We start from the raw sequence: 53,270 nt of genomic DNA, 5'->3' as shown, positions 1-53,270 counted from the left end.
TGAAATGACATCTGCGACTTCGCGGACTGCCAAAAGTACATTTGAATCGCGCCCCGCCTCTAAGGTATCGGCGTTGACGGCTTCCTTTGACATTAATCGTAAATAGGTTGCGACATACGTTAGGTCACCCGTTCCATACGCCTCGTCACTGCGGCTTCCAGTTTTTGAGCGCGCACAACCGAGGTCGATCGCTCTTACTCGAATTGAGCCGTCGATTGCGTCGAGTCGCCGCAAATTTGGCGCCAGGCGCTCGACGATTACATTCTGACCATGCAGGTCGTTGTGAAAGATATTCTTTTGATCGAGCGCTCCGACAAGTGCAAGGAGATCGATCGCGATTTGAGCCACGGTCTTTCCACTTGGCTTTTGGTTCCCGCCAGGCAAGTGTTCCTGTAGCAGCTCTCCGTCGACAAACGTGAGCACCTGAACATAGCAGTCGATCCGTAGTGCTCCCGTCGGCAACGGAAATTCGATTACCTCGTCAAAGGCATCGATCATCGGAACAATGACGTCTGGAAGCTCTGCTGAAAGTTGCGCGTGGAGCGCAACCTCCTCGCCCCAATTTTTGTCAAACGCTTCGTATAACGCCTTTGGCGTGATCTTTAAGATTTGGTATGGGAAATTTTGCTTGGCGGCCCTGTAGGCGACGCCGTAGAGGCCGCGCCTTGGTTTCCAGTTCACATCGATCTTGAATTTTCCTACCGCTGCCGGTGGGAAATCTAGCGGGAAACCAAACGGCAACCCGCAATGCGGACACGGAGTCTGTACGGGGCGATCTAGGAGGTTTCGCTCGGGATGAAGAAAACACGTAAATGCGCCCATCGTGCGGCCCCCCTTTAGACATAGGTTACCAAGTATGGGCCGGTAGTGCTAGATTTCTTGCGCAGGGGTTGAGAACGCGGATATGTGCCAGCGGCTTCGGCTCTTTCTCACCCCACCCGAGTCCCCGCAATAGCCACCAGCCCGTTTGCTTGGTGATCTCCGTGGTGATGCTGCGCGCCAAGATGGTGGATGTGGCGCCAGGCCCGAAAGACATAATCCAGTGACCCGCTTGATTGGTCGGGCCCTTTGCGCACGGAGCTTCATGCACGTGCCGGCCAGGCTGGCGCCTGCCATTCGCTTGAAGCACTGCGTAGGTCCGCGTCGGCTTGTTGTTGGCATGGGGGTCCAGCGCTTGGGGGGGACCGGTGCTTGATCCGGCAGATGGCGTGCCGACATCCCGTTGCTGCCGCTGCTGCTCGCCGTCGTCATCGGCTAATTCGCGTTGGGCATGGCGTTGCCGGTGCTGCCGCGGCATGTGCACGACACGCTGGGGCAGGGTCGGCCCGCACAGGTGTATCGACGGCGGGATGGGTGAGGCGGCGTAGGCTTTGTGCGGCGAATCTCAGCCCTAATCGCCGCAAATTGCAGTGATTATCTATTCCGCGGTGAATATCCCCCACAATCTCCGCATGAAACGCGGAGATAAGCGCCACATCTGGGAATCGGCCGAGTGGCCCGATTGGCGCTACGACCTTTCGGCGCTAGCGCCCGCACTGGCAGAAACCAGTCGTGCCCAGGGCATGCTCTTTGGCCGCTTGGCGGACGTGGGCCTGGCCTTGCGGGAACAGGCGAGCTTGGCGGCACTCACCGACGATGTGGTCAAGACCAGCGAGATCGAAGGCGAGCATCTCAACGTCGAATCGGTACGCTCCTCGCTCGCGCGCCGCCTGGGCGTGGACATTGGCGCGCTCGCGCCGGTCGACCGGAACGTCGAGGGTGTGGTGGAGATGGTGCTGGATGCCACGGCCAACTTCAGCGCGCCGCTCTCCGCGAAGCGCCTCTTCGGCTGGCATGCCGCGTTGTTCCCCACCGGCTACAGCGGGCTCTCGCGTATCCGCGTGGGCGCGTGGCGCGACGACGCGACCGGGGCGATGCAGATTGTCTCGGGCCCGGATCATCGTCGCAAGGTTCACTACGAGGCGCCTGGCGCCAACGAGTTGAAGAAGGAGATGCCGCGCTTCTTCGCTTGGGCGAACGCCGGCGCATCGGAGCCTGCGTTGATCAAGGCCGGTCTGGCGCACCTGTGGTTCGTTACCTTGCATCCGTTCGACGACGGCAATGGCCGCATCGCGCGCGCCGTGGGCGACTTGTTCCTGGCGCGCGCCGACGGCAGCTCGCAGCGCTTCTACAGCCTCTCGGCGCAGCTGCTGAATCGTCTGCTCGATGGGTTCGACGGCAAGCTCACCAGCAGCAAGTGGGCGGCCATCGCCAAGTGCTCGCCGGATACGGCTTTGCGGGATATCAATGAAATGGTGACGTTGGGGATTTTGGTGAAGTCGGGGGCTGGGGGGAGGAGTACGGCGTACGAACTGGCACGATGAAACGGGCTTGAGTTCATTGAGACGAATGCGTTGCGGGCGCGGCGAATATCGACGTCTGAATGCCTGAGCTCGTAGCTTTTTCGCCAGAAAAGAAGGGCTCGGCGCTCATTTGCCTTCGATCGTAGGCATTTCATTGACGGAAACCCAGGCGAAGCGCAAAATAGCTGCGATCATAGGTATTCCGCCAATGAAATTCCCTGTCCGCTCCGTCGAAGACCTCGCCCTGTTGCTCAGGGCCGTCCGCAAAAGTGCGCGCGTTCGCCAGGACGACCTGGCCGCCACGGCCGGCGTGAGCAAGCAGTTTGCCGCGGACGTGGAGCGGGGCAAACCCACCGTCCAGCTGGGCTTGGTCCTCAAGCTTCTCTCGGAGGCCGGCGTCACCTTGAACGCCGAGATTCCCGACTCTGCCGCCGAAGAAGTCGACAAGCAGCGGGCCAAGCGCAACGCCAAGGCGCACGCGCAAGATGCGTAGCCTGCACGTCTGGATCGACCAACGCCGGATCGGCACGCTGCAAGAGGGCAACAACCTTTGGGCGATTGAATACGACCCGCAGTGGGCGCAGGCCACGGACAGCTTCGACCTTTCGCCGGCTTTGGCCCGGTCGGAGCTTCGCCATGAAGACGGCGGAACGGCCCGCCCGGTTCAGTGGTACTTCGACAACCTCCTGCCTGAGGAGTTGCTGCGCGAGGCGCTGGCTCGCGAAGCGGGCATCCGCGACGCCATGGACGCGTTTGCGTTACTCGAATACCTGGGCGCCGAATCTGCCGGCTCCCTCACGTTGCTGCCGCCCGACATGCCGCCGCCGGCCCGTGGCGGCATGCAACCGTTGCCGCCCGACGCGCTGAACGATCGCATCCGGAACCTGCCGCGCGCAACGCTTGCCAGCGGCGCACCCAAGCGCATGTCACTGGCCGGCGCGCAACACAAGCTGCTGGTGAACTACCTGGGCGGCGAGCTCTACGAGCCCGAAGGCGCCACGCCGTCGACGCACATCCTGAAGCCCGACCACCAGAAGCCGGACATGTACCCCGCTTCGGTGTTCAACGAATACCTGACGATGCGCTTGGCTGCGGCGCTGCGCCTCGACGTGCCGCAGGTGTGGATGATGTACGTGCCCGAACCGGTGTACATCGTCGAGCGCTTTGACCGCCACCGCGATGGTGGCGCGAAGAACATGCACGTGAAGCGCATGCACATCATCGACGCCTGCCAGCTGCTGAACCGCGACAGGCTGTTCAAGCACACGGGCGCATCGCTGGCGGCGCTGCGCGACATCATTGCCGCATGCACCAACCGGGCCGCGGCGCGCCTGCGCCTGTTCTCGTGGCTGGTGTTCAACATCCTGGTGGCCAACGACGACTGTCACCTCAAGAACCTGTCTTTCCGCGTGGGCGCAGACGGCGTCTTCCTGGCGCCGCACTACGACCTTCTGAGTACGGGCGCCTACTACACGCGCGCCGTCGCCGACGCAAATGCAACTTGGCCCACTGTGCCGATGGCCATAGAGTTGCCCGGCGCGAAGACGTTCGGCCAAGTCAGCCTGAAGAGCGTGCTGGAAGCGGGTGCGGAACTGGGCGTGCCCGAGCGGCCGGCGCGGCGCATCGTGGAGCAGATGGCGAAGAACCTGCTGCCTGCGACGGAGGCGGTGTTGAAAGACGTTGAAGGCATTCGAGCCAGGGCGCCTTCAGAGGCGGCGGCGGCGCTTGGCAACCAGAGCTACCTGGCGAATGTCTTGCAGAAGGTGGTTTATCCGGAGATGGTTGCGCGGTTGAAGGGATAGGGCGGGATCGGTCGATGGCGGCTTCGGGGCCGCTGGGCGGGTGGCTGGCGATTTGGCATGACAGCTCCAACGGAAGGGATCGCCGGTTTCGGTGTTGAGTCTTCCATGAAATATGAAAGCCAGCCTTTCGTTTTTCATGGTGTGGCTGCTAACATAGCGAAATGCTGTCCCGTCCCACCCTCGAACATTCCGTACGCCGCGCGCTCGGCCGCTCCCGCGGCGTTGCGCTGGTGGGGCCGCGCCAGGCGGGCAAGAGCACGCTGGCGCAGCGGTTTGTCTCGCGCGACTCGCCCAACTACTTCGACCTGGAATACCCGCTCCACGCACAGCGGCTCGCGCAACCCGTGCAGGTGCTGGAGCGGTTGCAGGGGCTGGTGGTCATCGACGAGGTGCAACGCCAACCCGAGCTGTTTCCGCTGCTGCGGGTGCTGATGGACCGCTCGGACGCCCCCGGCCAATATCTGCTGCTTGGCAGTGCATCGCCCAGCCTGGCCCGGCAGGCCGGCGAGTCGCTTCTCGGGCGTGTCGAAACCGTCGAAGTCGGCGGCTTCGACCTGCAAGAGGTGACGGGGGCGGCCGGCGGGTGGCAGGACGAAGTGGCGGACGGCCTCTGGCTGCGCGGTGGGTTTCCGCGCTCGTACCTCGCCGGGAACGACGCTGACAGCTTCGCGTGGCGGCAAGGTGCGATCGCCATGCATGTGAACAGCGACTTGCCGCAGTTCGGCCTGGACGTTGCCGCCCCGGCGATGTTGCGCTTCTGGACCATGCTGGCCCACTACCACGGGCAGATCTGGTCGGCGGCCGATCCCGCGCGGTCGCTGGCGGTGTCGCAGCCTACGATTCGCCGCTACCTGGACATCCTGACGCAAACGATGATGGTGCGCCAGCTGCAGCCTTGGCATGAAAACCTGGGCAAGCGGCAGGTAAAGGCACCGAAGATCTATTTCCGCGACACAGGGTTACTGCACGCGCTGATGGGCGTGGAATCGATGGCCCAGCTGCTGACCCATCCGCGCGCCGGCGCCAGCTGGGAAGGGTTTGCACTGGAGCAGGTGCTGCGCCTGGCCAAGCCGGACCAGGCGTGGTTCTGGGCGACGCACCAGGGTGCCGAGCTGGACTTGTTGATGTTCAAGGGCACCCAGCGCGTTGGCGTCGAGTTCAAGCGCGCGGACGCGCCCCGGCTGACGCCCTCCATGCGCATCGCAATGGATGATCTGAAGCTCGATGTGCTGTATGTCGTCCATCCCGGCCTGCATCGCTTTGCATTGGCTGATGGCATCGAGGCCGTTCCGTTGTGGTCGATGCTGGGTGGGTAGGTTGGCGGGGGCTGAGTATTTCGACGTCGAGGTGCGCGAGGGGCGGATCAAGTCGCAGCCAAAGTCGCAAAAACTCCCGCACAAATTGCAAAAAGTTCTTTGCTGACATAGGCTTGCGCATGGTCGCCAAGTCGCAAAAGTTCGAGTTCAACGGCGATCCCACGCAGATGGAGCCGCTGCTGCCGGGCGAACGCCTGCTCGCGCCGCTGCTGGAGCAGGCGCATGACCTGCAGCGCGAGGCGCTCCGACTGGCCGGCACCGGTGCGCCGCCCGAGTTGCGGGTGCTGCTGCGCGCCATGAACTCGTACTACAGCAACCGCATCGAGGGCCAGCACACCTTGCCCATCGACATCGAGCGCGCCTTGCGCAATGACTATTCGCAAGACGCCGACAAGGCGCGGCGGCAGCGGCTGGCGCTCGCGCACATGGAGACAGAGGCCGCCATCGAGGCGCATTGGCGCGAATGGTCCGGCGGCCACGTCTGGTCTGCGCAGATGGTGCGCGAGATCCATCAAGACCTTTTTGCCCGCTTGCCCGAGGCGGATCGCGTGCTGCCCGAGGGCGACGCACTGGTGCCGGGCGCGCTGCGAGACCGCAACGTGAGCGTCGGCGTGCATGCGGCCCCGGCACACACGGCCATTCCCGCGATGCTGGGGCGCTGGGGCTCCTTCTACGGCGGCGTGCGGCGCGGTGAGCTGCAGATCGTGGCTGCCGCCGCTTCGCATCACCGCTTGGCCTGGATTCACCCGTTTCGCGACGGCAATGGCCGCGTGATGCGCCTGCACACGCATCTGGCGTTCGGCGCCCAGGGGCTGACCAACGGCCTGTGGTCGCCACTACGCGGGTTCGCACGCTCGCAAGAGGCCTACTACGCCCAGTTAGCGGCCGCCGACCAGCCGCGTGCAGGCGATTTGGACGGCCGCGGCAACCTGTCGGAGCGGGCATTGGCCGGATGGATCGACTACGTGCTGGGGCTATCGCTGGACCAGGTGCGCTTCATGAGCACCCTGCTGGATGTAGATGGCATGAAGGACCGCATCGCGGCCTGCCTGGCCTATGAGGAACAGGTCGTGAAGCAAGGTGTCCGCTCCGAAGCGCAGCGCGCGCTGCATTACCTGTGGCTGACACGGTCCGAGCTGGAGCGCAGCGATTTCAAGGCGATGCTGGGCCTGGGCGACCGTTTGGCCACGGCGCAGATCACGGCCTTGCTCAAGCGCGGCCTGCTGGCCACCGACTCGCCGCACGGCAAGCTGCGCTTCGGCGTGCCGCAGCATTCGCTTCGGTTCTACTTTCCGCGGCTGTGGCCGGAGGCGGAAGCGGGGGCGTGAGGGCCCGCGCAAGCGCTAACGGCTGTGGTCAGGCCACGATGTCCAAGCCCCGCTTCTCAACGAGGTGCAACAGCTTCAATGCCGTGCCGGTCGGCTTCTTTTGGCCGATCTCCCACTTCTGCACCGTCGAGAGGCTGGTGTTGAGCAGGCGGGCAAACACGGCCTGGCTGACATGCGACGCCTCGCGGATCTTTTTGATCTGCTGCGGTTTCAGCGGTTCGACCGGAGGCAGGCAGAGACGGTCGAATTCACGCAACGTGACCTGGTCCATCACGCCCGCCTTGTGGAGGCCTTTGGCCGTTTCGTGGACGGCCTCAAGAATCGGAGATTTCGTCTTGCGCATCACAATCTACTTCCATCAATTCGCCAGCACGCTGCGCCTGGCCGATCGCCTGCGGCGTCAGTGACAGCAGGTGCGCCGCCAACTTCTTCAAGGCCTCTTCTTCGTCCTTGTCGATGTTGCTGCGCTCATTCTTGGGAAAGCCGAAAAGGAAAATCCAGCGGCCGCCCCTATTGGTGGCGACCAGCGTGCGAAAGCCGCCACTCTTTCCTTGCCCAGGCCGCGCAATCCGCTTCTTCAACAGGCCGCCGCCGAGATCGGCGTCATACAGCCCGTCGGTCATCTCGCGCACTGCGTCGCAGAGGCTCGGCATGCTCAATCCTTGCTTGCGCGCCCAGCGGTCGAACCACCGAGTCTTGTAGATCGCCATGCCCAGCCTCCCCTTGTCAGAAGCATAGCACTAAGTGCTATGGGCCTGCAAGCTACGACCACCTGGCATGACAGCCCTCACTCCTCCCCCGTTTCCCCGCCGCACTGCCTCCCTCCCGCCAGCGCATTCAGCACGCAATCGAGCAATTCCTCGGGCGCGAACGGCTTGCCGAGGCAGCACACCATGCCCGCTTCCCGCGCGCGTGCACGCACCGAATCGTTGAGATACGCGGTCATCAGAACGGTGGGGATGGCCTCACCAGACGCCACGAGCTTCTGGTACAGCTCGAACCCGGTGATGCCGGGCATGCGAACGTCGGTGACCAGGCACGCAGCGCTGCGGCGTCGCGCGGATTGGAGGAAGCTGCTCGCGTCTTCGAAGGTGACGGTGCTCAAGCCGGCCGCCTGCAGGAAATTCGACGTGGCTTCGCGCATGGATGAGTCGTCATCCACGATCGCGACCAACGGAGCTTCCGGCATTCGATCCTCCCGCACCTGAAAATGCAGAGTAGTCCGCTTTGTGGCGCAGAACTATGGCACGGAAGGATCGCGGTCTAACACCTTGGTATAGGACCAGAAGCCGCCCGCAGGCCGAGCTGGTCGGACATGCGCACCAGGTCGGCTACGGATTGGGCCAGCATCTTGTGCATGACGTGCCCTCGATGAACCTTCACCGTGACCAGGCTCACGCCCAGCTCGGCAGCAATCTGCTTGTTGGCCCGCCCGTCCGCGACCAGCCCCATCACTTCGCGTTCGCGTGGCGTCAGCGTGTCGAACCGCGCGCGCAGGTCGGAGGCCTGGCCCGCCTCGCCGTGCCTGGCGGTGTCGCGTTCGATGGCCGTGTGTACGGCGTCCAGCAACTCCTGCTCGTGGAAGGGCTTGGTGAGGAACTCCACCGCTCCGGCTTTCATGGCCCGCACGGTGATCGGCACGTCTGCGTAGCCGGAGATGAAGATCACCGGTAGCGCGATGCCTCGGGTGGCGAATTCCTGCTGCACAACAAGCCCGCTCATGCCGGGCAAACGCAGGTCCAGCAGGATGCAGCCGGGAGCATGGGGGCGTTCGGCGCCGAGGAACTCTTGCGGAGAGGGAAACACCCGCACGTCGAGCCCCACCGAGCTGAGCAGGTTGTCCAAAGCCCCGCGCATGGACGCATCATCGTCAATGACGAACACGACTGCGCGGTTGTCGTTCATGCGCTGGCGTCTCCTTGCACAGGCAGTGTAAAGCGGAAGAGCGCCCCGTGCGGTATGTTTGGTGCGGCCGAGAGCCGGCCGCCGTGCGCCTCGATGATGGAACGGCTGATCGACAAGCCGATGCCGAGGCCTTCGGGCTTGGTCGTGTAGAACGCCTCGAACAAGTGCTCCCCGTGTTCGTGCTCGAGACCCGGCCCGGTATCGCGCACTTCGACCAATACCGCGCCCGGTTCATGAAGGCCCGAGGTGATCGTCAGCACGCGCGGGCGATCCGTCACTGCGCTCATCGCTTCGACGGCATTGATGACCAGGTTGAGCAGCACCTGCTGCAGCTGGATCCTGTCGCCCAGCACGGACGGCAAGCCTTCGGCCAACCGCCTGGACAGGACGACATCGTTCGAGCGCAGTTCCTGCTGAGCCAGCGCGATGACATCGGCGATGGCGTCGTTGACGCCGAGCGGGGCCATGGGCGCCGGCCGGCGCTGGACGAGTGCACGGACCCGCTTGATGACTTCGCCCGCCCGCCGGCCGTCATCGGCAATGCTCTGGAGCGCGCGCCGGGCCTTCTCGGTCTGGGGTGGGTCCGCCGCGAGCCAGCGCTTCACAGCGGCGGCGTTGGCGACCATGGCGGCCAAGGGCTGGTTGACCTCGTGGGCGATGGAGGCGGTGAGTTCCCCCAGCGTCATCACGCGAGACACGCGCGCCAGCTCCGCGCGCACAGCCTGCAGCGCCTGGTCCTTGGCCCGCACCGTCTGCTCGGTCCGCTTGCGCTCGCTGATGTCGCGGGCGAGCGCAAGGTACAGCTGCTCCCCTCCACGCAAAAAAGTCCGGCTGCGGATTTCGACCGGAAACACGGTGCCGTCGCTCTTCCGATGAAGGGTTTCGAACGTGATCGTTTCACCCGCGCGAACACGTGCGCGCACCAACTCGATCGAGCGCTCGTCCAGTTTGGCATCGAACTGGCGTGGGTGCATGCCGACCAGTTCTTCCCGGCTGTAGCCCAGGGCCTCGCAGGCTTGCCCGTTGACGTCGATCACCTTGAGCTCGGGGTCCAGCAGGAAGAACGCGTCCACTGCATGTTCGAAGACCGCGCGAAAGCGGGCCTCGCTCTCGCGCAGGGCCTCTTCGGAGCGCTTGCGTTCTTCCATCTCGACAAGCAACTGCTTGACGGCGCCGCCGATGCGTCTGAGTTCGGGGTCGCGTTCATCCCGCAGCTCCGAGAGCAATGCGCCGGGGTCAGACCGGCCCATTTCCGAAATGGTGCCCGCCAACTGCCCGATCGGTCTTGCCATGCGGTTGCCCACCACCCACCCCGCCGGTACAAGAAGCGCGATCGCGAGCAGGGTGCCGAACAAGGCTGGCTTGGCCATGGCCGCCCATTCCGGCCGGAACACCGGCCCGTCGACCTCGACATAGGAATATCCCAGGACGAGGCCATCTTCGCTGCTGATGGGATCGACAAGTGCAACGGATTCATCGTCTCGCTCCACCGTGAGACGCTTGTCAAGTCCCTGGGCGTGGAACACTGCCCGGCCCGTTTCCAGCGCCGAAGGATCCGAAGAGGCGACGATTCGGCCCTGCGTGTCAAGGATGGCCGCGCGTGCGAGCCCTTCGGTGTGGCCGGGCAATATCAATGATGTGTCCCGCAGCAATACATACAGGCGCCATGTGTCTTCCTCGGCGAGCAACGGGCGGGCCTGAGCGCGCAATAAGGCAATCGCTCCGTTGACCGTAGCCAGGGTTTCCAGCTTGCTGGTGCGTGCCGCCACCTGCGCCGCTACCGCGGTGACAAGCAGTGCAGTGATGACCACGGCCAGCGCCAAGCCCAGCGGAACCCGGGCCCGGTACGGCAGGTTCCGCAGCATCAGGTCTTGCGCGGCTGGATGGCCGCCGCACTGCGGCTGATTGAATCGAAGAGGGAGGGCGAGCCTGCCTCGAATGCGGTGAGATTGAGCGCTTGGAGAATGTCACGACCCTCGGCCTCGTTGCGCATGTCCAGCAGGACTGTCTTGAGCTTTTGCACGCGTTCATCGTTGTCGCTGTGCGTGGTGACGAGGGGCGGGAAGCCGAAGAACTCCGACTTCCATGCAACCTCCGTCTGTTCCACCGCGGGCATGCGGCGCTGCCGCATCGTTTCCCAGACATAGCCATCGATGGAGCCGGCCTGGGCCAGCCGCGATGCCACAGCTTCCGCCACATGCCGGTGCCCGTACGCGAAGAAGCTCTTTTTGAGGCTGCGTGGATCCACGCCGGCGGCGCGCATCTGCGCCTGTGCGACCAGCCAACCGGAGTTGGAGAGCGGGTCCGAGAAGGCGACCACCTTGCCTTTCACGTCCGCCCAGCTGTTGATGTCGGACTCGCCCTGCAGCGGCCGGATCAGGTAAGCCTGGTACAGCGGCTTGCCCTGGTAGAGCGGGACAGCGATCAGCTGCATGCGGCTTTGGTGCAGCACGTACGGATAACCGCAGAGCCACGCCGCGTCCAGCTGGGCGGCGAGGAGCTGATCGACGATGGTCTGGTACGTGTCCCGGGAAACGAAGGAGATCGGCGTGCCGGTTCGCTTGGAGAGGTACTCGGCCCAACGCGAAAGGAATGCGGCCTGGTCGTTGAGGATCACCGCGGTCAGCCCGATCCTCATTCGCGCCGGCTGCCCGAAGCTCGGACATCCCAGGACAGCGGTGATTCCGGGAAGCGCCGATTTGAGGAACGTTTTCCTGTCCATATTGGCCTCCCAAGCGTGAGGTTTGCGGACGACTGAACACTCTAGGCCGACTTGCGAACTCCGTCAAACGCGCACTGCCGATGAGCTCCTCACCGCCGTCTTCACCGCCGGTTAAGCAGGCATCAGAGCCTTGAAATCTTCCCGCTGCACGCTCGGCCAGGTCACCTCGCGGCCCATCATCGCCCGCGCGTAAAGGTAGTTGTTGCGGGCGCGCTCGCTCAGCGCGTCCATGTCGACGCCGCCCTGCGGGTCGCACGGAAACGCGAAGCCGCGGCCCGCTTGAAACAGAGGCCGGAACAGCAAGGTCCAGGCCGACGGCTCGGCCTGGTGCGTGGCGCAAGGAGAAGAAGAGCGTTCGTGATGCATGGTGTGACCCCTTTGTGGCTGGGCGGCATCAACCTGCCGCCTACGATCCGATACCGTCAGAGTAGGCGTCGCGACCCTTCGTCGCCATTGCACGTGGGGGATAACGGCATCACATCTTCAGAAAGAGGCCTACGACTTTGGTGTAGCTTGCGCAAACTCCTTCGCGGGCAGCTACCGCGCGGGCTCGAACAGCTCGATCGGGTTGCCGTCGGGGTCTTCGATCTGGATCTGCTTTCCGCCGGGTCCCGTCTCCATCTCGTTGCGAAACCGCAGCCCCGCTTTCCTCAGCGTCTCGATGTGCGTCGGCAAGTCCGCCACGCGCAGCACGACGCGGTTCCATCCGCCCGGCTCCTGGCTGGTGCCGTCGGGCATGGGTCGGGAGCCGTCAAACGGTTAGGAGTGCAACCGGGTCTGGCCTGCATCTGCACCGACATCGGTACCTGGGGGATTATAATTCCTTACCTTAAGTAAGGAATCGCTATGCCAGTCGCCACATTAACCAGCAAAGGACAGATCACAGTGCCGCAATCGGTTCGGCAAGCGTTGGGCCTGCACACCGGGACCAAAGTCGATTTTGTGCCGGTGGCGGGCGGCTTCAAGGTGGTGCCGCTGCGCAATGAGGCGCCGACATTGAAGGGGCGGTTTGCCGGCCGCGTGAGCAAACCCGTCAGCATCGAGGCGATGGATGAAGCCATCGCAACCGAAACCTCGGCCCGCAACGCGCGCGGCAAGCGCTGAAAGCGATGATCGGACTGGACACCAATGTGTTGGTGCGCTACCTGGCGCAGGATGGCCCGAAGCAGGCTCTACAGGCAACCCGGCTCATTGAACACGAACTGACTGCGGCAACGCCTGGCTTCATCAGCCTGGTTGTTCTGGCTGAGCTGTGTTGGGTGCTCACACGCCTATATGGCGCCAGCCCGGACGAGATCAAGCAAACGGTGGAAGACCTGCTGGGCACACCTCAGTTTCACGTCGAGCGCCGCGAGGTTGTGCAAGCGGCGGTCCGGCGTGCCAAAGGCGGCAAGACGTCGAAAGCCGGCTTTGTGGATGCGTTGATCACGCAAGCGGCAGAAGCCGAAGGTTGTTCGCACACTGTCACATTCGACAAGGCCGCAGTGCGTGGCGCCGGCATGACGTTGCTGGTCTAGCGCGGTATGACAGGCTCAAGGGCCCGCGCTACAGTCGCGCTCATGACTTTTCGCACACTGCCGCGCCACGGCCTTGCGCTGCTGGCGCTCCTCGCTTCGTCACTTGCGGTGCATGCGCAGCAATGCCCGCCGGCCGGCGAATCCACCGTCTCGTTGCAAGCGCTCAAGATCCGCGGCTGGAAATCGCCGCGCCTGGAAAGCCCCGTTGCGCGGCAGAACCTGGCGCTGGGCCTGGCGGAGTGCCTGCGTGATACCAACCCGCAGCTGCGCGACGAACTGGCACTCAACGGCCTGCAATCGATGATGCGAGAAGGTCAGCTGGAAGCCACCACGCTGCAGGTGCTGCGCACGCGGCTCTTGGCTTCGCTCGCCGACCCGGCGGATGCCACCGGCTTCGGCAAACCCTTCGCGGCGCTGGGTCTGGCGGAGGTAGTGCGGGCCGACCGCATCAAGCCTTTTCTCTTGCCGGCGGAGCGTGACGATATCGTCGAGCGCAGCGCGGCGTACCTCGCGGGTGTGCGCGACTACCGCGGTTTCGACGAGCGCGAGGGCTGGCGCCACGGCGTGGCGCATGGGGCGGATTTGATGGTTCAGCTGGCGGTGCATCCGCTGCTACAACGTGCGCAGGGTGAGACGGTGTTGGCGGCGGTGGCGTCGCAGGTGATGCCGGCCGGCGAGCACTTCTATCACTACGGCGAGGCTGAGCGGCTGATGGCGCCCGTGTTCTACCTGGCGCGGCGCGGCTGGTGGAAAGCCGATGAATGGCAGCGCTGGCTCGACGCCGTCGTCGCGCGGTTGCCGCATCCGGAGCCGATGACGCAGGCCGGGCTGGCAGCGCGCCACAACCTGGGCTCGTTTCTTCAGGCGCTGTATGTGTCGGTGCAGGAGATCGGCAACGACGAGGTGAAGAACGCGCTGCTGCCGGGGTTGCGCAAGGCGATCAAGGACGTGGGGTAGTTCGCGTTACTTGTTCGTGTGCCGCGAGTCGTGCTTCGTTGCTTCGTGCTGGCCGCTCGGGCCGGCGGCGTGGGCGTCGCCGGGCTTCTCGACGCGACGGCCCATGCGCGTGCTGCGGCCGTTCGACGGTCGCTGGAAGAAGCTCTGCACCTCTTCCGTGACCTTCTGCAGGCGCGTCACGTCCTTCGGCTGGCTCTGCGCCGATGCGGCGGCCGTGCTGGGGTGTTTGAACAGGGCAATGGTGCTGACCATGATGAATGTCTCCTGGAATGCTGCTCAGTTTGGGCAAAGGCCTTGCCTATTGCTGTAGGCCGGCATCCCATCACGCTGTCGCGGCAGGCGTACATGGCTGTGCTTGAAACATAATCCGGCCACACACTTCGGAGGGTTGCCATGCTGGTGCTGATCCTGGGCCTTGCCTTGTTTCTGGGCGTCCATTCCACCCGCATCTTCGCGGACGGCTGGCGCACGCAGATGGTCGCGAGGATGGGCCCGCTGCCGTGGAAGGGGCTCTACGCTGTCGTCTCTATCGCGAGCTTCATCGTCATCGTGTGGGGCTTCCGGATGGCGCGGCGCGACACGCTGGTGCTGTACGCCACGCCGCCGTGGACGGTGCACGTGACGGCGCTGCTGATGGTGCTGGCGATGATCCTCTTCGTGGCCGCTTACATTCCGCGCAACTGGTTCAAGGCGAAGTTCCATCACCCGCAGGTGCTGTCGGTGAAGACCTGGGCGGTGGCGCATCTTCTGTCCAACGGCGAGGCGGCCAACGTGGTGTTGTTCGTGGCCTTCCTGCTGTGGGCGGCCTTGAGCTTCCGCGCCGCGCGCCAGCGCGATCGCGCTAACAACACCGTGTACGCGCCGGCCAACGCCATCGGCACGAGCATCGCCGTCGCGGCGGGGTTGGTGGCCTGGTCGGTGTTCGCGCTGCTGCTGCATGGGCCGCTGATTGGGGTGCGGCCGCTGGGGTATTGAATGACAATCGAGGCATGAATGTTCACGTGCTGCGCCTGGTGCCTGGCGACGACCTGCGGTCCTCGCTGGAGAAGGTGTTTGCCAGCCTCTCCAAGGAACACGGCATTTCCGCGGCCTGCATCGTGTCGGCGGTGGGCAGCTTGTCCAACGCGATGCTGCGCTATGCCGACAAGCCTGGCGGAACCGAAACGGATGGTCCGCTGGAACTGCTGATGCTTTCGGGCACGCTCAGTGCCGACGGCGCGCACCTGCACGGCAGCGTGTCCGATGCGCAAGGGCAAGTGAAGGGCGGGCACATCATGCACGGCTGCGTCGTGCGCACGACGGCGGAGGTGGTGATCGCGCTGTTGCCGGGGTGGGAGTTTCGGCGGGAGCTGGATGCGGCGACGGGGTTCAAGGAACTGGCCGTTCGGCAGCGATAAGGTGTTGCCTCATCCACGGTAAAGTCGAGACATGCAACGCACCGTTCGCAGGACGCAACCAGGTTCCCAAACCGCTCAGGATCTGGCCTATTGGTTGGCGCAACCGGTGCAGGCGCGCATCGATGCGCTGGAGGCCCTGCGGTATCAGCGCCATGGCGATGCTCGGATGGAAAAAGTCTGCCGCGTTGTGTCTCTCAAACCCTCGCGAGTCGAGGCCGCGATGCCCCCACCCCAGCCCTCCCCCAGCGGGGGAGGGAGCAAGAATCGATGACCACCGTTGCCGTCATCGACTTCGAGACCACGGGCCTATCCCCCGCCATGGGCGACCGCGCGACGGAGATCGCGGTGGTGATCCTCGAGGGTGACCGGGTGGTGGACCGGTACCAGAGCCTCATGAACGCCGGCGTGCGCATCTCGGCTTTCATCGAGGCCTACACCGGCATCAGCAACGAGATGATCCGCACGGCGCCGCCGGCGGAAGCGGTGATGGCCGAGGCCAGCCGCTTCGTCGATGGGCGGCCGATGGTGGCGCACAACGCGTCGTTCGACCGGCGTTTCTGGATGGCGGAGATGGAGCGGGTTGATCGGCCCGCCGATGAGCCGTTTGCGTGCACCTTGCTCTTGTCGCGCCGGCTCTATCCGCAGGCGCCCAACTACCGGCTCGGCTCGCTGGCTTCCTATCACGCACTGCCTTCTTCGGGCCGCGCGCACAGGGCGATGGCGGATGCGGAAGTGGCGGCTGCGCTGCTGGGGCAGATCAAGCGCGATCTGACGCATCAGTACGGCGTGCCCGAGCCGCGCCACGATCTCTTGATGAAGCTGCAGGCCTGCGCGCGCAAGGCCGTGCCGAAGGCCATCGAGCAGCACCTGGCCGCCACGCCCGCCCACTGACGCCTTCTCTGACGCGGTTCACTGAATCTGTCAGCAGGGCGAAGCGCGGTGCTTGCCCGGCGCGCGCTGCGCGGCTATCGTTGCCCGCTCAACTTTTCAGGAGGCAAGCGCCATGGCCGATTCCATTCAACGCTCCGACAGCGTCATCTCCCACGTGTCCCTGGGCACCAACGACTACCCGCGCGCCAAGGCGTTCTACGACGCCGTGCTGGCCACGCTGCACATTCCGTGTTTCATGGATTTCCCCGGCGGCGCGGGTTACGGCCGCAAGTTTCCGGAGTTCTGGATCCAGTCGCCGTTCGACGGCGGCAAGGCCAGCGTGGGCAACGGCGTGCACGTTTCGTTCCTCGCGGGCTCGATCGACGAAGTGAAGGCGTTCTATGCCAAGGCCGTGGAGCTGGGAGGCAAGGGCGACGGCGAGCCGGGCTATCGCAAGGAATACACGGAGAATTATTACGCGGCCTTCGTGCGCGACCTCGATGGCAACAAGATCGAGGCGATGTTGATGGTGGAAGGTGGTTGAAGGGGTTGATGAGGTAGGAGTGCCCTCACCCCCGCCCTCTCCCAGAGGGAGAGGGAGCAAGACAATGCGATGCTGTCCGACAGCGCACAAGGTTGTGGGCTTCCAGAATGGCCATGCACTCACTTTCAAGGAGCACAGCATGGCAAAGAATGCCAAGTCGCAGAATCCCGCCGACAAGCAGGAGCCGCAGAGCGGCAAAGTGGAAAACGATGCCAACCAGCAGGGCGAGCAGGTGCCCACGCAGAAAAACGAAGGGCGGCGCACACCGGTAAGCCGGCACGACCGCGAGTCGAAGATCGGAAACAACCAGGGGAAGCAGAGCCGCAGCGCGCCGGACAGCGGCGCGTCGGGCAAGGGTCAGCGCTAACGGCGTCGAGCCCTGGTCAGGCGACCTCGGCCGCGCGCAGGGCGGGTTCGCGCAGGTCCGCGAAATCGAAGCGGCGCGCCAGCCCCAGCTGCGAGCCCTTGGGGCGGTAAGTGCCGTCCGCCTGTTTCACGAACAGCTGCCGGCCCGCCATCAAACGCCGCAACACGGGCTCCAGCTGGCCCAGTGCAGACGGGTGGAGCCACGCGGCCACCACGCTACCTGCATCAAACGAGTCTTGAACGTACTGCATTGCCACTCCCGGTACTTTGCCGATGGCTCCCTGCGAGATTCTTTGGTTTGCTGCTGGATGGTGATTCTGCGGGCGATGCAAGTCCAGTTATGTCGGCGCGACGACAAAACGGCGATTCCGGTGGCGGCTTTACAAGCTTGTGTTGCGGGGATGCGACCGCCGCGGCGCGGCGGTTACAGTTCTGCCCATGAAAAGCATCTGGGTCCGTGCCTTTGTCCTCGTGTTGGCGGGCATTGTCTTCTTCGTTGGCCTCGGCGTCGCCCTCACCTGGGCGCCGGACGTGCCGGTGGACGAGCTCAAGGCACGCTGGGCGCGGCCGCCTTCGCGCTTCATCGACGTCAACGGCATGCAGGTGCACCTGCGCGACGAAGGCCCGCATGACGACCCCGCGCCCATCGTTCTGCTGCATGGCACTTCCGCCAGCCTGCACACCTGGGAAGGCTGGGCGCAGGCGTTGCGTGACAAGCGCCGCGTGATCCGCTTCGACCTGCCGGGCTTCGCGCTCACAGGGCCGAACCAGGCCAACGACTACTCCACCGAAACCTACGTGCAGTTCGTCCGCGACGTGGTGGACAAACTGGGCGTGCAGCGCTTCGTCATCGGCGGCAATTCGCTGGGCGGGCAGATCGCGTGGTCCGTCGCGGCGGCGATGCCCGACCGCGTGGCGGGCCTCGTCCTGGTCGATGCGAGCGGCTACCCGCCGGAATCGATGACGGTGAAGCAGGAGCTGCCCCTGGGCTTCCGGCTGGCGATGACGCCGGGCCTGCGGGTGCTGACGGAGCGCACGCTGCCGCGCGGTGTGGTCGAAGCCAGCGTGCGCAACGTGTATGGCGATCCGTCGAAAGTCACGCCCGAGCTGGTCGACCTGTACGTGGCGATGACGCTGCGCGAAGGCAACCGCAAGGCGCTGGGGCGGCGCCTCGAGCAGGGCTACACCGGCAACGTGGCGCTGCTCAAGACCATCAAGGCGCCCACGCTGGTCTTGTGGGGCGGCAAGGACAGGTTGATCCCGACCGAGTTGGCGCCGCGATTCGCGAGCGACATTCCGGGCGCCAAGCTGGTGATGTTCGACGACCTGGGCCACGTGCCGCAGGAAGAAGACCCGCAGCGCACCGTGGCCGAGGTCAAGCGCTTCCTGGGCCCTTGAAGCCGCCCAGCCCGCCCCAGGTGCGGGTGGTGAGCACCTTGTCCAACTGGGCGAGCATGGTGGCCCAGCCTTTGCGCGTCCGGTCGGCGTTGACCTGCGCCGTTTCGTCGCTGCCCAGGTTGTGCGTCAACACCAGCTCGCACAGGTTCGGGCCCATGGAGACGATGTCGATGACGACCCGCGTCGGCTCATCGGAATAAGGCTCGACGTTGAAGTCGAACGCGAGGCGGTGGGGCCGTGCGATCTCGACATACACACCGCGGTGCTGCGCGTCGAAGAAGCTTTCGTCGCCGTCGGCGGTGGGCCGTCTGTCGGTGACGGTGAATTCACCGCCGACCGAAGGATCGATCTCGCAGTGAAGGATGTTGCCGGTGCGGGTGGCGAAGAGGAAGCGGGCCGCCAACGCAGGGTTGAGCCAGGCATCGAACACACGCTCCGACGACACGCTGTAACGGTGCGTCACGCGCACGGTAACGGGGGAGGTCATATTGCGTTTATCTGCTGCTCGTCGCGGTGTGTCAAGTCAGGCAAAGACAACCGAAATCACTTGCTGTCGGGCAGCTCGATCTTCACCTCCAGCACTTCCAGGTTGTCCTGGCGCTCGAGGCTGACCTTCAGGTCTTGCGGGCCGATCTTGATGTATTTGCTGATCACGGCGACGAGCTCGCGCTGCAGGGCCGGCAGGTAGTCGGGCTGGCTCGCGTTGCGGCCGCTGCGCTCGTGCGCCAGGATGATCTGGAGCCGCTCTTTGGCGACGCTGGCGGTCTTTTTTTTCTCGCCCAGCAGGAAGGAAAGGAAGGATGCCATCGGTTACTTGGCTCCGAACAGGCGCTTCAGGAAGCCCGTCTTCTGCGCGTCGACGAAGCGCATCGGCTTGTCCTGGCCGAGGAAGCGGTCGATCACGTCCTTGTACGCCTCGGACACATCCGTGCCCTTCATGTGCACCGCCGGCGTGCCCTGGTTCGACGCTTGCAGCACCGACTCGCTTTCCGGGATGACACCGATGAGCTTGATGCGCAGGATGTCCTGGATGTCTTCCAGCGACAGCATCTGGCCCTGGTCCACGCGGTTCGGGTTGTAACGCGTGATGAGCAGGTGCTCCTTGATGGGCTCCTTGCCCTCGATGGCGCGCTTGGTCTTGGAGGCCAGCATGCCGAGGATGCGGTCGGAGTCGCGCACGGACGAGACTTCCGGGTTGGTGACGACGAGTGCCTCATCGGCGAAGTGCATCGCCATCAGCGCGCCGGTTTCGATGCCGGCGGGCGAGTCGCAGACGATGTATTCGAAGCCCATCTCGCCGATGTCCTTCAGCACTTTCTCCACGCCTTCCTTGGTCAGCGCTTCCTTGTCACGCGTCTGGGACGCGGCCAGAACGAAGAGGTTCTCGCACTGCTTGTCCTTGATGAGCGCCTGGTTCAGGTTGGCCTCGCCCTGGATCACGTTGATGAGGTCGTACACCACGCGCCGCTCGCAGCCCATGATGAGGTCGAGGTTGCGCAGGCCGACGTCGAAGTCGATCACGGCGGTCTTGTGGCCGGCCAGCGCCAGGCCCGAGGCGAAGCTGGCGCTGGTGGTGGTCTTGCCCACCCCGCCCTTGCCGGAAGTGACGACGATGATTCTTGCCATGAGTGAAAGTCCTTGAGTTACTTGATCGGGTCCATCACCAGCTTGCCTTCGGCCCCGCCGACCAGCCGCACCTGGGTGGGCTTGGAGAGAATGTCCGGGGGCAAGGGGATTTCGCTGGTGCGGTACACACCCGCGATGGAAATGAGCTCCGGCTCCATGCACAGCGAGATGATGCGGGCCTGGGTGTTGCCGCGCGCGCCGGCGATGGCCTTGCCGCGCAGCGGCGCGTAGACGTGGATGTGGCCGTCGGCGATGACTTCGGCGCCGGGGTTCACCATGCTGAGGACGACGAGGTCGCGCCCGCGCGCGTAAATCTGCTGGCCCGAGCGCAGCGGCCTGTCGATGACGAGAGCGGATACGAGGCCTTCGGCGGGCTCGGTGCGAACGGGCTGGGCGGGCGCCGGAACGTCGCGCGGGCCAGAAGGGCTGTCATTCGCGGCGGAAGGGCTGTCATGCCGGACTGGATCCGGCGTCCATGTCTTCGCATCCGCCCCCGACGCCAGGCCCGCCTGCAGCGCCGCCTTCATCTGCCCCTCATTCCCGCCCTTCACCGCCACCGGCATCACGCGGTATTCGCGCAGCAGCGACAGCAATTGCGGATAGTCCACCCGCACGTCCCCCTGCGCCTGCAGCGGCGACAGGTCCAGCACCAGCGGGTCGTTGTCGAAGAAATCGGGGATGTCGCCGAAGCGGGCCTTCAGTTCGGCGGACAGCGCGGCCAGGTCGGCCGATTTGAGCAGCAGCGAGACCAGGGGCAGGTTGGCGCTTTTGATCTCGAAGGTGGCAGGGGCGCGTCCTGCGAGGGCAACGGTCATTGAACAGTGGGTTTGCGAAAAGACGGGTGCAAAAAGCGCCGAATCTTAACAGCCGTCCGCCAGCGCCGTCCTACAGATTCTGTTGCCAAATGCACCTGACGCGCACCGTGCTGGGGCCCACACTGGACTGGCGACACTTTCAAAGGAGTTGCCATGAAGATTCAACACACTCCGTATCACTGGGTCCTGGTGGCCCTGGCGGCATTGCTGCTGACGCTGGGTGAGGCCCATGGGCAATCCGGCGCGGCCGCGGTGTTCGAAGGCCGCCCCGCCATGGCGGGTGCGCAAGGCGGCCTGGGGGCACAAGCCGGCGTGGCGCAGGGCGGCATCGGCGTGCAGGGCAACGCGGTGGCCGAGCGCACCCTGCGCCTGGGTAAGCCGACAGGGCTCGACGACATCCGTCAGGCGCGCCGCGACGAGGCCCCCGATGTGATCGCGGCATCCAACTCGGATGTGACGCTGCGCAAGGACGCGGCACCGGCACCCGACAAGAGCGTGGCGAAAGACCAGCGAAGCGCCAAGAAGGTCACGCGCGCCCTCAAGCGCACGATCACCCGCGCGCGGCATGGGGTGAGCGAGGTGGACACGTCCGCGGCGGGCGCAGGGCCTGCGCGGTAGACGGAATCCGGGCCCGCCACCACGGCGGGCTCTTTACATGGGACGGTTAAAATCGCCCATGCAAGACAACAAACTGACCGGCCTCGTGCACGCCTACTTCGGCGCGTACGAGAGCGAGAACCGCGAGGCCGCCGAAGCACTGCTCGCGGACGACTTCATCTTCACCAGCCCCAACGACGACGCGATCGATCGCGCCACTTACTTCGAGCGTTGCTGGCCCAGCAACGAAGCCGCGCGCGAACAGCAGATCGAGAAGATCGTGATCGACGGCGACAAGGCTTTCGTCACCTACCTGTGCTCCTCCGCGGGCGGCAAGTCGTTCCGTAATACTGAATTCCTGACGTTCGTCGACGGGCGCATCTCGCGGGTCGACGTGTACTTCGGCGCGTCGTATCAAGACGGCGTGCTGCAGTAAGGAGCACTGGGCGACGCCTTGGCGTGCGCGCCGAACACCCGGCGATACGCCTCGAGCCAGTGGCCTTCGTGCGCGTCGGCCGGGGGCGCTTCGGCGCGCGGCAGGCCGGGTGCGAAGTGCAGCTGGCGGCCGTCCCATTCCACCGAACGCTCCGGCGTAAGGATGGCCCAGCGCGAATCGGGCGAGCGCTTCGCGAACCACGGCGCGGCGAACTCGACGATGTGGTGCGCGGGTTCGAACCATGCCACCTGCAGCGCCGGCGTCGGGCCGTCCTGCACAGTCTGGAAGCGCACGAAGGCCTTCATCTTGTGGACGTCGCGCCGCACTGATTGCCCCATCTGGTGCGCGTGCAGCATGTCCGGGTCGACCGGGTCGTGGCGCAGGCCGGGCTCGTGCACCAGGCGCCACAGCAGCCGGTACAGCAGCGCGAAGCGTTCCGGGTCGTGGTGCAGCACCACGGTCTCGCAGAGCCGCAGGAAAGACGCGGGCACGATGGCCGAAGCGGCCTTGGGCACGCCCTGGGGCCGGCTGTCGGCGGCCTGCGGCGGGTCGGCAAAGAGCTCGCTGTTCTGCGCATGGTCGGTGTGCCACTGCACGGATTCCGGTGGCACCTGCTGGGACAGCAGCACACGCGCTTCTTCGCGGAAGCCTGCGAGATCGGTATCGCTGGCCAGCCGCGCTTCCATCATGTCGCTTTCTTTCTGGCGCGCAGTTCCATCGCCAGGTAGAGCAGGGATGCCGCCACCAGCGGCACGATGTAATAGATGGCGCGGTAGCCCAGCAGCGCGGCCAGAAGCTGGCCCTCCGACGCCTGATGCGACAGCAGCGCGATGAAGACGAATTCGAAGACGCCCAGGCCGGCCGGCACGTGCGCGATCACCCCGGCGATGGCGCCAATCAGCAGCACGGCGAGCACGTCTGTATACGGCACCCGGCCCTGCAGCAGCAGGTAGACCACGCCGCCCATCACGCTCCAGTTGATGCACGAGATGAGCAACTGCAGCGCGGCCATGCGCGGCGGCGGCAGGAACAGCTCGTGCCCGCGCACCGTCCACACATGGTCGTGCCAGCGCACGCAGGCGGCGACATAGCCGATGGCGGCGAGCACGAGTGCGCCGCCTATCCACTGCAGGCCGTGGTTGCCCATCTGCCAGCTGGGCGGCAGCACCAGCGGGTGGATGGCGAACAGCAGGCCGGCCAGCAGCATGTAGCCAACCCAGTTGGTCAGCATGCTCAACGTGACGATGCGGGTGATCACGCCCTGGCCCAGGCCCAGCCGCGAATAGAGCCGGTAGCGGAAAGCCACGCCGCCCACGAGCGAGCCAATGCACAGGTTGAAGGCGTAGCTGACGAAATTGACGCTCATCACGGTGCGGGTGGTCAAGGTGTGGCCGGTGTAGCGCTTGCCGAACAGGTCGAAGCAGCTGTAGAGCGCGTGACTCGTCGCCGCCAGGACGGCAGCCGCCAGCAGTGTCGGCGCAGGCGTGTTGCGGACCGAGGCCAGCACGTCGTCCCAGTCGATGTTGCGCGCATAGCGCACCAGCAGATAAGCGACGGCGGCGAAGAACAGCAGCGACAAGCCGCGCCTGGTCCACCTCCACCATGGAGGCGACGTGTCGCTGTCCGGCTGCTCGCGCGTCCCAGCGGCCCGGCGCGGGCGGGGCTTGACCAGTGCGTTGCGAGGCAAGGTGCGCGTCGCCACCGGCTACTCCTTGCCGCCCTGGTCGCCGTAGGCCGGGTGCAGGCGGCTCGCCAGCGCCGGCAGCAAGCGCGGCACATGGCGCGGCAGCCACGAAGCCCAGCCGGGATAGCGCCGCGTGAAGTGGTACGCGAAGAAGCTGCGTGCGACCTGCCAGCGGCTGGGTTGCCCCAGTTCGACACGGTCGATCTGTTTGCAGCTGCTGCACATCAGCTTGTCGAGGCGCTCGCTCAGCACCTGGTTGAACGCGCGGTCACGGATGATCACGTTGGCCTCGAGGTTGAGCGCCAGGCTCAGCGGGTCGAGGTTGCTGGAGCCGACGGTTGCCCACTCGTCGTCCATCAGCGCCACCTTGCCGTGCAGCGGCTTCTCGCAGTATTCGTAGATCTTCACGCCGGCGCCGAGCAGCCGGTGGTACAGCATCGTCGCGGCCGTCTTGACGATGGGCATGTCGGGCTCGCCCTGCAGGATGAGGCGCACGTCGACGCCGCGCCGCGCCGCGCGCCGCAGCTCCTTCATGAAGCGATAGCCGGGGAAGAAGTAGGCGTTGGCGATGATGATGCGCTTGCGCGCGGAGCGGATCGCGATGCGGTAGTGCCGCTCGATGTCGCCGAAGTGGTCGCCGTTGTCGCGCACCACCAGCATCGCCGCGGCCTCACCCGCGTGCGGCTGGTCCTGCGTCTGCACGCGCACCTGCTTGCGGCTGCGCCACCATTGGCGGGTGCGCTGGTAGCGTTGGCCTTGTGCCAACGCGGTGTGGGTGAAGCGGTGGATCTCGGACACCAGCGGACCTTGGATCTCCACCGCCCAGTCCTGCTTGGCCTCGGGCCCGAAATCGGCCAGATGGTCGGCCGAGTAGTTGATGCCACCGACGAAGGCCACGTGGCCGTCCACCACCACGATCTTGCGGTGCATGCGCCGCAGCACGTTCCAACGCCAACCCAGGAGGCGTTTGCCCGGGTCGAACACGTGCAGGCGAACGCCGGCCTCGGCCAGGGTTCCAATGAAATGGTCCGACAGGTCGGACGAGCCGAAGCCGTCGACGGTCACGTCCACCTGCACGCCACGCCTTGCCGCCGCCATCAGTGCCTGATGCAGCTGCAGGCCGACCTTGTCCTCGAACAGGATGAAGGTTTCCAGCACCACCTCCTGCTTCGCATTGGCGATGCAGGCGAAGACGCGCGGGAAGAACTCCTCGCCGTTTTCGAGGAGTTGAATGTCGTTGCCGGGAATCCACCTGCTGCTCATGGCTGCTTCCTACAGATGGATCTCGGCCGCCAGCGGCGCGTGGTCCGACAGGTGCGACCAGGGACGGCGCGGCAGTACCACGGGCAGGTGCACCGAGGCGTTGCGCACGTAGATGCGGTCAAGTGCCAGCACCGGGAAGCGCGCGGGGAACGTCTTGGCCGGCTCGCCGTAGGCGGTGACGAACACCTCCTTCAGGCCGGCGCCGTCCCACAGCAGGTCGTGCGCGCGGCGGCGCCAGTCGTTGAAGTCGCCCGCCACGATGAGCGGCGCATCCTTGGGCACTTCCGTGCGGACGATCTCGCACAACAGCTCCAGCTGCTGCACGCGGTGGGCTTCGGCCAGGCCCAGGTGCACGCAGATGGCGTGCACCTGGTGGGCATGCCCCGGCACCGCCAGCACGCAATGCAGCAGGCCGCGCTTTTCCGGCCCGACGATGGAGACGTCGTGGTTCTGGTAGTGCACGATCGGAAACTTCGACATGATCGCGTTGCCGTGATGGCCCTTCGGATAGACCATGTTGCGGCCGTAGGCAAACTGCGGCCAGATGCTGTCGGCGAGGAATTCGTAGTGCGGCAGTTCGGGCCAGCCGTTGACCTTTTTCCCGTGCTCTTCATGCGTACCCTGCACCTCCTGCAGGAACACCACGTCCGCCCCGACCTTCCGCACGGCATCGCGCAGCTCGGGCAGGATGAACTTGCGGTTGAAGGTCGTGAAGCCCTTGTGGATGTTGACTGTCATCACGGTCAACGGCGGGACGGGCGGCACGTTGTCGCTCAGGTCGCTCATAGGCAGTCCGGTGTCTCTCGTTTTTTGGGTGAGACTTTTCTTGTACTGCCGGGCTGTTTGCAAAGGTGTAGGACGGGGCGCAGACTTCTTGTCACCCCCGCGCAGCGCCCCGCTTGACACGAGTCGCTTGGGCGTGCTTCTTCTTTTGCTCGCGCAACCACCGCACGTGGTCCGTGACCTGCGCGCGCTGGGCCCGCAGCGCGGCGATCTCGCCATCGACCTCGACGATGCGCTGTTGCATCGCACCGATCATGTCGTCAAAGCCAAGGCGGCCTGAGCGATACGCGGGCAGGTGTTCGGCGATGGCCTTGAGCGAAAAGCCGATCTTGCGCGACATGGCGATGAAGATCACCTCGCGCCGCGATGACTCCGCGTAGTCGCGGTAGCCGCCGGGGGTGCGGGCCGGCCGCAACAGGCCCAGCCGCTCGTAGTGCCGCAACGCGTGCGTGGAGACGCCGGTCCGTAGGGCCAGTTCGGAGATGCGCATGCCTCGAGCTTAGAAGGCTTCGCGCCGCGCGAAGGTTGCGCGCGCGACAGAATGAGCTCGACGTAGGACGCGTTCTTGATCACTTGGGCTGTGGCTCTTCGAACCGGCCGCCCGAGTCCTACAGGCGCCGTCGGGGCTGGCCGGCCTGCTGGCCGCTGCAGGCGCGCAAGCTCAAAGCACTCCAGCCGCCGGCAGTTCCGACGGGCCGCCGAAGGCCGGCGAGGCCAGCACCTTCGTGCGAGGAGCGCCGAACGTCGAACCCGCGGCGCATGCCATGACACGCGCCGAGGTTCAGTCCGAATTGCTGAGCCGCCGCGCGCGCTTCGAAGCGACGCGACGCGCGATGCTGAGCTCCGGCGCCCGGGGCTGATCAGCCCTTGTGGTGACGACCGCCGTGGTGCCCGCCGCGGCGGTGCATGCTTTCCGCGTCGAACACCTTCTTCTGCTCCGCCGTGAGGGCGGCGTAGAAGGTCTTGGTGGCGTCGGCGCGTTTGTCCATTTCGGCAGCGCGAGCCGCGTGCATGGCCCGCATGCGGTCGACGCGCTCAGGCGTCGTCAACTTGGCGAACTCGGCGTGGTCCGGGCGCTGCATGCGCGCCGGCGGCTTCATCGCCGAGGTGTACGCCGTCCAGGCGCTCTCTTGCGCCGGGGCCAGCTGCAGCTTCTGCTTCAGCGCGGCCTGTCGGCGTGCCATGCGCTCCTGCATCTTGGCCGGGTCGAACCGGCCGTGATGCTCACGCGCCATCGGTGCCGGTGCGGCGCCGGGGGCGGCCGGCGGAGGCGTCTGTGCGGTGGCGGCAAAGCCGAGCGCGGCCAGGAGGCCGGTGGCGATCAGGTGCTTGGGTGCAAGTTTCATGATGGTTTCCTTTGGTCCTTCGAGAAGGCCCGCAACCCCCATGGGCTGCAGGTTGGAAGCAAGTGTGGAAGGCCCATGTATCGCCGCCGTGGCGGCGAGGTAGCTGATGTGTAAAGGTTCACGCCCGCAACTGGGCTGTGGGAGGGCGCCTACCGCAAGAGCGCGGAAATGGCCACAGCGGCCCCACGCGTTGCTGCCGATCATTCATGCACAGAGACATACGACCCGAAAGGGGCAACCATGAAGTACCCGAACATCATGCCGCTGGTGGCGCTCGCAGCCGTGTTGGCAGCCGGCCCCGCGGCCGCGCAATCCAGTCCGCCGACAGCCGTTGAAGGCCCTGCGGTGGTTACCGACGTCGGGCCGCCGCCCGCCCAGGAGCGCAACAGCATGGGTGCGATCGTGCTGGAAGAGTCGCCCGTGCGCGCGCAACGCGACCGGGACTTCGAGCAGGGTGTGGCGCCTAAGCCCCGCGCGAGCAAGGTAGGCCGCCAGGTTTTGCGCTCCACGACCAAGGCCAAGGCGCGCGCGGATCTGCAGGAAGCGCGTGAAGCAGAGGCGGTGGAGCTCTATCGGCGCGGCGCGGCCGGCCAGATCAAGAAATAAGCGACCACGCCGCGCACAGCAGCATCGCGCCGGCGAAGAGCGTCTTGTGCGCCACGCGGTTCACGAAGGTGTTGCCGAACAGCTGCTGCCACAGCTGCATCGGCACGGCCGCCCTCTGCGTGCCCGGCACGAACGCGATCAGCGTCGCGGCCACGCCCAGCCAACCCGCGGCAAGCCAGCCACCGGCCGAACAAGCGAGCGTGCACAGCAGCGCCAGCGCGAGCCACTCCAGCCGGGGCGCGGCGCGCAATTGCTCCCGCATGGGCCAGAGCGTGCACGCGGCGATGACGAGCGCGACCGTCCCGGGCAGGGTGTGCACGGTTCCCAGCCAGGCCGCGCCAACGGCGGCGAACTGCGCGGCCGGCCACCACCAGGCGGGCGCCGTGTCGATGCGGATGCCCAGGCGGACCAGTGGGGGATAGCGCAGGAGGGGTGAGACAGGCATGGCGTTCGATCCTTCGGTGTGACGTTGCCTGTCACTGTCGCGATGCATGAAGAAGGCGTGTCGAAGCCCGCGCCTGCGTGCGTGAAGCCTGTGTGAAGTCCGCGTGCCGCGCGGCTTCATCAGCCGCGCGGGAAACGCCGCGAGCATGTCCCCTATCCAACAACCGGGGTTTCCATGAAAGACATGCTTCGCAATTCCGCGCTCGCCAAGGTCGCGCTGCTGGTGCTGATCACCATCGTGCTGTGCATCCCGCTGGCCCAGATCCGCGGCCTCATCGACGAGCGCGGCGGCAGCCAGCTGCAGGCCGCGCATGAACTGGCCGCCAGCCATGCCGGGCCGCAGGTGGTGGTAGGGCCGCTGCTCGTCATGCCCTATGTCGAGCGCTGGACCGAAGTCGAGCTCAACGACAAGGGCCAGGTCAAGGCGCGCATCGCGCGCAGCAAGCCGATGACGCACCTTGTGTTTCCCGAGAAGGTCGACCTGAAGGGGCGCATGGCGCCGCAGGAGCGCTATCGCGGCATCTTCAAGGTGCTGTTCTACGACCTGGACGGCGCGTGGAAGGGCAGCTTCCCGGCGTTCGATCCGGCCGCACTCGCCCACACCGAAAAGGACTCTACGTTCGAGCTGCAGCCACCGGTCTTCGCGTTCGGCCTGCAGGACGTGCGCGGCATCCAGGGTGCGCCAGCGCTGCGGCTCGCCGGCGAGACGGCCAAGTTTCTTCCGCGCATCCCGGGCGCCGCCGACGGCTCGTGGCTCGCACGCGGCATCCACGCACCGGTGGCCGGGGCCGCTCTGCAGGCCTGGGAACGCCGGGAACCGGTGGCGTTCGACATGAAGATGGTGATCATCGGCCAGGAGCGGCTGTCGATCGCGCCGCTGGCCGATGAAACCACCACGCACCTCACCTCCACCTGGCCGCACCCGAGCTTCGGTGGGCAGTTCCTCGCGGTGCAACGCACGGTGACCGACAGCGGCTTCGAGGCCAGCTGGGCGGTGTCTTCGCTGGTGAGTTCGGCGCGCAAGCAGATTCTCGCGTCGCAGGGCGGCCGCGACCCGCGCGCGGCGGGGGCCGGGCAGGCCGATGCGCTCGACAGCTTCGATGTGACGCTGGCGCAGCCGCTGAACGTCTATTCGCAATCCACCCGCGCCGTGAAGTACGGCGCGCTGTTCGTGGCGCTGGTGCTGATGGCGGCTTTCATGTTCGAGCTGTTCAAGAAGCTGCGCCTGCACCCGGTGCAGTACGCGCTGGTGGGCCTGGCCATTGCCCTGTTCTTCCTGCTGCTGCTCGCGCTGTCGGAAAAAGTGGAGTTCTGGCTGGCCTACACGGCCGCCGCGGGCGCGAGCGTGCTGCTGCTGATGGTGTATTTCAGCGCGGTGCTCAAGGGGTGGAAGCGCGGCGTCTCGCTGGCGGGCTATGTGGCGCTGCTGTACGGCACGCTCTACGGGCTGCTCGCATCGGAGAATAACGCGTTGCTGCTTGGCGCACTGCTGCTGTTCGGCATGCTGGCCCTGCTGATGATCGCCACACGGCGCGTCGACTGGTACGCCCTCTCCGGCCGCGATTCGCCGGCGCCAATGTCCGGGTCCATGTCCACGGCAGTGCCCGCGTCAGCTTGAGGGCAAACGCGGCAGCGAGAGCGTGGCCAGCGCACCACCATCTGGGGCGTTGGCCAGCTCGACACGGCCGTGGTGCAGGGACGCGATCTCCTGCGCGAAGGCCAGGCCCAGGCCGGTGCTTTTCTTCTGCGTGTCGGGCCGGGCCAGCGAATAGAACTTCTCGAAAACCTTGCCTTGCGCGTAGTCGGGAATGCCGGGCCCCTGGTCTCGCACGCGGATGTGAGCCAGGCGTGCGGTCAGCTCCAGGCTGATGCGCACTTCGGTGCCGCTGGGCGCAAAGGCGATGGCGTTGTCCAGCAGGTTGCCGAGCGCCCGGCGCAACAGGAAGGCATCGCCTTCGACAGCCGCGTCGTCCGGCGCGTCGAGCACAACGTGCAGCTGCTTGCCCGCACCCGCGTCCTGCGCCGCGCTGGCCACTTCTTCGAGCAGCGGCCGCAGCGGGAGTTGCTCGATGCGATCGAGCACGCGGCGCGACTCCAGCGCGGTGAGCTCCATCATGCGGTCCACCAGCTCCTGGATGCGCAAAGTTTCGCGCGTGATGTTGTCCAGGAAGCGTTGGCGCTGGGCGGCCTGCATGTCGGGCTCCTGCAGCAGTTCCGCGGCACCGCGAATGGCCGACAGCGGGCTCTTGAGCTCGTGCGTGAGCGTCTGCACATAGTCGGCGACGTAGTTGCGCCCGGCGAGCGCGTCGCGCATTTCATCGTAGGCAGCACCGATGGCCACCCATGCGCGGCGACCCAGCCGCGCCGGGCTGAAACTGCGCTGCGCCCGCACATAGGCCACATAGTCAGCGATGATGCCGAACGGCCGCACCAGCCAGACCGACACGATCACCGCCAGCAGCAGCACGCCGAGCGCGGAGAGCAGGCCCACATACAGCGTCTTCTCGCGTGCCGCCGAGACGAAGCGCCCGAAGCTCTGCACCGGCTTGCCGAGCGTCACGACGCCGACCACTTGCCCGTTCCAGTGGATCGGCGCGCCGACGTACATCACCGAGCTGAGCGGTTCGTCCTGCGTGTCGGGCGTGGTGCGCGCACCGTACTCGCCGCGCAGCGCCAGGCGCACGTCGCGCCACTGCGAGAAATCGGCGCCCTTCCACTGGCCCAGCGAGTCGTAGAGGACCAGGCCCGCGCTGTCGGTGACGTAGGCGCGCAGCTCGACGCGGGTCTTGGTGACGCTGAAGATCTGCGCCGAGAAGCGGCGCGCGTACGCGGTGCGAAACAGCGGGTCCAGCCTCGCCGTGTCGATCACGCCGCCTTGCACGTCCTGCTCGATCAGGCTGGCCATGAGCTGCGAGGTTTCGACAAGCGACTCCTCGGCGGACTCTCGGTAGCGTGGGTCCAGGTCGGACACCACGCGGTACAGCAGGAAGGCGATGCCCGCCGCGTAGATCAGCAGGATGCCGATGAAGATGCGAGTGCGTTTGCTCATGTCGCCCCCACGCTTGTCACTGCGTGTACTGCGCTGCCCCCCGAGGGGGCCTTCGCGCCTTGGGGCGGCCCGGCGGCGCTCAAGGCCGCTCTTTCGGCGGCAGATCTTCGTTCAGCGCGTAGCCCGCGCCGCGCGAGGTGCGGATGGCCTCCACATCGGGGGCGATGGCCTTGAGCTTGCCGCGCAGAGTCTTGATGTGCGCGTCGACGGTGCGGTCGAAGCTGTCGCTGTCGTCGTCCCACACCTTGGCCAGCAGCTCTTCGCGCGTGAACACCCGCCCAGGCTTTTGCACCAGCAGCCGCAAGATGCCGTATTCGTAGCGTGAGAGTTCGAGCACGCGGCCGTAGAAGCGGATCTGCCGCCGCTCTTCGTCCAGGGTGAACGGCGCCGCTGGGGCTTCGGCCACCGTCGCGGTAGGCCCGGCCGCGGTCCGTGTGCTGCGGCGCAGGATGGTGCGCACCCGCGCCACCAGCTCGCGCGGTGAGAACGGTTTGGCGATGTAGTCGTCGGCACCCAACTCGAGGCCCACCACGCGATCGATCTCGTCGCTGCGCGCGGTCAGGAAGAGCATCGGCACCTCGCGCCCGCCGGGCAGCAGCTGCAATTGCTTGAACAGCTCGAAGCCGTTCAGATCGGGCAGGCCGACGTCGAGGATGGCCAGCGCCGGCGGCTGGGCCGCGAATTCGCGCAGGGCCTGCTCCGCGGTGTGGCAGCACACCGGCGCGAAGCCGTCGGTGGCCAGCACGTACTGGATCGTGTCCGCAATGCCGGATTCGTCTTCGACCACCAGGATGCGCGGCTTGTTGAGCATGGCGCTATGGTAGCGAGGCGGGGCATGGATGCCGGATCAAATCCGGCATGACAGCCGGGGAGGGCAGGCCCGTAGGGTGGGCAACTTGTTGCCCACCATTCCCCCGAATCCATGTCTTCAAGCGTGCAGCCCCGCCAAGTCGTCCAGGATCGGGCAGTCCGGCCGCTCATCCCCGTGACAGCAGTGGATCAGGTGATCGAGCGTGCGCTGCATCGCCTGCATGGCCTCGATGCGCTGCGCCAGGTCGTCCGAATGCTTTTGCGCGATGCGCCGCACATTGGCGCTGGCACGGCGGCGGTTGTGCCAGAGGCCGGCGAGTTCGGCGATCTCGTCCATGGAAAAGCCCAGCTCACGCGAGCGCTTGATGAAGCGCAGCGTGTGCACCTCGGACTCGGTGTACTGGCGATAGCCCGCGTCCGTGCGGTGGACGGCGGGCAACAGGCTCAGCGATTCGTAGTGCCGCACCATCTTGGCCGACACGCCGGAGAGGCGAGCCGCCGCGCCGATGTTGACCGGCCAGGCGATGGGCGAAACGGTGGCGGGCGCTTTCATGCGGCGACGGTGTAGCCTTCTTCGGCGATGGCGTGGGCGATCGCCTCGCGCGGCTGCTCGGTCTGCACCTCGACCTTGCCGCTCCCGATGTCGACCTTGACCTGCGCCGCCGGGTCGACGGACTGCACGGCCTGGGTGACGGCGCGCTCGCAGTGGCCGCAGCTCATGCCCTGCACTTGAAAAACCTGGTTCATCGCGAATTCCTTTCTGTGATTGAATCAAGCATAGCGTGAACCTTGCCATGATGGGAGGGTCAAGCGCGCCGTCCCCTGACCCTACCTGGAGAAAGGTTGATCCACGTCAACCGCTTGACCTTGCCATGATGGCAAGGTGCATCCTTCCCACCCATGAACTCCTCCACAGCAACTGCAGTCGCCTCCTCACCGTCACTCGACCTCGGCATCGTCGGCATGACCTGCGCGTCCTGCGTCACCCGTGTAGAAAAGGCGCTCAAGAAGGTGCCCGGCGTGCAGGACGCCAGCGTCAACCTGGCGACCGAGTCGGCCCGCGTGACATACGCGCCCTCTGACCAGATGGAAGCGCGGCTGCGCCGTGCCGTGCGCGATGCGGGCTACGAGCCGCGTGCCGCATCGGACGAAGCGCCGCAAGACCTCTCGCTTTGGGCCGGCTTCGCTCCGGTGGGCATTGGCCTTGCGCTGTCGCTGCCGTTGGTCGTGCCCATGATCGGGGATCTCGCCGGCTTCCACTGGATGCTGCCGGCCTGGCTGCAGTTCGCGCTGGCGACTCCCGTGCAGTTCATCCTGGGCGCGCGCTTCTACCGCGCGGGCTGGCATGCGTTGAAGGCGTTCACCGGCAACATGGACCTGCTGGTCGCGATCGGCACGACGGCGGGCTGGGGCCTGTCGGTCTGGCTGTGGCTCACCGCGGGCGGTGGGCATCTTTACTTTGAAGCGTCCGCGGTCGTGGTGACGCTGGTGCTGCTGGGCAAATGGCTGGAGGCGCGCGCCAAGCGGCAGACCACCGCGGCCATCCGTGCGCTGCACGCGTTGCGACCGGAAACCGCGCATGTGCTGGACCGAAAGGGCGTGGAAGCCGACATTCCCATCGCCGAAGTGCTGGCGGGTGACCGCTTGGCCGTGCGGCCGGGCGAGCGCGTGCCCGCTGACGGCGTGGTGGCCGAGGGCCAGACGCACGTCGACGAATCGATGCTCACCGGTGAACCGCTGCCCGTAGCCAAGGCGGCAGGCGCGAAGGTCACCGGCGGCACCATCAACGGCGATGGCCGGGTGGTGATGACGGTGACCGCGGCCGGCAGCGAGAGCGTGCTGGCGCACATCATCCGTTTGGTGGAAGACGCGCAGGCGGCCAAGGCACCGATCCAGCGGCTGGTGGACCAGGTGTCGGCGGTGTTCGTGCCGGTGGTGCTGGTTGTCGGACTTGTGACGCTGCTCGGCTGGCTGTGGACGGGCGCGCCGGTGGAGACGGCATTGATCCACGCCGTCGCGGTGCTGGTGATCGCCTGCCCGTGTGCGCTGGGCCTGGCAACGCCGGCGGCCATCATGGCCGGCACAGGCGTCGCGGCGAAGCACGGCATCCTCATCAAGGACGCGCAAGCGCTGGAACGCGCGCACAAGGTGGACCTGGTGGCTTTCGACAAGACCGGCACGCTGACCGTGGGGCAGCCGCGTGTGACGGCCTTCGCGGTGCCGGCGGGCGACGACACACAACGCGCGCTGGCGGCGGCCGCGAGCGTGCAAAGCGGCAGCGAACATCCACTGGCGCGCGCGATGGTTGCGTGGGCGCAGGCGCAAGGCGTGGCCGCGATGCCCGCGGCCAATGTGCGTGCCGTGCCGGGCCGCGGTACCGAAGGCGAGGTGAACGGCACGCCTTACCTGATCGGCAGCCTGCATTGGCTGGATGAACTGGGCGTGGGCGTTGGAGAATTGGGCGCCGAGTTGGCGCAGATGAAGCAGCAGGGCGCCACGGTGTCGGCGCTGGTGGAACGCGCGGCTGGCGGGCCGGTGCTGCGTGCGTTGATGGGCTTTGCCGACGAGCCCAAGCCCGGCGCGCGCGAGGCGCTGGCTGCTTTGCGTGCGCGCGGATTGCAGCTCATGCTGATCTCCGGAGACAACCGACCCGCCGCGCTGGCCATGGCGAAGCAGCTGGGCTTGAACGAGGACGAGGTGATGGCCGAGGTGCTGCCCGGCGACAAGTCGGCCAAAGTGGCGCAGCTGCGCAGCGCGGGCCACGTGGTGGCCATGGTGGGCGACGGCGTGAACGACGCGCCCGCGCTGGCGGCAGCCGACGTGGGCATGGCGATGGGCACGGGCACCGACGTGGCGATGCACGCCGCCGGCGTGACGCTGATGCGCGGCGACGTGGCGCTGGTGGCGGCCGCGCTGGACATCTCGCGTCGCACGGTGCGCAAGATCCGGCAGAACCTGTTCTGGGCCTTTGCCTATAACGTGGCCGGCATCCCGCTGGCCGCGTTGGGCTACCTGAGCCCGGTGGTCGCCGGCGCGGCGATGGCACTGTCCAGCGTGAGCGTGATGGCCAACGCGCTGCTGCTCAAACGCTGGCGCCCCTGAGCGAAGGCGCGCCACAATCAGGGCATGAAGAGATTCCTGACCTGGGTGTTCGGCATTGCGCTCACGGTGGTGGTGCTGCTGGCCGGCGTGGCCGCGGCGCTGCAGTTCTGGGTGAACAGCGACGATTTCCGGGTGCGGCTGGGCCAGCGGATTTCCTCGACCCTGGGCATACCGGTCGAAGTGGGCGGGGTTGCCGTCGACGTGTGGCCGCTGCCGGCGGTGGCGCTCGACCGCGTGCAAGTCAAAAGCCAACCGCCGCTGACGCTGGAGCGCATCGAGGCGCGGCCGGTGTGGGCCGGGCTGCTGCAGGGCCGGCTGGAAGTGGCCACGCTGATCGTTCGCAACGCCGTGGTCCCCGAACAGGCGGTGAACGCGATCGTGGCGGCGGTGCAGAAGAAGCGCGGCATGGCCCCTGCCGCCGCCCCCGACCCCGGGCAGGCCGCCGCAAGCATCGTCCTCTTGCCCAAGCGCACGCTGCTCGATCAGGTGACGTGGGTGCCTGCGAAGGGCGCGCCCATGACGGTGAACGCGCAGGCGCAACTGGACGCCGAAGGCCTGCCCGAGTCGGCGATGCTGGATGTGGTGAAGGGCCGTCTCGAAGGCACCAAGGCAACGTTGCAGCGCGAGGCGGACCACTGGAGTTTGAAAGCCGCCGTCGGCGGTGGCACGGTGACAGGCAAGCTCACTCGCAAGCCGGGCGCGTCGATGTTGCACGGGCAGTTCGACACCGCGAACGTCGAGGTGGCGGCATTGACCGCGCCGAGCCGCACCTTGACCGGCCGCCTGGATGCGCAGACCACACTCGACGTCGACCTCAAGGCGCGCGGCGGCATCGCGGAGGGCATGCAAAGCCAGACCCGCTTCACAGTGCGCGACGCGGTGCTGCACGGCATCGACCTGGCCAAAGCGGTGACCACCGTGGGATTGAGCCGGGGCGGCGAGACGCGTCTGGACACCCTGGCGGGCAACGTCGCCTCACAAGGCCGCGCGCTGCAACTGACGAACCTGGTCGCCACCTCCGGCGCGCTTTCGGCCAATGGCAACATCACGATGACGGCCGACAAGAACCTGAGCGGCCGCGTGACGGTGGACCTGGCCCAGGCCGGCGGCGCAGTCGGCGTGCCGCTGGCCGTGGGCGGCACGTTGGATTCGCCGACCGTCACGCTCACGCGCGGCGCGCTGATTGGCGCGGCCATCGGCACCGCGGTGGCGCCGGGTGTCGGCACCAGCGCCGGTGCCAAGCTGGGGGACAAATTGGGCGAGGCTGTGAAAGGGTTGTTCGGCAAATAGGCGGACAAGTGAGGCGGCGCGCCGCACCGACCCGGCGCAGTCCTACAACGCGCCGCGCCCGCTGCTGATCGTGCGGCAGAGCCGCGTGCGTAGCATGGGAGAGCAGGCATGTGCCTGCGTCACCCGGCGTTGCCCCATGCATCTTTCCACGGTCGAAACCGTTCTTGAATACGACGTCAAGGCGCCGACCCACTTCTGCTTCAGCCTCGAGGCGGCGCACTGGCCCACCCAGAAAATCCTGAGCGAACGGCTCGCGGTGTCTTCAGGCGTCTCCGTTCACAGCTTCACCGACCACGTGAGCGGCAACCGCTTCTTTCGCTTCGACGCGTCGCCCGGGCCGTTGCTGGTGGACTACAAGGCCGACGTCGAGGTGTACTCCGAACACGTCGACGAGCACCTGCCGGAATCCCCGATCAGCCAGGTGCCCGACGAGATCTTTCACTATCTCATGCCCACCCGCTATTGCGAATCGGACGCGATGGGGCCTGTCGCCCAGCAGCTGTTCGGCAACGAGCCTCCCGGCATCAGCCGGGTGCGCAAGATCGTGAAGTGGATCCACGATGCCATCGAATACCGCCCGGGCAGCACCAACTCCACCACCACCGCGCAAGAGGTCTTCGTGCAGCGCGCCGGCGTGTGCCGCGATTTCGCGCACCTGGGCATCACCATGTGCCGCGCGATGAACATCCCGGCGCGCATCGTGGTGGGCTACGTGTGGTTCGACGAGCCGCCGCAGGACTTTCACGCGACGTTCGAAGCGTGGCTGGGCGGCCAGTGGGTGCTGTTCGACGCGACCGGCATGGCGCCGGTGGATCGCCTGGTGCGAATCGGCACCGGCCGCGACGCGAAAGACGTGGCGTTCAGCACCATCTTCGGGTCGGTGGAAATGACGCGGATGCAGCTGAGCGTGCTGGAGCACGAGCCACGCACGACCCCCGACAGCGGGCGCGCGGTGGTGGGGTTGGCGGCGGTCGGGTCGGTCTAGAGGCTAGGAGTCTGGGCGGCAGAGGGTTGTTGCTCCCTCTCCCTCTGGGAGAGGGCTGGGGTAATTGCCGGAAGCCCAGGATGTGCTTGATCCAGCCGTTGGGTGGCTCGGCGATCCATTTGCGTTTTCGATAGGCGTCTTTGCCCTCGTTGACCTTGGTGCCGTCCACCGCGATGGTGCCCAGCTTCACTAGCCCCATCTCGCGGGCCAGCTTGACCACCTGCACAAATAACTCGCTCAGCTCCTTCAAGTGAAACGCCCGGAAGTCCCGGATGGTGCGGTGCGCCGGGTAGTTGCCTGCCGCCAGCGTGCGAAACGCCACCAGATCCAGCATGTCCACGGTGTCGCCGATGAAGTACGCCAAGTCGTTGGCTGGCATCTGCGTTCAACGCATCGCATCCGCCCGCCGATGACCTTTGCGCTCGCATGCCCTCACCCCAACCCTCTCCCAGAGGGAGAGGGAGCTTGAACGGCTTCTGCCGCCCAGACTCCTAGTCTTTGTAGCTCGCGTCCACGCGATCCAGCTTGCGGATCAGCGACGGCCACACGAACGCACCGGCCTGACCACCCGTCTGCACGCGCATCGCCTCGCCCACGCCCTTGACGATCGCCGGGTTGACGCTCACCAGCTCACCGCCGGCTTGCGCATCCAGCTGGATGCGGCAGGTGTTCTCGAACGTGTACATCTGCAGGAACGCGTCGGCGATGGTCTTGCCTGTCACGAGCAAGCCATGGTTACGCAGCACCAGGTAGTTGGCGTCGCCAAGGTCCGCCTGCAGCCGCGGCTTTTCGTCGGGGCGGAAGGCCACGCCTTCATAGTCGTGATACGCCAGCGATGCGATCACGAAGGTCGCCTGCTGTGAGATGGGCAGGATGCCGCACTTCTGCGCGCTCACGGCCACGCCCGCGCGGGTGTGGGTGTGCAGCACGCACTGGATGTCTTCACGCGCTTCGTGCACCGCGCTGTGGATGACGAACCCGGCGGGGTTGACCGGGAACGGCGAATCGATCACCTTGTTGCACTGCTGGTCGACCTTCACGAGCGAGGAGGCGGTGATCTCGTCGAACATCAGGCCGTAGGGATTGATGAGGAAGTGGTGCTCCGGCCCAGGCACGCGCGCGCTGATGTGCGTGAACACGAGGTCGCTCCATCCGTACAGCGCGACCAGCCGGTAGCAGGCGGCCAAGTCCACGCGCAGCTGCCACTCCTCGGCGCTGACGACTTGCTTGAGCGATGCGATTTCCATGATGTCTCTTTCCTGGGGTTAAGCCTCGAGTGCCGGCTTGTAGATGGTGTTGCGCGGTTGCGCCATCAGGCGGCGCAGCATGGGTTCGAATTCGGATATCGGCAGCGTTTCGGCCTTGGCGTCGAACGCGGGAGCGTCGTAAAGCGCACAGAACTCCTCGGTGCGCGCGAAGTGCGGGTGACCGCGAAACTGCTCGCGCATGTTGCGGTCCATGCCGACGTGGTGATAGAAGTAGAGGCCCTGGAAGACGCCGTGGTTCTGCACCATCCAGTGGTTGGCCTCGCTCACGAAGGGCTTCAAAATGGCGGCGGCGATGTCCGGGTGGTTGAACGAGCCCAGCGTGTCGCCGATATCGTGCAGCAGCGCGCACACCACGTACTCCTCGTCGCGGCCGTCGCGCCAGGCCCGCGTGGCGGTTTGCAGCGAATGGGTGTAGCGGTCGACCGGAAAACCGCTGTAGTCGCCCTCGAGGATTTGCAGGTGCTTGATCACCCGGTCCGGCAGGCCCTGAACGAACTGCTTGACCTCACCGACGATCACCTGCCAGTCGGCCTGGGTGCTGTCCTGCATGTGGGTGAAACTGGGGCGCGCGTTGCTGTTCATGAACCGTCCTGTGTTGTGCCCACATTCTCGGCTGGAGCCTGGCTCCAGCCTGTCAAGAACTGGACAGTGCGGTGGCACGCTGGCGGAATTCGCTCGGGCTCATGCCCGCGTGGTCGCGGAACACGCGGCTGAAATGCGAGGGGTTGGAAAAGCCCCACGACAGCGCGATGTCGGTGATGGGCCGATGGCCCTGCGCGTCCTCGCGCAGTTCGCGCACGCAGGCGGCCAGCCGCTGCTGCTGGATGTAGTCGGCGAGCGTATGGGCGTCGCCCGCGAAGGCGTTGTACAGGTGGCGGCGGCTGCAGTTGAGCGCGCGGGCGATGCCTTCGATCGACAGCTGCGGGTCGCGCAGATGGCGCGCCACATGGCTGCGGATGCGGTCTTTCAACGCTTCGCGCTGCGTCACGGCGGTCTCGCTACCCGCGAGTTCCAGCAGCGACAGGCGCACCAGCTGCATGATCAGCTCGCCGGCGCCGTGCGCCGCCTGTTCGCTCATGTGCGGCAGCTCCTGGTAGGTGCTGCGCATGGTCTCCAGCGCCACGCGCGAGATGCCGCTGGCGCCGCCCACGTGGCGCGCCATCAGGTCATTGAGCCGCACGCCGCGCTCGGCCATCTGGTCCTTGGGCAGCATCACGATCAGGTGTTCGACCCGCTCCGGGTTCTCGATGGCGTAGCTCGCGGTGGTGTCGTAGATCATCCAGCCGCCGTTGCGCGCGGAGGCCTTGCGGTTCTGCTGCTCCACCGACGCGCTGCCCTGCCAGGGCGCGACGATCTTCAGGTAGGCGGTCTCGCCGCCGCGCGCCAGGTGCGGGCTGCGCAGCACGCGATGCCGGTTGGCTTCGAGCTTGGTGAGGATGACGTCGCCCGCATGCGAAGCCGCCATGTGGCCGTCGAACTCGGTGTCGCCGTACAGATCGGAATCGAGCCCGCCGAAATGCTGGAACACCCACTCGCGCCAGGCCGGCGCGCGCTCGCGCGGTGCGACGTTGTCGGTAGAGAGGATGCTGGAAGGGGCCATGGGCCTATGTTCGCTGGTTTCGGGCCTCGCCGCCACCAGGGTTCAGGGTAAACCCCAGCGCCATTGCACGGTCAGGCAAGCGCTAAATGCGCCGAGAGCAAAGCCCCCGGGCGGGAAGCTTCCTAGCATTGGGGGTTCATGCCCGGAATGGGCCCGTCGTCAAAAAAGGAGACTGTCATGGTTCAAGCAACACGTCGCAAGTTGATCCAGGGCGCGGCCGCCGCCGCGGGCGCGATGGCCGTGGCGCCGGGGCTGCTGGCGCAGGCCGGCCCGGTGCGCATCGGCTACACCATGTCGCGAACGGGGCCGTGGACCGGCGGCGCGCAGGTGAGCCAGGAGCCCAACTACCTGCTGTGGGCCGAGCAGCAGAACGCCGCCGGCGGCCTCAACGTGAAGGGCGCCAAGCGGCCCATCGAGCTGATCAGCTCAGACGACCGCAGCGACACCGAGACCGTGGTGCGCACCTACGAAAAACTCATGGGTAGCGACAAGGTCGACCTGGTGCTGCCGCCCTGGGGCAGCAACGCCAACTTCGCAGTGGCTCCGCTGGCGAATCGCTTCGGCTACCCCTTCCTCGCGCCGACGGCCCTGTCGCGCCGGCTGGTGGAGATGAAGCTGCCGTATTTCTTCCTGCTGCTGCAGCAGCCGGCGCCCATGACCAATGCGCTGGTCGACATGCTCAAGGCCAATGGCGCGAAAAGCCTGGCCGTGATCTACGTTGACGACCTGTTCGGCCTGGAGAATTATTCGGCGCTCAAGGTGGCGCTGCAGGGCAGCGGTATCAGCCTGGTGCAAGACACCAGCTATCCGGCCGGCGTGAAGGACCTGTCGCCGGTGCTGCGCTCCATCAAGGACAAGAACCCCGACGCCTTCGTCGGCTTCACCTACCCGCCCGACACCATCCTGGCCAGCAAGCAGGCCAAGGAAGTGGGTCTCAACCCGAAGTTCTTCTACGCCTCGGTCGGCACGGCCTTCCAGCTGTACCGCAACGTCATGACGGCGCCCGGCGCCGAGGGCGTGCTGGGCATGGGCTCGTGGAATGCCAAGACCAGCCCGGCGGCCAAGGCTTACTTCGACGCGCACACCAAGAAGTTCGGCGGCAAGGAGCCGGACCGCTGGGCCAGCGGCGCATGCTGGGCCGGGCTCGAGATCCTCACCGCTGCCGTCGGCAAGGCGGGGCTGGACCGCAAGGCGATTCGCGACTACGTGGCGGGCACCACGCACAAGACCATCCTGGGCGACATCAAGTTCACCGGCAGCGAGAACACGGCCACGCCGGGAACGGTGAGTCAGTGGCAGAACGGCGAATTCGAGGTGGTGTGGCCGCTGAATGTGGCGACGGCGAAGTTGAACGCGAACAAGCCGGCCTGGAAATAAAGTGTCCGCCGGTGCCTGGGCTGAGCTGCTGGCCAGCGGATTGATCACGGGCGGCATCTACGCGCTCGTCGCGTTGGGGCTGAACCTGCAGTACGGCCTGATGCGCATCCTCAACATCGCGCATGGCGAGTTCCTGATGGTCGGCGCCTACCTGACCTGGATGGCGCACGCCTCGCTCGGCCTGTCGCCGCTGCTGATGGTGCCGGTGGCGTTCGCCGTGCTGATGCTGCTGGGCCTGGCGATCCATTGGCTGTGCTTCCGCCGCCTCACAGCAACGTCACCCAACCTGGACATCTTCGAGGCGCGCGGCCTGATGGTCGCATTCGGCCTGATGTTCCTGGTGCAGAACTTCGCGTCGTGGATGTGGGGCGGCGAGCTGCGCGGCTACGACTACTTCGCCTCGCCGGTGAAGTTTGGTGCCGCGCAGTTCGCGGGCAACAAGCTGCTGGTGTTCGGCCTGGCCCTGGTTTTCTGCGGCGCGCTGGTCGTGCTGCTGCGCATGACGCTGCTGGGCAAGGGCGTGCGCGCGCTGATGCAGTCGCAGGTGGGCGCGCAGCTGGTCGGCATCGATACCAAGCGCCTGCATCCGCTGATGTTCGGCATCGGCCTGGGCCTGTCGGGCGTGGCGGGCAGCCTGCTGTCGATGGCCTACACCATCTCGCCCGCGATGGGCGAGCCCTACACCGTGACCGCGCTGATCGTCATCACGCTGGGCGGGTTCGGCAGCATGGGCGGCGCGCTCGCGGGCGGCCTGCTGCTGGGCGTGGTCGAGGCGTTGGGCATGCACTTCACCAACCCTTCCCTCAAGGCTTTGCTGTCGTACAGCGTGTTCATCGCCGTGCTGCTGCTGCGGCCCGAGGGACTGTTCGCTCGCAAGGGCCGCAAAGCATGAACCAGACACTCCCATGACGTCCCGCCAGTTACTCATCCGCGACCTGCTGGTGCTGTTCGGCCTGGCGGGCTGGGCGCTGTCGCTGCCCTACTACGGCAGCGAGTTCATGGTGTCGATGGCGCTCACCTGCCTGATGTACGTGGCGCTGTCGTCCAGCTGGGGCCTGTTCTGCGGCAGCACGCGTTATCTGTCGCTCGCGACCTCCGCCTTCTTCGGCATCGGCGCCTACACCAGCGCGCTGATGCTGGAACGCACGTCTTGGATCGAAGCCATCGCACTCGGCGCCGGCGCGGCCACGGTGATCGCGGTGGTGATGGGTGCCGCGGTGCTGCACCTGCGCGGCACCTATTTCGCGGTGCTGACCTTCGGCATGACCGAGCTGATCCGCCATGCCGTGACCTACTTCGAAAAGCAGGTGACGGGCACCGTGGGCCGCGTGCTCACCGTGGTGCCGGAGCAGGGCACGATCTATCTCACCATGCTGGCCCTGGCCGTGATGACCGTGGCACTGTCCATCGGCGTGCGCCGCACCCGCTTCGGCCTGGCGCTGATGGGAATCGGCGCAGACGAACAGCGCGCGCAAACCCTGGGCGTGAACACACGGCTGGTGAAGATCGCCGGGTTCGCGATGACAGCGGCCGTAGCGGGGGCCGTCGGCGCCGCGATGTCCGTGCGCTGGACCTACATCGACCCGCACACGGTGTTCAACCCCTTCATTGGCTTCCAGACCGTGCTGATCGCGCTGATCGGCGGGGCGGTGACTTTGTGGGGCCCGCTGATCGCGGCCGTGGTGTTCAGCCTGCTGGCCGAGACCTTGCGACTGAAGGCGCCGCAGATCTACATGATGTCGCTGGGCCTCTTGCTGATCCTCTCTGTGTTGTATCTGCCGGGCGGCCTGGCCTCCCTGCGCTGGGAAACGTTCCGCGCGTGGTGGCGTGACACGCGCGACTGGGGCAAGCTGCGCCGCCACGAATGGAGCGGCGACAAGGCGCGTGCCAAGCAACGCGCGAAGGAGCGGCGCCATGTCTGACCAGGCTGTGTTGCCGTTGCTCGAAGCGCGCGAGGTGACGGTGCGCTTCGGCGGCTTGGTCGCGGTCGATGCCGTGAGCGCGAGCTTTCGCGCCGGCGAGCTGGTGGGCATCATCGGCCCCAACGGCGCGGGCAAGACGACGTTCTTCAACGCGATCACCGGCGTCACCGCGCCCACCTCAGGCCGCCTAATCGCATCGGGCCATGACCTCACCGGCAAAGGCCCGCATCGCTATGCCGCGCACGGCCTGGCCCGCACCTTCCAGACGCCGCGGGTGTTCGCCGACATGACGGTGCTGTCCAACATCGAATTCGGGCTCAAGTTCGCGGGTCGAAGGCCGCGCAAGTACTGGCTCTGGGGCGAGGAGCAGTCCGTGCCGTGGGCGCTGCGCGATGCGCCAAGCATCCTGGCCGTGATCGGCCTCACGGCGCAGGCGGCGCTGCCGGCAGGGGCCGTCACGCCCTCGCAGCAAAGGCTGCTGGAGATCGGCATGGCGCTGGCGACGCGGCCGCGCATGCTGCTGCTGGACGAGGTGGCGGCGGGCCTGACCGAGGCCGAGATTGAAGAGATGGCGCGCCTGATCCGGCGCCTGCGCGACGAGCTGGATCTCACCGTCGTGTGGATCGAGCACGCGGTGACTACGCTGCTGCGCCACGTCGAACGCGTGATCGTGCTGCATCAGGGCCGCAAGATCGCGGACGGCACGCCCGCCGAAGTCGTGCGCAACGCCGAGGTGGTCGAGGCCTATTTGGGCGACGAGATGGTGGGCGAGGACGAGGTGCTCGCATGATGTGGCACCAACCCGGCTTCGAACTCGGCGGCACCGGCCGCGCCCACCTCAAGGTGCGCGGGCTGAGCGCGGGCTATGGCCCGGTGCAAGTGCTGCGCGGTGTGACGCTGGAGGTCAAGCCCGGCCTCACCGTGATCCTCGGCCCGAATGGTGCGGGCAAGACCACGCTGCTGCGCGCATTGAACGGCCTCATCCCGCGCGGCGGCGACGTGCTGCTGGATGGCGACGACTTGCCCGAGAAGACGCATGAGATCGTGCGCGCCGGCGTCGCCCTGGTACCCGAAGGCCGGCAGCTGTTTGCGCAGATGACCGTTGCCGAGAACCTGGAGCTGGGCGGCTGGCTGACCAACAAGGCCGAGCGCGCGCTGCGCCTCGAACGCGCCTTCGCGGATTTCCCCAAGCTGCGCGAGCGCGCGCAGCAGCTGGCCGGCACCATGAGCGGCGGCGAGCAGCAGATGGTGGCGGTGGCGCGCGCGATGATGAGCGCGCCGCGCCTGCTGATGCTCGATGAGCCTTCGCTCGGCCTGGCGCCGCGCATGGTCGACGAGCTGCTGGCGATCGCACGGCGCATTGCCGATGCGGGAACCACCGTGCTGATGGTGGAACAAAACGTCAAGAAGGCGCTGGCCGTCGCCGACCGCGGTTATGTGCTGGAGCGCGGCACGCTGGTCGCCAGCGGCCCGGCGAAATTGCTGGCGCGCTCCACCGTCGTGCGCGAGGCTTATCTCGGCGCCGCCAGCAACGAATCCACAACGGCCGCGAATGCCGTACGAACTACCGTCCGGGCTGAGCCGGTCACCTAAAGGAGAACCCATATGTCCGACCTGTCCATGCTGATCAACGGCCTGAAAGTCACGGCCGAGAAGAACGCCACGTTCGAGCGCCGCAACCCGCTCGACGGCACTGTGGCAACGCGCGCGCCCGCGGCTTCGCCCGCCGATGCGGTGATGGCTGTCGAAGCAGCCGCCGAGGCGTTCAAGACCTGGAGCGAGACTGGCCCGGGCGAGCGCCGCATGCTGCTGCTCAAGGCCGCCGAGAAGCTGGAGGCGAAGGTGCCGCAGTTCGTCGAGGCGGTGTCGGCCGAGACCGGCGCGACCGGCATGTGGGCCGGCTTCAACGTGATGCTGGCGGCCGGGATGATCCGCGAAGCGGCCGGGCTCACGACGCAGATCTCCGGTGAAGTCATCCCCTCGGACGTGCCCGGTTCGCTGGCCATGGGCATCCGCCAGCCAGCCGGCGTGGTGCTGGGCATCGCGCCGTGGAATGCGCCCATCATCCTGGGTGTGCGCGCCATCTGCGTGCCGCTGGCCTGCGGCAACACCGTGATCCTGAAGGGCAGCGAGAACTGCCCGCGCACCCATCAGCTGATCATCGAGGCTTTCCAGGAAGCGGGCTTCCCGCCGGGCGTCGTCAACTACATCACCAACGCGCCGGCCGATGCGGGCGCGGTTGTGGATGCGATGGTGGCGCACCCGGCGGTGCGGCGCGTCAACTTCACCGGCTCGACCAAGGTCGGCCGCCTCATCGCGCAGACCTGCGCCAAGTACCTGAAGCCCGTGGTCTTGGAATTGGGTGGCAAGGCGCCGCTGGTGATCCTGGACGACGCCGACATCGAGGACGCGGTCAATGGCGCGGCATTCGGCTGCTTCGCCAACAGCGGCCAGGTGTGCATGTCGACCGAGCGCATCATCGTGGACCAGAAGATCGCCGACGAGTTCGTCAAGAAATTCGGCGCCAAGGCTTCAGGACTGCCGCTGGGCGACCCGCGCAAGCCCGAACCGGTGGTGCTGGGCAGCGTGATCGGCATGAGCACGGTGCATCACTGCAACGCGCTGATCGACGATGCGCTGGCCCAGGGCGCCAAGCTGGTGTGCGGCGGCAAGGCCGAGAACACGCTGATGCCGGCGACGGTGCTGGACCACGTGACGCCCAAGATGCGCATCTACCACGAGGAAACGTTCGGTCCGGTGAAGTGCATCGTGCGCGTGAAGAATACCGAGGAAGCAATCGCCTGCGCCAACGACAACGAGTACGGCTTGTCGGCGGCGGTGTTCGGCCGCGACATCGCGCGGGCGTTCAACGTGGCGCGCAAGATCGACTCGGGCATCTGCCACGTGAACGGGCCAACGGTTCATGACGAGGCGCAGATGCCTTTCGGGGGCGTGAAAGGCAGCGGCATCGGGCGCTTTGGGGGCAAGGCGGGCATCGCGGAGTTCACGGAGCTGCGCTGGATTACGGTGCAGACGACGCCTCGGCACTATCCGTTCTGAGGCATGTGATCGCGGGCTTGACCTGCTAGCGTCCGGAGAAGAGGGTTCACTTTGGTGCGGTTCGAGCCGCACACTCGTTTCGACTGCGGGGTGTGGCCCAAGCACAAACGGGAACCCGTGTTCGCCCAGTTGAAGGTGCACTTGCCGCGCATGGCCGTCGCCCGGCCCGCCGACCCGGTGCCGCAAGACGCGCTGGCCATCACGGGCTGGACGCTGAGCAAGGAGTTGATGGCGCTGTTGGAGCCCGACGCCGTGAAGCTCGGGTATGGCCGGATCGAGATTGTCTCGGTCGCGGTGTTGGAAGGGTTGGGCGCCACGACATAGGCACGCACGGCGCACGCGGGATAATCGCAGCCTCAGGCGCCCTGCCGCATTTGTACAAACCCGATAAGCGAGCCGCATTTGAAGTACCCGGAGAGATACGTCTGGCTCGACTTGGCCCGCGGGCTTTCCGCACTGGCTGTCTGCGCTGGGCATCTGCGGGCGGCGACATTTCTTGACTTTGCGGAACTTCAATCGCCAACCGCTTTCCATTGGGCACTGTATTTTGTGACTGGACTCGGACATCAGGCGGTCATGGTTTTTTTTGTGCTGAGCGGATTCTTTGTGGGTGGGTCCGTACTCAAAGCGGGAGTCGGGTTTGACGCAACCACCTACGCCACTGCCAGACTGGTGCGGCTCTGGACCGTCTTGATTCCGGTCCTTGTTGTCACGGCAGTGGTCGACCTGTTCCTGTCGGCAATACATCCTGAGGCCTTGACGGGGGCCTATCACCAGCAATGGAACTCCGGCCCAACCGCGACGGATCACTCCAATTCGCCGTCAACATTTCTTGCCAACATCTTCTTCCTGCAAACGATCACGTCTCCAGTCTTCGGGACGAATCGTCCATTGTGGAGCCTGGCCAACGAATTTTGGTACTACCTTCTGTTCCCAATGATTGGTACGGCTGTAGGACTATGTGGGCCAGCTCGCGGTCGGGGGGCAAGGGCAAGCCTGGCTCTTCTTGCGGTCGTAATCCTTTACCTATTGCCGGGGATGCGAGAGGGTTTCGTGGTGTGGCTGATGGGCGTGGGAGTCTATGTGGTCACCCGGCGAATCGCCTGCCGCCGACGCCCTATAGCGCTCGTCACCGCCTCGGCCATGCTTCTTGCCGCCCTCGCCTACAGCAAGTCAACCTGGCCCACGATACAGCCGAACATTTCCAGTGACCTTGTTATCGGACTTGCCTTCGCGATCCTTTGCGTTGTCTTGGCTTCCTGGCCTCCGCCGGGCAACTCGGTCATTGGAGTAAAGGTGCGCGGATTTTCCGAAGGCCTGTCCGCGATTTCCTATTCGCTGTATGCATCTCACTTCCCCTTTGTCGTGGTGATCGCCTTATTCGGCTATGGCGGTTTGCGACTCGTGCCAGACTTCGCCGGTATCGCGAGGTACGCGGGATGGTTGTGTGTCTTGCTGTTGATTGGCTCGATTTGTTGGTACTTGTTTGAGAGGCACACGGAAGCCATACGTAGGCGCGTTCGCGCTTGGCACCTCAACTGGACCGCTGAGAATGGGCGCGGATAAGGCCTGCCATTGCGGCTCGACCCGCGGCCCATGTCACGTTGAGTGCCGGCGTATCCGGCGATGCATGGATGCCGGGTCAAGCCCGGCATGGCAATGGAGAAAACAGTTCAGCGCTGCAACCGCTGGCTGGCCCATAGCACCTCGTCGATCACCGCCTTGACTTTGGCCTTTGCAGCATCGGCGACCAGTTGACCCTGCGCATCGAATGCGTCGGCGGCGCGGCCCAGCGCATAGTTGGTCGGCGCCACCCAGCAATGGATGTTAAGCAGCAACGGCACCAAGTGACTCTGTGAACGCAGGCCGCCCAGCGCGCCGGGCGAGGCGCTCAGCACACCTACCACCTTGCCGCGCGAAGAACGGAAATCGTCGTTCCACACCGGATCGCCCTTCACCGGGCTGGAGATCCAGTCGATGGTGTTCTTGAGCAATGCAGGGTAGCTCGCGTTGTATTCGGGCGTGCAAATGATCCAGGCCGGGTGCTCGTACGTGAGCTGCTTGAGCTTCATCACATCGGGCGGCGTGCCGCGCGCTTCCAGGTCGGCGTTGTACATGGGCACGTCGAAGTCGGCGAGTTCGATGTGAGTGACCTCGGCGCCACTCGTGCGCGCCATGTCGGCGACCACATGGGCGAGCTTGCGGTTCCAGGAATTGAGGCGGGTGCTGCCCGCGAAGACGAGTAGTTTCATCGCACTATTGCATCACAAGGGCACGCAAGAATCCTGCGTACCCCGAGGGCCTCAGCGCCTGAGCAGACGGCGCAGCCAGCTTGCGCCGCCCCACGCCTTTTGCCGGGATGCCGGCAAAGGTGCAACCTGGCCGGGGGGCAGGTCGTTCATGATGGCCGAGGGGCGGCCTTGCACGAGTAGCTGCGCCTCTTCGCGGCCCAGCAGCCGCTCCGCGACAGCCAACCCTTCTGACAGAACCGGAATGCGGCGCCCCGACGAGTGAGCGTCGCTGGCCAGGATGTGGGTGAGGCCCTCACCTACGAAGCGTTCGCCCCAGTACTTCGCGCCGGTGCCGAAGACGCCCGTCAAGGCGCCGGCCGTGACTTGCATCCATGCACCCTGCCGCGTGAGTTCGACGAATGTGGCGTAGTGCGTTTCAACCCACGTGAGCCGCTCGGGATGCGTGATCACTGGCGTGTAGCCATTGGCGACCAGGTCGAACACCAGTTCCGCGAAGCGTGGCGGGGCGACGTGGTGCGGTGGCTCGAGCAGCACGTAACGCGTGCCGTGCAGGCTGGGCACCACGCCGGCCCGCAGGCCCTTGACCAAGCCGGGCACCAGGTGGACGTCCGCGCCGGTGGTGAGCTGCAACGCGATGCCGTGTTCGTCGAGGGCGGCCTGCAGCGCATCGCGCGCGGCCTTGATGCCGGCCGAGTCGTTCATGTACAGGCCGGGATAGATGTGGGGCGTGCAGGCCATCACCTTGATGCCGTCCGCCACGGCAATGCGCGCCATGTCCAGCGACATTTCCAGGCTCTTGGAGCCGTCGTCGATGCCGGGCAGGATGTGGCTGTGCAGGTCGATCATGGCGCGTCGCCGGCATCGGCCAGCGGCCGCAGGAAGACGCCTGCCAGCAATGATGCGAGGATGGCGTTGGCAGGGATGTGCATGTTGAACTCTACCAAGGAGTGCGCGAGAAAGCCCAATAGCCCCAGTCCACACAGGGCGGCCGCGACGGACTCGCGGCGCAGGCGGTGTTTGCGCCGAACCAGCCGCGCAAAGAGCACGATGCGGCGGGCGACAAGCCACACAAACGCGCCCGCGAAGACCAGGGCGAATACGCCGCCCTCGAACAGCATTTGCACATAGTCCTGGTGGGCGTAGCCGGCTGTTCCCGGGATCTCGGGAGGCTGGAAGCGGGGGTACACCGCTCCGTACACGCCCCAGCCCGCGCCCCACGGCCAGAATTCTGCGGCGCCGGCAAGCGTAGTCAGGGTCAAAAGGGACCTGAACGACGCAGACTGGTTGAATTCGACCGCTGCGAAACGCGACAACACAACATCGACACCCAAAAAGCTGATGGTGGCGAGAAGCACGATTGCCAGTGCAGGGACGACGCGCCGCCACCCCAGGTGCTTTGAACGGCCACGTGCCAGGAGCCATCCCGCCGCCAGTGCGGCCACCGGCAGCCCGGTAAGCACGGCACCGCGCGATCGCGTCATCAGAATCCCCACGACCAGCACGAGACCACCCCCCACCCACAGTGCAACAAAACGGCGCCCGTCGCGCGACCCGCCCGGAGCACCACGGCGCGTATCCTCTTGCGGCACCAGGGCCTCCCAGGCCAGCCAGATGTACAGCACCAGTGCGCCAGCAAGATAATTCGCCAAGTGGTTGCTGTTGGCGAACGTGCCAATCGGACGGGTTGCCGCAAAACCAAACAAGAACGGCGAATTCTCTCCTCCGGACAGCTGGAGCAGGCCGATGAGAACCTGCACGGCCGCGGCGAAGACGACCGCCCTGGCCAGCCACCGCAGTTGCGCGACCGTGCAGCCTTGTCCCAGAAGGAACGCCGCGACCAGGGGAATACCCGCAAGCAGCGACGTGAGGGTGGCGTCGGGAACGACCGATAACGGCATGCTGCCGGGAATTGTGGCGCCCGCGTTGCGCATTGCCTGGAGGTAGACGTCCCGCCCGGCCGCCTGCGCCCACATCGCGACCGGCATGGGCACCAGGTAGATAAGCGCAAGAAGGGCGGGGCTTGACAGAAGCAGCCACTGTGCGGCGCCCCACCGCGGCTTGGCGGCCGACATGTCGCCCTGTCGCAGGATAGAGCGCAACGCGATACTCAGCATGATGATGGTGCCGATTGCCTCGAGCGTCATCAATGCCAGGTGGCGATTGCCCCCCCGCATCAGGGGTGCTGCGAGCAGCAGGAATCCGGCCGCGAAAACAGAAACGGGGCCCAGAGGCCCCGCTTGCGTCAAGCCGGAATGCGAATTCATTGCCCGCTGATGGGCGGCACCGGAATCCCGCCACCACCGCCTGGTGCGGCTGCGCTGCCGCCGCTGTTACCGGCAATCAGGCCTGCTGCCAAAGCGCCACCCGCGCCGAGCACTCCCGCGGCCACGCCGGTGCTGCCCGCGGTGCCCGCAACTGTAGTGCCCGCTGCGGGAAGCGCGGCGCCAGGGATCACAACAGCCGCGAGATTCGCGCCCACGGGCTGGACCAATGCGAGCAAAGCTGCACAGTCCCTGTTGCCGTCGATCAGCAGCGATTCATTGGGCTTGAGCCGGATATCGCATCCCCTGTCCATCCGCAGCAGGGTCGAGCCCGATGCGGCGGTGACATACCGGGTGCCTTCAATGACGGGGGAGCCGAGAACAGCTGTGGCAACTGTCACGCCGTTGCTGACCGTGACCACACCCTCGACCTCGGCCACCTTGCCGATAGCCTGCGGCTGCGATTGAGCGAAGGCGGCTACGCCGGCGCACAAGACAGTTGCGGTGAAGAGATGCTTGAACATGGAACGGCCCCCATTGGACAGAAATAGAAATGGCACTATAGCCGAGAACGGTAACAAAGTGTGCGGCGCACCAATCGATTTTCGGTCATGGTGCCAACTTTTGCAGCTTAAACGCATCGAAATAGGCGCGTCCGCGAATTCCCGCCGCAGCCTCATAGGCGGCAAACGTTTCGAGATCCAGCGTGGCGACGGTGCTACACCGTTCGGGCACGTCGATAGCGAATTCGAAGGGCTGCCACCGGCCTTGCGTATCCCGCAGCTCCGTGCTCTTGCCGGCAAGCTGTGGCGCTTTATTCACACTGCACCGCACCGCCCAGGCCAAGCCGCTTTCTGTGCGCAAGCCGGATGCGCTGTACTGCCCCGAAAGCCGGTAGCGCCCAGGCGCAAGGAAGACGTGCTGCGACACGATGGCGGCGGGCATCGAGCGCCCTGTGAACAGCAGGTCCAAGACATTGCCACGCTCCGGCAAGGGGCGGATGGCCACGCTGGCGCCTTCGCGCCCGGCCCGTTGCGAAGCGATCTCCCAATCGAAGCCATCGGGCTCCAATGGTTCATCGAATCCCGCGTTGTAAAGAATTGGCAACCGTCCGCCGTGGCGCGCAAGCCATAGCGCGTATGCATCCACCCAGCTGTCTTCTTCTTTCAGTGTGCGAATGAGGCTGCCCACTCGCTCAGCGGGCAGTGCGCCTTGGTGGACTGCGTGCGACAAAAGCGGCGACGCAGCGGCGAGAGGGACTTTGAGCTCGACCATCGCGGCCAAAACCTGTGGGAACCACTGGGTGCCGGGCTTGAGGTGCTGTTGGAGTGACGTCGCCTGGCCTTGCGCGATCATGCGGGCCAGAGTCCTGGCAGGTTGCCGTGTGGAGTGATGGTAATACTCGGTGAGCTGCACCAACTCGGTTGCAGCCTCGGCCAGGCGGTCCTGCTGCAACGCCAAAGTGGCGCGTGCCATCAAAACGTTCGGATCATTGGGTGCGAGCGTGGACGCCGCGCGCACCATCGCCTGCCGTTCGACTGACTGCGGAAAGAATGAAAGCGCCGTGTAGGCTGGCGAATCGCCTGGATTCTCGGAGATGCGCTGCCTCAATTGCGCAAGCCGCGCGGCCGAAGCGGGCGCCGGCACTTCACCGCACAGCGAAGCAAGGGTGGCTTCCTCCAGTGCGCATCCGCGGTTGATGTTGGCCGTAGTACCCAGCCAGAGCAGCATCCCGGCCGCGCCAACTGCGAATGCCGCCTTGATGGCTTGGGTGCGCTGAAACATGCGTCAGTTCTCCGCGAGCGCACTCAACCCCGTCATGACGACGGTGCCCTCGCGCGACATGAATTCGATGCGCAGCGCGAGTGGCTTTGCAGCGCTCGCGTCGCCGGTATGGAGCCGAACGTGGCCCACCACGAACAGCCGGCCATCTGCAGGCTCGGCGCGGAACTCCACTTTCGCAAGCTTGACCGGATGCGCGCCGGCCACCAATCCATCGAACTGCCTTGCCAGCGCCCGCGCTGCCGGGGCGTTGCGCGCATCCCGCTCCAGCAAATTGAGCAAGCGCTCTCCGCGCCCGCTTTCCAGTTGCAGAAGCAGCATCGCAAGCAGAGGCTGGGCTTGCGTGAGGGTCACGCCGGGGTTGTGCTTGGGTGTGATGTCTGCGACCGGAGCTGGCGCGGGCACCGGTGCGACAGCCGGCGGCGGTGGAGGTGGCGGTGGGGGAGCG

Annotated in this window: 63 protein-coding genes and 2 pseudogenes (1 of these 65 running past the window's edge); 29 read left to right on the top strand and 36 right to left on the bottom strand. The window is 65.9% G+C overall.

The window, feature by feature from the left end; translation table 11 throughout:
* Nucleotides 1-741 carry the start of a hypothetical protein gene (locus EEB15_RS27045; protein WP_158290248.1) on the bottom strand. Its footprint begins 1,266 nt before the window's first position, so only the first 741 of its 2,007 coding nucleotides appear in the window; it begins with the start codon at nt 739-741; the stop codon falls past the left edge of the window.
* A gap of 710 nt (nt 742-1,451) precedes the next feature.
* Here EEB15_RS27045 and EEB15_RS27040 point away from each other — a divergent pair.
* From EEB15_RS27040 to EEB15_RS27020, 5 genes are all read left to right on the top strand, one after another.
* Nucleotides 1,452-2,363: a Fic family protein gene (locus tag EEB15_RS27040; RefSeq protein WP_141513074.1), complete on the top strand. Its 912-nt coding sequence runs from the start codon at nt 1,452-1,454 to the stop codon at nt 2,361-2,363.
* A gap of 187 nt (nt 2,364-2,550) precedes the next feature.
* Nucleotides 2,551-2,835 carry a helix-turn-helix domain-containing protein gene (locus EEB15_RS27035; RefSeq protein WP_141513073.1) on the top strand — a complete coding sequence of 95 codons (285 nt, stop codon included), beginning with the start codon at nt 2,551-2,553 and terminating at the stop codon, nt 2,833-2,835.
* Entirely contained in the window at nt 2,828-4,144 is a 1,317-nt protein-coding gene (locus EEB15_RS27030) for a HipA domain-containing protein (RefSeq protein ID WP_141513072.1), read from the top strand. Before EEB15_RS27035 ends, EEB15_RS27030 begins: the two co-directional genes overlap by 8 nt.
* A gap of 161 nt (nt 4,145-4,305) precedes the next feature.
* On the top strand, nt 4,306-5,460 hold the full coding sequence (locus EEB15_RS27025) for an ATP-binding protein (RefSeq protein ID WP_141513071.1): 1,155 nt from the start codon (nt 4,306-4,308) through the stop codon (nt 5,458-5,460).
* Nucleotides 5,461-5,579: 119 nt separating this feature from the next.
* Nucleotides 5,580-6,788, top strand: a complete 1,209-nt coding sequence (locus EEB15_RS27020) for a Fic family protein (RefSeq protein WP_141513070.1) — start codon at nt 5,580-5,582, stop codon at nt 6,786-6,788.
* A gap of 28 nt (nt 6,789-6,816) precedes the next feature.
* Here the strand turns inward: EEB15_RS27020 and EEB15_RS27015 are convergent, their stop codons facing one another.
* The 8 genes from EEB15_RS27015 to EEB15_RS26980 all read right to left on the bottom strand — a co-directional run bounded on the left by EEB15_RS27015 (nt 6,817) and on the right by EEB15_RS26980 (nt 12,153).
* Nucleotides 6,817-7,131 carry a DNA-binding transcriptional regulator gene (locus EEB15_RS27015; protein WP_141513069.1) on the bottom strand — a complete coding sequence of 105 codons (315 nt, stop codon included), beginning with the start codon at nt 7,129-7,131 and terminating at the stop codon, nt 6,817-6,819.
* Nucleotides 7,103-7,498 (bottom strand): type II toxin-antitoxin system RelE/ParE family toxin, encoded by a 396-nt coding sequence (locus EEB15_RS27010; RefSeq protein ID WP_141513068.1) that lies wholly within the window; start codon nt 7,496-7,498, stop codon nt 7,103-7,105. The genes EEB15_RS27015 and EEB15_RS27010 overlap by 29 nt, the downstream gene beginning before the upstream one ends.
* A 77-nt stretch (nt 7,499-7,575) precedes the next feature.
* Nucleotides 7,576-7,977, bottom strand: a complete 402-nt coding sequence (locus EEB15_RS27005; protein ID WP_141513067.1) for a response regulator transcription factor — start codon at nt 7,975-7,977, stop codon at nt 7,576-7,578.
* 74 nt (nt 7,978-8,051) lie between these two features.
* Entirely contained in the window at nt 8,052-8,693 is a 642-nt protein-coding gene (locus tag EEB15_RS27000) for a response regulator transcription factor (RefSeq protein ID WP_141513066.1), read from the bottom strand.
* Nucleotides 8,690-10,558 (bottom strand): nitrogen regulation protein NR(II), encoded by a 1,869-nt coding sequence (locus EEB15_RS26995; protein WP_141513065.1) that lies wholly within the window; start codon nt 10,556-10,558, stop codon nt 8,690-8,692. Before EEB15_RS26995 ends, EEB15_RS27000 begins: the two co-directional genes overlap by 4 nt.
* Nucleotides 10,558-11,331 carry a PhnD/SsuA/transferrin family substrate-binding protein gene (locus EEB15_RS26990; protein ID WP_233259636.1) on the bottom strand — a complete coding sequence of 258 codons (774 nt, stop codon included), beginning with the start codon at nt 11,329-11,331 and terminating at the stop codon, nt 10,558-10,560. Before EEB15_RS26990 ends, EEB15_RS26995 begins: the two co-directional genes overlap by 1 nt.
* A 195-nt stretch (nt 11,332-11,526) precedes the next feature.
* Nucleotides 11,527-11,781, bottom strand: coding sequence for a hypothetical protein (locus EEB15_RS26985; protein ID WP_141513063.1), 255 nt, complete (start codon nt 11,779-11,781; stop codon nt 11,527-11,529).
* A gap of 171 nt (nt 11,782-11,952) precedes the next feature.
* A complete protein-coding gene (locus EEB15_RS26980; protein WP_199236645.1) occupies nt 11,953-12,153 on the bottom strand; it encodes a VOC family protein in 201 nt (66 codons plus the stop codon).
* Between the two features lie 108 nt (nt 12,154-12,261).
* Here EEB15_RS26980 and EEB15_RS26975 point away from each other — a divergent pair, with 108 nt between their 5' ends.
* Genes EEB15_RS26975 through EEB15_RS26965 form a run of 3 tightly spaced genes read left to right on the top strand, consistent with a single transcriptional unit; the run spans nt 12,262 to nt 13,889 of the window.
* Nucleotides 12,262-12,519: an AbrB/MazE/SpoVT family DNA-binding domain-containing protein gene (locus EEB15_RS26975; RefSeq protein ID WP_141513062.1), complete on the top strand. Its 258-nt coding sequence runs from the start codon at nt 12,262-12,264 to the stop codon at nt 12,517-12,519.
* Between the two features lie 5 nt (nt 12,520-12,524).
* The gene (locus EEB15_RS26970) at nt 12,525-12,932 is read left to right on the top strand and encodes a PIN domain-containing protein (RefSeq protein WP_141513061.1); all 408 of its coding nucleotides are present in this window, start codon (nt 12,525-12,527) and stop codon (nt 12,930-12,932) included.
* 42 nt (nt 12,933-12,974) lie between these two features.
* Entirely contained in the window at nt 12,975-13,889 is a 915-nt protein-coding gene (locus tag EEB15_RS26965; protein WP_158290247.1) for a DUF2785 domain-containing protein, read from the top strand.
* A gap of 6 nt (nt 13,890-13,895) precedes the next feature.
* Here EEB15_RS26965 and EEB15_RS26960 read toward each other — a convergent pair whose 3' ends face one another.
* Entirely contained in the window at nt 13,896-14,141 is a 246-nt protein-coding gene (locus EEB15_RS26960; protein WP_141513059.1) for a hypothetical protein, read from the bottom strand.
* Between the two features lie 141 nt (nt 14,142-14,282).
* On the opposite strand from EEB15_RS26960, the gene EEB15_RS26955 reads away from it, so the two are divergent.
* The 5 genes from EEB15_RS26955 to EEB15_RS26935 all read left to right on the top strand — a co-directional run bounded on the left by EEB15_RS26955 (nt 14,283) and on the right by EEB15_RS26935 (nt 17,067).
* Nucleotides 14,283-14,864 (top strand): NnrU family protein, encoded by a 582-nt coding sequence (locus EEB15_RS26955; protein ID WP_141513058.1) that lies wholly within the window; start codon nt 14,283-14,285, stop codon nt 14,862-14,864.
* Between the two features lie 14 nt (nt 14,865-14,878).
* Nucleotides 14,879-15,286 (top strand): PPC domain-containing DNA-binding protein, encoded by a 408-nt coding sequence (locus EEB15_RS26950; protein ID WP_141513057.1) that lies wholly within the window; start codon nt 14,879-14,881, stop codon nt 15,284-15,286.
* Between the two features lie 267 nt (nt 15,287-15,553).
* Complete coding sequence (locus tag EEB15_RS26945; protein ID WP_141513056.1) at nt 15,554-16,177, top strand: PolC-type DNA polymerase III; 624 nt, start codon at nt 15,554-15,556, stop codon at nt 16,175-16,177.
* A gap of 112 nt (nt 16,178-16,289) precedes the next feature.
* A complete protein-coding gene (locus tag EEB15_RS26940; protein WP_141513055.1) occupies nt 16,290-16,700 on the top strand; it encodes a VOC family protein in 411 nt (136 codons plus the stop codon).
* A gap of 139 nt (nt 16,701-16,839) precedes the next feature.
* Nucleotides 16,840-17,067, top strand: coding sequence for a hypothetical protein (locus EEB15_RS26935; RefSeq protein ID WP_141513054.1), 228 nt, complete (start codon nt 16,840-16,842; stop codon nt 17,065-17,067).
* A gap of 16 nt (nt 17,068-17,083) precedes the next feature.
* Here the strand turns inward: EEB15_RS26935 and EEB15_RS26930 are convergent, their stop codons facing one another.
* Entirely contained in the window at nt 17,084-17,317 is a 234-nt protein-coding gene (locus EEB15_RS26930) for a hypothetical protein (protein ID WP_141513053.1), read from the bottom strand.
* Nucleotides 17,318-17,504: 187 nt separating this feature from the next.
* Here EEB15_RS26930 and EEB15_RS26925 point away from each other — a divergent pair, with 187 nt between their 5' ends.
* Nucleotides 17,505-18,464: an alpha/beta fold hydrolase gene (locus tag EEB15_RS26925; RefSeq protein ID WP_141513052.1), complete on the top strand. Its 960-nt coding sequence runs from the start codon at nt 17,505-17,507 to the stop codon at nt 18,462-18,464.
* Here the strand turns inward: EEB15_RS26925 and EEB15_RS26920 are convergent.
* From EEB15_RS26920 to minC, 4 genes are read right to left on the bottom strand one after another with little or no spacing between them, the layout of a single operon-like run.
* Entirely contained in the window at nt 18,442-18,951 is a 510-nt protein-coding gene (locus EEB15_RS26920) for an SRPBCC domain-containing protein (protein ID WP_141513051.1), read from the bottom strand. The genes EEB15_RS26925 and EEB15_RS26920 overlap by 23 nt on opposite strands.
* Nucleotides 18,952-19,007: 56 nt before the next feature.
* Entirely contained in the window at nt 19,008-19,271 is a 264-nt protein-coding gene (minE, locus tag EEB15_RS26915) for a cell division topological specificity factor MinE (RefSeq protein ID WP_141513050.1), read from the bottom strand.
* A 3-nt stretch (nt 19,272-19,274) separates the two neighbouring features.
* A complete protein-coding gene (gene minD / locus EEB15_RS26910) occupies nt 19,275-20,090 on the bottom strand; it encodes a septum site-determining protein MinD (RefSeq protein ID WP_141513049.1) in 816 nt (271 codons plus the stop codon).
* 17 nt (nt 20,091-20,107) lie between these two features.
* Nucleotides 20,108-20,905, bottom strand: a complete 798-nt coding sequence (gene minC / locus EEB15_RS26905; RefSeq protein WP_141513048.1) for a septum site-determining protein MinC — start codon at nt 20,903-20,905, stop codon at nt 20,108-20,110.
* Nucleotides 20,906-21,058: 153 nt separating this feature from the next.
* Here minC and EEB15_RS26900 point away from each other — a divergent pair, with 153 nt between their 5' ends.
* Together EEB15_RS26900 and EEB15_RS26895 are read left to right on the top strand one after the other, a co-directional pair.
* Entirely contained in the window at nt 21,059-21,523 is a 465-nt protein-coding gene (locus tag EEB15_RS26900; protein WP_141513047.1) for a hypothetical protein, read from the top strand.
* A 58-nt stretch (nt 21,524-21,581) separates the two neighbouring features.
* Nucleotides 21,582-21,938 (top strand): nuclear transport factor 2 family protein, encoded by a 357-nt coding sequence (locus tag EEB15_RS26895; protein ID WP_141513046.1) that lies wholly within the window; start codon nt 21,582-21,584, stop codon nt 21,936-21,938.
* Here EEB15_RS26895 and EEB15_RS26890 read toward each other — a convergent pair.
* From EEB15_RS26890 to EEB15_RS26865, 6 genes are all read right to left on the bottom strand, one after another.
* The gene (locus EEB15_RS26890; RefSeq protein WP_233259634.1) at nt 21,917-22,627 is read right to left on the bottom strand and encodes a TIGR03915 family putative DNA repair protein; all 711 of its coding nucleotides are present in this window, start codon (nt 22,625-22,627) and stop codon (nt 21,917-21,919) included. The genes EEB15_RS26895 and EEB15_RS26890 overlap by 22 nt on opposite strands.
* Nucleotides 22,624-23,640 (bottom strand): lysylphosphatidylglycerol synthase domain-containing protein, encoded by a 1,017-nt coding sequence (locus EEB15_RS26885; RefSeq protein ID WP_233259633.1) that lies wholly within the window; start codon nt 23,638-23,640, stop codon nt 22,624-22,626. Before EEB15_RS26885 ends, EEB15_RS26890 begins: the two co-directional genes overlap by 4 nt.
* A gap of 3 nt (nt 23,641-23,643) precedes the next feature.
* Nucleotides 23,644-24,885: a cardiolipin synthase ClsB gene (gene clsB, locus EEB15_RS26880; RefSeq protein WP_141513045.1), complete on the bottom strand. Its 1,242-nt coding sequence runs from the start codon at nt 24,883-24,885 to the stop codon at nt 23,644-23,646.
* A 9-nt stretch (nt 24,886-24,894) separates the two neighbouring features.
* The gene (locus tag EEB15_RS26875; protein WP_141513044.1) at nt 24,895-25,671 is read right to left on the bottom strand and encodes an endonuclease/exonuclease/phosphatase family protein; all 777 of its coding nucleotides are present in this window, start codon (nt 25,669-25,671) and stop codon (nt 24,895-24,897) included.
* Between the two features lie 91 nt (nt 25,672-25,762).
* On the bottom strand, nt 25,763-26,158 hold the full coding sequence (locus EEB15_RS26870) for a MerR family transcriptional regulator (RefSeq protein WP_141513043.1): 396 nt from the start codon (nt 26,156-26,158) through the stop codon (nt 25,763-25,765).
* Between the two features lie 370 nt (nt 26,159-26,528).
* The gene (locus EEB15_RS26865; RefSeq protein WP_199236644.1) at nt 26,529-27,014 is read right to left on the bottom strand and encodes a Spy/CpxP family protein refolding chaperone; all 486 of its coding nucleotides are present in this window, start codon (nt 27,012-27,014) and stop codon (nt 26,529-26,531) included.
* 240 nt (nt 27,015-27,254) lie between these two features.
* On the opposite strand from EEB15_RS26865, the gene EEB15_RS26860 reads away from it, so the two are divergent.
* Nucleotides 27,255-27,620: a hypothetical protein gene (locus tag EEB15_RS26860; protein WP_141513041.1), complete on the top strand. Its 366-nt coding sequence runs from the start codon at nt 27,255-27,257 to the stop codon at nt 27,618-27,620.
* On the opposite strand, the gene EEB15_RS26855 is transcribed toward EEB15_RS26860, so the two are convergent.
* Entirely contained in the window at nt 27,610-28,065 is a 456-nt protein-coding gene (locus EEB15_RS26855) for an exosortase/archaeosortase family protein (protein ID WP_141513040.1), read from the bottom strand. The genes EEB15_RS26860 and EEB15_RS26855 overlap by 11 nt on opposite strands.
* Before the next feature lie 183 nt (nt 28,066-28,248).
* Here EEB15_RS26855 and creD point away from each other — a divergent pair, with 183 nt between their 5' ends.
* Nucleotides 28,249-29,682 carry a cell envelope integrity protein CreD gene (creD, locus tag EEB15_RS26850; protein ID WP_233259632.1) on the top strand — a complete coding sequence of 478 codons (1,434 nt, stop codon included), beginning with the start codon at nt 28,249-28,251 and terminating at the stop codon, nt 29,680-29,682.
* Here creD and creC read toward each other — a convergent pair.
* The 4 genes from creC to EEB15_RS26830 form a co-directional block, all read right to left on the bottom strand.
* Nucleotides 29,674-31,113: a two-component system sensor histidine kinase CreC gene (creC, locus tag EEB15_RS26845; RefSeq protein ID WP_141513038.1), complete on the bottom strand. Its 1,440-nt coding sequence runs from the start codon at nt 31,111-31,113 to the stop codon at nt 29,674-29,676. The genes creD and creC overlap by 9 nt on opposite strands.
* 79 nt (nt 31,114-31,192) lie before the next feature.
* The gene (creB, locus tag EEB15_RS26840) at nt 31,193-31,924 is read right to left on the bottom strand and encodes a two-component system response regulator CreB (RefSeq protein ID WP_141513037.1); all 732 of its coding nucleotides are present in this window, start codon (nt 31,922-31,924) and stop codon (nt 31,193-31,195) included.
* A 117-nt stretch (nt 31,925-32,041) separates the two neighbouring features.
* Nucleotides 32,042-32,476 (bottom strand): Cu(I)-responsive transcriptional regulator, encoded by a 435-nt coding sequence (cueR, locus tag EEB15_RS26835; RefSeq protein WP_141513036.1) that lies wholly within the window; start codon nt 32,474-32,476, stop codon nt 32,042-32,044.
* Entirely contained in the window at nt 32,473-32,670 is a 198-nt protein-coding gene (locus tag EEB15_RS26830) for a heavy-metal-associated domain-containing protein (RefSeq protein WP_141513035.1), read from the bottom strand. The genes cueR and EEB15_RS26830 overlap by 4 nt, the downstream gene beginning before the upstream one ends.
* 153 nt (nt 32,671-32,823) lie before the next feature.
* On the opposite strand from EEB15_RS26830, the gene EEB15_RS26825 reads away from it, so the two are divergent.
* From EEB15_RS26825 to EEB15_RS26815, 3 genes are all read left to right on the top strand, one after another.
* The gene (locus EEB15_RS26825) at nt 32,824-35,025 is read left to right on the top strand and encodes a cation-translocating P-type ATPase (protein ID WP_141513034.1); all 2,202 of its coding nucleotides are present in this window, start codon (nt 32,824-32,826) and stop codon (nt 35,023-35,025) included.
* Nucleotides 35,026-35,049: 24 nt separating this feature from the next.
* Nucleotides 35,050-36,315: a hypothetical protein gene (locus tag EEB15_RS26820; RefSeq protein ID WP_141513033.1), complete on the top strand. Its 1,266-nt coding sequence runs from the start codon at nt 35,050-35,052 to the stop codon at nt 36,313-36,315.
* 136 nt (nt 36,316-36,451) lie between these two features.
* Nucleotides 36,452-37,300, top strand: a complete 849-nt coding sequence (locus EEB15_RS26815) for a transglutaminase family protein (RefSeq protein ID WP_141513032.1) — start codon at nt 36,452-36,454, stop codon at nt 37,298-37,300.
* A 127-nt stretch (nt 37,301-37,427) separates the two neighbouring features.
* Here EEB15_RS26815 and EEB15_RS26810 read toward each other — a convergent pair.
* From EEB15_RS26810 to EEB15_RS26795, 4 genes and pseudogenes are all read right to left on the bottom strand, one after another.
* Nucleotides 37,428-37,679, bottom strand: a pseudogene (locus EEB15_RS26810) (IS5/IS1182 family transposase); the annotation flags it as partial.
* 112 nt (nt 37,680-37,791) lie between these two features.
* Nucleotides 37,792-38,547, bottom strand: a complete 756-nt coding sequence (locus EEB15_RS26805; RefSeq protein ID WP_141513031.1) for a class II aldolase/adducin family protein — start codon at nt 38,545-38,547, stop codon at nt 37,792-37,794.
* A gap of 18 nt (nt 38,548-38,565) precedes the next feature.
* Nucleotides 38,566-39,150, bottom strand: coding sequence for a phosphohydrolase (locus tag EEB15_RS26800; RefSeq protein WP_141513030.1), 585 nt, complete (start codon nt 39,148-39,150; stop codon nt 38,566-38,568).
* A gap of 52 nt (nt 39,151-39,202) precedes the next feature.
* Entirely contained in the window at nt 39,203-40,168 is a 966-nt protein-coding gene (locus tag EEB15_RS26795; protein ID WP_141513029.1) for a helix-turn-helix domain-containing protein, read from the bottom strand.
* Between the two features lie 177 nt (nt 40,169-40,345).
* Between EEB15_RS26795 and EEB15_RS26790 the strand changes: the two genes are divergently transcribed.
* From EEB15_RS26790 to EEB15_RS26755, 8 genes are all read left to right on the top strand, one after another.
* Nucleotides 40,346-41,545: an amino acid ABC transporter substrate-binding protein gene (locus EEB15_RS26790; protein WP_141513028.1), complete on the top strand. Its 1,200-nt coding sequence runs from the start codon at nt 40,346-40,348 to the stop codon at nt 41,543-41,545.
* Between the two features lies 1 nt (nt 41,546).
* Nucleotides 41,547-42,437 carry a branched-chain amino acid ABC transporter permease gene (locus EEB15_RS26785; RefSeq protein WP_141513027.1) on the top strand — a complete coding sequence of 297 codons (891 nt, stop codon included), beginning with the start codon at nt 41,547-41,549 and terminating at the stop codon, nt 42,435-42,437.
* Between the two features lie 13 nt (nt 42,438-42,450).
* Nucleotides 42,451-43,467 carry a branched-chain amino acid ABC transporter permease gene (locus EEB15_RS26780; protein WP_141513026.1) on the top strand — a complete coding sequence of 339 codons (1,017 nt, stop codon included), beginning with the start codon at nt 42,451-42,453 and terminating at the stop codon, nt 43,465-43,467.
* Entirely contained in the window at nt 43,460-44,257 is a 798-nt protein-coding gene (locus EEB15_RS26775; protein ID WP_141513025.1) for an ABC transporter ATP-binding protein, read from the top strand. Before EEB15_RS26780 ends, EEB15_RS26775 begins: the two co-directional genes overlap by 8 nt.
* A complete protein-coding gene (locus EEB15_RS26770; protein ID WP_141513024.1) occupies nt 44,254-45,060 on the top strand; it encodes an ABC transporter ATP-binding protein in 807 nt (268 codons plus the stop codon). Before EEB15_RS26775 ends, EEB15_RS26770 begins: the two co-directional genes overlap by 4 nt.
* A gap of 12 nt (nt 45,061-45,072) precedes the next feature.
* The gene (locus EEB15_RS26765) at nt 45,073-46,527 is read left to right on the top strand and encodes an aldehyde dehydrogenase (protein ID WP_141513023.1); all 1,455 of its coding nucleotides are present in this window, start codon (nt 45,073-45,075) and stop codon (nt 46,525-46,527) included.
* 117 nt (nt 46,528-46,644) lie between these two features.
* On the top strand, nt 46,645-46,851 hold the full coding sequence (locus tag EEB15_RS26760; RefSeq protein WP_141513022.1) for a hypothetical protein: 207 nt from the start codon (nt 46,645-46,647) through the stop codon (nt 46,849-46,851).
* Nucleotides 46,852-46,929: 78 nt separating this feature from the next.
* Nucleotides 46,930-48,093 carry an acyltransferase gene (locus EEB15_RS26755; RefSeq protein ID WP_158290246.1) on the top strand — a complete coding sequence of 388 codons (1,164 nt, stop codon included), beginning with the start codon at nt 46,930-46,932 and terminating at the stop codon, nt 48,091-48,093.
* Between the two features lie 107 nt (nt 48,094-48,200).
* Here the strand turns inward: EEB15_RS26755 and EEB15_RS26750 are convergent, their stop codons facing one another.
* The 6 genes and pseudogenes from EEB15_RS26750 to EEB15_RS26725 form a co-directional block, all read right to left on the bottom strand.
* Nucleotides 48,201-48,779, bottom strand: coding sequence for an NADPH-dependent FMN reductase (locus tag EEB15_RS26750; protein WP_141513020.1), 579 nt, complete (start codon nt 48,777-48,779; stop codon nt 48,201-48,203).
* Between the two features lie 51 nt (nt 48,780-48,830).
* Nucleotides 48,831-49,625, bottom strand: coding sequence for a tyrosine-protein phosphatase (locus tag EEB15_RS26745; RefSeq protein WP_141513019.1), 795 nt, complete (start codon nt 49,623-49,625; stop codon nt 48,831-48,833).
* A complete protein-coding gene (locus EEB15_RS26740; RefSeq protein ID WP_141513018.1) occupies nt 49,622-51,043 on the bottom strand; it encodes an O-antigen ligase in 1,422 nt (473 codons plus the stop codon). The genes EEB15_RS26745 and EEB15_RS26740 overlap by 4 nt, the downstream gene beginning before the upstream one ends.
* Nucleotides 51,040-51,564 carry a hypothetical protein gene (locus EEB15_RS26735; protein ID WP_141513017.1) on the bottom strand — a complete coding sequence of 175 codons (525 nt, stop codon included), beginning with the start codon at nt 51,562-51,564 and terminating at the stop codon, nt 51,040-51,042. The genes EEB15_RS26740 and EEB15_RS26735 overlap by 4 nt, the downstream gene beginning before the upstream one ends.
* A gap of 85 nt (nt 51,565-51,649) precedes the next feature.
* Nucleotides 51,650-52,825: a hypothetical protein gene (locus tag EEB15_RS26730; RefSeq protein WP_141513016.1), complete on the bottom strand. Its 1,176-nt coding sequence runs from the start codon at nt 52,823-52,825 to the stop codon at nt 51,650-51,652.
* Between the two features lie 3 nt (nt 52,826-52,828).
* Nucleotides 52,829-53,270, bottom strand: a pseudogene (locus tag EEB15_RS26725) (hypothetical protein); the annotation flags it as partial.

Origin of the sequence: Ramlibacter sp. WS9, from assembly GCF_003797765.1 — a bacterium.
Lineage (GTDB): Bacteria > Pseudomonadota > Gammaproteobacteria > Burkholderiales > Burkholderiaceae_C > Ramlibacter.
The sequence above is the reverse complement of the archived record's forward strand: the minus strand, read 5'-3'. Positions and strand labels throughout refer to the sequence as shown.

Coding starts and splice junctions, on each gene's coding strand:
- EEB15_RS27040 (WP_141513074.1), top strand. CDS start 1,452: ATGAAACGCGGAGATAAGCGCCACATCTGGGAATCGGCCGAGTGGCCC.
- EEB15_RS27035 (WP_141513073.1), top strand. CDS start 2,551: ATGAAATTCCCTGTCCGCTCCGTCGAAGACCTCGCCCTGTTGCTCAGG.
- EEB15_RS27030 (WP_141513072.1), top strand. CDS start 2,828: ATGCGTAGCCTGCACGTCTGGATCGACCAACGCCGGATCGGCACGCTG.
- EEB15_RS27025 (WP_141513071.1), top strand. CDS start 4,306: ATGCTGTCCCGTCCCACCCTCGAACATTCCGTACGCCGCGCGCTCGGC.
- EEB15_RS27020 (WP_141513070.1), top strand. CDS start 5,580: ATGGTCGCCAAGTCGCAAAAGTTCGAGTTCAACGGCGATCCCACGCAG.
- EEB15_RS27015 (WP_141513069.1), bottom strand. CDS start 7,131: ATGCGCAAGACGAAATCTCCGATTCTTGAGGCCGTCCACGAAACGGCC.
- EEB15_RS27010 (WP_141513068.1), bottom strand. CDS start 7,498: ATGGCGATCTACAAGACTCGGTGGTTCGACCGCTGGGCGCGCAAGCAA.
- EEB15_RS27005 (WP_141513067.1), bottom strand. CDS start 7,977: ATGCCGGAAGCTCCGTTGGTCGCGATCGTGGATGACGACTCATCCATG.
- EEB15_RS27000 (WP_141513066.1), bottom strand. CDS start 8,693: ATGAACGACAACCGCGCAGTCGTGTTCGTCATTGACGATGATGCGTCC.
- EEB15_RS26995 (WP_141513065.1), bottom strand. CDS start 10,558: ATGCTGCGGAACCTGCCGTACCGGGCCCGGGTTCCGCTGGGCTTGGCG.
- EEB15_RS26990 (WP_233259636.1), bottom strand. CDS start 11,331: ATGAGGATCGGGCTGACCGCGGTGATCCTCAACGACCAGGCCGCATTC.
- EEB15_RS26985 (WP_141513063.1), bottom strand. CDS start 11,781: ATGCATCACGAACGCTCTTCTTCTCCTTGCGCCACGCACCAGGCCGAG.
- EEB15_RS26980 (WP_199236645.1), bottom strand. CDS start 12,153: ATGCCCGACGGCACCAGCCAGGAGCCGGGCGGATGGAACCGCGTCGTG.
- EEB15_RS26975 (WP_141513062.1), top strand. CDS start 12,262: ATGCCAGTCGCCACATTAACCAGCAAAGGACAGATCACAGTGCCGCAA.
- EEB15_RS26970 (WP_141513061.1), top strand. CDS start 12,525: ATGATCGGACTGGACACCAATGTGTTGGTGCGCTACCTGGCGCAGGAT.
- EEB15_RS26965 (WP_158290247.1), top strand. CDS start 12,975: ATGACTTTTCGCACACTGCCGCGCCACGGCCTTGCGCTGCTGGCGCTC.
- EEB15_RS26960 (WP_141513059.1), bottom strand. CDS start 14,141: ATGGTCAGCACCATTGCCCTGTTCAAACACCCCAGCACGGCCGCCGCA.
- EEB15_RS26955 (WP_141513058.1), top strand. CDS start 14,283: ATGCTGGTGCTGATCCTGGGCCTTGCCTTGTTTCTGGGCGTCCATTCC.
- EEB15_RS26950 (WP_141513057.1), top strand. CDS start 14,879: ATGAATGTTCACGTGCTGCGCCTGGTGCCTGGCGACGACCTGCGGTCC.
- EEB15_RS26945 (WP_141513056.1), top strand. CDS start 15,554: ATGACCACCGTTGCCGTCATCGACTTCGAGACCACGGGCCTATCCCCC.
- EEB15_RS26940 (WP_141513055.1), top strand. CDS start 16,290: ATGGCCGATTCCATTCAACGCTCCGACAGCGTCATCTCCCACGTGTCC.
- EEB15_RS26935 (WP_141513054.1), top strand. CDS start 16,840: ATGGCAAAGAATGCCAAGTCGCAGAATCCCGCCGACAAGCAGGAGCCG.
- EEB15_RS26930 (WP_141513053.1), bottom strand. CDS start 17,317: ATGCAGTACGTTCAAGACTCGTTTGATGCAGGTAGCGTGGTGGCCGCG.
- EEB15_RS26925 (WP_141513052.1), top strand. CDS start 17,505: ATGAAAAGCATCTGGGTCCGTGCCTTTGTCCTCGTGTTGGCGGGCATT.
- EEB15_RS26920 (WP_141513051.1), bottom strand. CDS start 18,951: ATGACCTCCCCCGTTACCGTGCGCGTGACGCACCGTTACAGCGTGTCG.
- minE (WP_141513050.1), bottom strand. CDS start 19,271: ATGGCATCCTTCCTTTCCTTCCTGCTGGGCGAGAAAAAAAAGACCGCC.
- minD (WP_141513049.1), bottom strand. CDS start 20,090: ATGGCAAGAATCATCGTCGTCACTTCCGGCAAGGGCGGGGTGGGCAAG.
- minC (WP_141513048.1), bottom strand. CDS start 20,905: ATGACCGTTGCCCTCGCAGGACGCGCCCCTGCCACCTTCGAGATCAAA.
- EEB15_RS26900 (WP_141513047.1), top strand. CDS start 21,059: ATGAAGATTCAACACACTCCGTATCACTGGGTCCTGGTGGCCCTGGCG.
- EEB15_RS26895 (WP_141513046.1), top strand. CDS start 21,582: ATGCAAGACAACAAACTGACCGGCCTCGTGCACGCCTACTTCGGCGCG.
- EEB15_RS26890 (WP_233259634.1), bottom strand. CDS start 22,627: ATGATGGAAGCGCGGCTGGCCAGCGATACCGATCTCGCAGGCTTCCGC.
- clsB (WP_141513045.1), bottom strand. CDS start 24,885: ATGAGCAGCAGGTGGATTCCCGGCAACGACATTCAACTCCTCGAAAAC.
- EEB15_RS26875 (WP_141513044.1), bottom strand. CDS start 25,671: ATGAGCGACCTGAGCGACAACGTGCCGCCCGTCCCGCCGTTGACCGTG.
- EEB15_RS26870 (WP_141513043.1), bottom strand. CDS start 26,158: ATGCGCATCTCCGAACTGGCCCTACGGACCGGCGTCTCCACGCACGCG.
- EEB15_RS26865 (WP_199236644.1), bottom strand. CDS start 27,014: ATGAAACTTGCACCCAAGCACCTGATCGCCACCGGCCTCCTGGCCGCG.
- EEB15_RS26860 (WP_141513041.1), top strand. CDS start 27,255: ATGAAGTACCCGAACATCATGCCGCTGGTGGCGCTCGCAGCCGTGTTG.
- EEB15_RS26855 (WP_141513040.1), bottom strand. CDS start 28,065: ATGCCTGTCTCACCCCTCCTGCGCTATCCCCCACTGGTCCGCCTGGGC.
- creD (WP_233259632.1), top strand. CDS start 28,249: ATGCTTCGCAATTCCGCGCTCGCCAAGGTCGCGCTGCTGGTGCTGATC.
- creC (WP_141513038.1), bottom strand. CDS start 31,113: ATGAGCAAACGCACTCGCATCTTCATCGGCATCCTGCTGATCTACGCG.
- creB (WP_141513037.1), bottom strand. CDS start 31,924: ATGCTCAACAAGCCGCGCATCCTGGTGGTCGAAGACGAATCCGGCATT.
- cueR (WP_141513036.1), bottom strand. CDS start 32,476: ATGAAAGCGCCCGCCACCGTTTCGCCCATCGCCTGGCCGGTCAACATC.
- EEB15_RS26830 (WP_141513035.1), bottom strand. CDS start 32,670: ATGAACCAGGTTTTTCAAGTGCAGGGCATGAGCTGCGGCCACTGCGAG.
- EEB15_RS26825 (WP_141513034.1), top strand. CDS start 32,824: ATGAACTCCTCCACAGCAACTGCAGTCGCCTCCTCACCGTCACTCGAC.
- EEB15_RS26820 (WP_141513033.1), top strand. CDS start 35,050: ATGAAGAGATTCCTGACCTGGGTGTTCGGCATTGCGCTCACGGTGGTG.
- EEB15_RS26815 (WP_141513032.1), top strand. CDS start 36,452: ATGCATCTTTCCACGGTCGAAACCGTTCTTGAATACGACGTCAAGGCG.
- EEB15_RS26805 (WP_141513031.1), bottom strand. CDS start 38,547: ATGGAAATCGCATCGCTCAAGCAAGTCGTCAGCGCCGAGGAGTGGCAG.
- EEB15_RS26800 (WP_141513030.1), bottom strand. CDS start 39,150: ATGAACAGCAACGCGCGCCCCAGTTTCACCCACATGCAGGACAGCACC.
- EEB15_RS26795 (WP_141513029.1), bottom strand. CDS start 40,168: ATGGCCCCTTCCAGCATCCTCTCTACCGACAACGTCGCACCGCGCGAG.
- EEB15_RS26790 (WP_141513028.1), top strand. CDS start 40,346: ATGGTTCAAGCAACACGTCGCAAGTTGATCCAGGGCGCGGCCGCCGCC.
- EEB15_RS26780 (WP_141513026.1), top strand. CDS start 42,451: ATGACGTCCCGCCAGTTACTCATCCGCGACCTGCTGGTGCTGTTCGGC.
- EEB15_RS26775 (WP_141513025.1), top strand. CDS start 43,460: ATGTCTGACCAGGCTGTGTTGCCGTTGCTCGAAGCGCGCGAGGTGACG.
- EEB15_RS26770 (WP_141513024.1), top strand. CDS start 44,254: ATGATGTGGCACCAACCCGGCTTCGAACTCGGCGGCACCGGCCGCGCC.
- EEB15_RS26765 (WP_141513023.1), top strand. CDS start 45,073: ATGTCCGACCTGTCCATGCTGATCAACGGCCTGAAAGTCACGGCCGAG.
- EEB15_RS26750 (WP_141513020.1), bottom strand. CDS start 48,779: ATGAAACTACTCGTCTTCGCGGGCAGCACCCGCCTCAATTCCTGGAAC.
- EEB15_RS26745 (WP_141513019.1), bottom strand. CDS start 49,625: ATGATCGACCTGCACAGCCACATCCTGCCCGGCATCGACGACGGCTCC.
- EEB15_RS26740 (WP_141513018.1), bottom strand. CDS start 51,043: ATGAATTCGCATTCCGGCTTGACGCAAGCGGGGCCTCTGGGCCCCGTT.
- EEB15_RS26735 (WP_141513017.1), bottom strand. CDS start 51,564: ATGTTCAAGCATCTCTTCACCGCAACTGTCTTGTGCGCCGGCGTAGCC.
- EEB15_RS26730 (WP_141513016.1), bottom strand. CDS start 52,825: ATGTTTCAGCGCACCCAAGCCATCAAGGCGGCATTCGCAGTTGGCGCG.